This is a genomic window from Duganella sp. HH101 (genome assembly GCF_001758795.1).
GTDB lineage: Bacteria > Pseudomonadota > Gammaproteobacteria > Burkholderiales > Burkholderiaceae_D > Rugamonas > Rugamonas rivuli.
This window is the reverse complement of record NZ_LRON01000001.1, coordinates 574666-629631: the sequence shown is the minus strand read 5'-3', so window position 1 is coordinate 629631 and position 54966 is coordinate 574666. Positions and strand designations below refer to the sequence as shown.

General features: G+C 65.7%; 54 protein-coding genes and 1 pseudogene (2 of these 55 cut by a window edge). 30 read left to right on the top strand and 25 right to left on the bottom strand.

Annotation, left to right across the window (positions count from 1 at the left end):
* The 4 genes from DUGA2_RS02405 to DUGA2_RS02390 form a co-directional block, all read right to left on the bottom strand.
* Positions 1-1725, bottom strand: partial view of a hybrid sensor histidine kinase/response regulator gene (locus tag DUGA2_RS02405; protein WP_070267002.1) — the 5' portion only. Its footprint begins 459 nt before the window's first position; the window shows 1725 of its 2184 coding nt (coding positions 1-1725); the start codon lies at positions 1723-1725; its stop codon lies off the left edge, out of view.
* 1 nt (position 1726) lies between these two features.
* Positions 1727-2092, bottom strand: a complete 366-nt coding sequence (locus tag DUGA2_RS02400; RefSeq protein ID WP_070267001.1) for an Hpt domain-containing protein — start codon at positions 2090-2092, stop codon at positions 1727-1729.
* Positions 2089-3777 carry a sensor histidine kinase gene (locus DUGA2_RS02395; protein ID WP_070267000.1) on the bottom strand — a complete coding sequence of 563 codons (1689 nt, stop codon included), beginning with the start codon at positions 3775-3777 and terminating at the stop codon, positions 2089-2091. Before DUGA2_RS02395 ends, DUGA2_RS02400 begins: the two co-directional genes overlap by 4 nt.
* Before the next feature lie 116 nt (positions 3778-3893).
* Entirely contained in the window at positions 3894-4499 is a 606-nt protein-coding gene (locus DUGA2_RS02390; protein ID WP_070266999.1) for a response regulator, read from the bottom strand.
* Positions 4500-4664: 165 nt separating this feature from the next.
* On the opposite strand from DUGA2_RS02390, the gene DUGA2_RS02385 reads away from it, so the two are divergent.
* The 4 genes from DUGA2_RS02385 to DUGA2_RS02370 are packed head-to-tail and all read left to right on the top strand — an operon-like array spanning position 4665 to position 8210.
* The gene (locus DUGA2_RS02385; protein ID WP_070266998.1) at positions 4665-5165 is read left to right on the top strand and encodes a chemotaxis protein CheW; all 501 of its coding nucleotides are present in this window, start codon (positions 4665-4667) and stop codon (positions 5163-5165) included.
* Between the two features lie 22 nt (positions 5166-5187).
* Complete coding sequence (locus tag DUGA2_RS02380) at positions 5188-6240, top strand: HD-GYP domain-containing protein (RefSeq protein ID WP_070266997.1); 1053 nt, start codon at positions 5188-5190, stop codon at positions 6238-6240.
* A complete protein-coding gene (locus tag DUGA2_RS02375) occupies positions 6237-6509 on the top strand; it encodes a helix-turn-helix transcriptional regulator (protein WP_070266996.1) in 273 nt (90 codons plus the stop codon). Before DUGA2_RS02380 ends, DUGA2_RS02375 begins: the two co-directional genes overlap by 4 nt.
* 39 nt (positions 6510-6548) lie before the next feature.
* Positions 6549-8210: a PAS domain-containing methyl-accepting chemotaxis protein gene (locus DUGA2_RS02370; RefSeq protein ID WP_070266995.1), complete on the top strand. Its 1662-nt coding sequence runs from the start codon at positions 6549-6551 to the stop codon at positions 8208-8210.
* A 13-nt stretch (positions 8211-8223) separates the two neighbouring features.
* Here DUGA2_RS02370 and DUGA2_RS02365 read toward each other — a convergent pair whose 3' ends face one another.
* The 6 genes from DUGA2_RS02365 to DUGA2_RS02340 form a co-directional block, all read right to left on the bottom strand.
* A complete protein-coding gene (locus tag DUGA2_RS02365) occupies positions 8224-10428 on the bottom strand; it encodes a bifunctional diguanylate cyclase/phosphodiesterase (protein WP_071658839.1) in 2205 nt (734 codons plus the stop codon).
* A 128-nt stretch (positions 10429-10556) separates the two neighbouring features.
* Positions 10557-11612 (bottom strand): diguanylate cyclase, encoded by a 1056-nt coding sequence (locus tag DUGA2_RS02360; RefSeq protein ID WP_070266994.1) that lies wholly within the window; start codon positions 11610-11612, stop codon positions 10557-10559.
* A gap of 95 nt (positions 11613-11707) precedes the next feature.
* Positions 11708-12520 (bottom strand): beta/gamma crystallin-related protein, encoded by an 813-nt coding sequence (locus tag DUGA2_RS34755; RefSeq protein WP_070266993.1) that lies wholly within the window; start codon positions 12518-12520, stop codon positions 11708-11710.
* Positions 12521-12614: 94 nt separating this feature from the next.
* Positions 12615-13025: a hypothetical protein gene (locus DUGA2_RS02350; protein WP_070266992.1), complete on the bottom strand. Its 411-nt coding sequence runs from the start codon at positions 13023-13025 to the stop codon at positions 12615-12617.
* Positions 13026-13040: 15 nt separating this feature from the next.
* Positions 13041-13982 (bottom strand): hypothetical protein, encoded by a 942-nt coding sequence (locus DUGA2_RS02345; RefSeq protein WP_229214567.1) that lies wholly within the window; start codon positions 13980-13982, stop codon positions 13041-13043.
* 342 nt (positions 13983-14324) lie between these two features.
* Positions 14325-14783: an Lrp/AsnC family transcriptional regulator gene (locus tag DUGA2_RS02340; protein ID WP_008448759.1), complete on the bottom strand. Its 459-nt coding sequence runs from the start codon at positions 14781-14783 to the stop codon at positions 14325-14327.
* Positions 14784-14909: 126 nt separating this feature from the next.
* Here DUGA2_RS02340 and DUGA2_RS02335 point away from each other — a divergent pair, with 126 nt between their 5' ends.
* A complete protein-coding gene (locus tag DUGA2_RS02335) occupies positions 14910-15191 on the top strand; it encodes a hypothetical protein (RefSeq protein WP_070266990.1) in 282 nt (93 codons plus the stop codon).
* 2 nt (positions 15192-15193) lie between these two features.
* Here DUGA2_RS02335 and DUGA2_RS02330 read toward each other — a convergent pair whose 3' ends face one another.
* Positions 15194-16492 carry an NCS2 family permease gene (locus tag DUGA2_RS02330; RefSeq protein WP_070266989.1) on the bottom strand — a complete coding sequence of 433 codons (1299 nt, stop codon included), beginning with the start codon at positions 16490-16492 and terminating at the stop codon, positions 15194-15196.
* Positions 16493-16647: 155 nt separating this feature from the next.
* On the opposite strand from DUGA2_RS02330, the gene DUGA2_RS02325 reads away from it, so the two are divergent.
* Genes DUGA2_RS02325 through DUGA2_RS02315 form a run of 3 tightly spaced genes read left to right on the top strand, consistent with a single transcriptional unit; the run spans position 16648 to position 20101 of the window.
* On the top strand, positions 16648-17001 hold the full coding sequence (locus DUGA2_RS02325) for an STAS domain-containing protein (protein ID WP_070266988.1): 354 nt from the start codon (positions 16648-16650) through the stop codon (positions 16999-17001).
* On the top strand, positions 16998-17966 hold the full coding sequence (locus tag DUGA2_RS02320) for an MBL fold metallo-hydrolase (RefSeq protein WP_070266987.1): 969 nt from the start codon (positions 16998-17000) through the stop codon (positions 17964-17966). The genes DUGA2_RS02325 and DUGA2_RS02320 overlap by 4 nt, the downstream gene beginning before the upstream one ends.
* A gap of 8 nt (positions 17967-17974) precedes the next feature.
* A complete protein-coding gene (locus DUGA2_RS02315; RefSeq protein WP_070266986.1) occupies positions 17975-20101 on the top strand; it encodes a CHASE2 domain-containing protein in 2127 nt (708 codons plus the stop codon).
* On the opposite strand, the gene DUGA2_RS02310 is transcribed toward DUGA2_RS02315, so the two are convergent.
* Complete coding sequence (locus DUGA2_RS02310; RefSeq protein WP_070266985.1) at positions 20102-20689, bottom strand: OmpA family protein; 588 nt, start codon at positions 20687-20689, stop codon at positions 20102-20104.
* Between the two features lie 3 nt (positions 20690-20692).
* Positions 20693-21145, bottom strand: coding sequence for a FecR domain-containing protein (locus DUGA2_RS02305; protein ID WP_070266984.1), 453 nt, complete (start codon positions 21143-21145; stop codon positions 20693-20695).
* 40 nt (positions 21146-21185) lie between these two features.
* Here DUGA2_RS02305 and DUGA2_RS02300 point away from each other — a divergent pair, with 40 nt between their 5' ends.
* Positions 21186-21605 carry an ATP-binding protein gene (locus DUGA2_RS02300; protein WP_070266983.1) on the top strand — a complete coding sequence of 140 codons (420 nt, stop codon included), beginning with the start codon at positions 21186-21188 and terminating at the stop codon, positions 21603-21605.
* A gap of 29 nt (positions 21606-21634) precedes the next feature.
* Positions 21635-22276: an FABP family protein gene (locus DUGA2_RS02295; protein ID WP_070266982.1), complete on the top strand. Its 642-nt coding sequence runs from the start codon at positions 21635-21637 to the stop codon at positions 22274-22276.
* A gap of 8 nt (positions 22277-22284) precedes the next feature.
* On the opposite strand, the gene DUGA2_RS02290 is transcribed toward DUGA2_RS02295, so the two are convergent.
* Entirely contained in the window at positions 22285-24651 is a 2367-nt protein-coding gene (locus DUGA2_RS02290) for a diguanylate cyclase domain-containing protein (RefSeq protein ID WP_070266981.1), read from the bottom strand.
* A gap of 93 nt (positions 24652-24744) precedes the next feature.
* On the opposite strand from DUGA2_RS02290, the gene DUGA2_RS02285 reads away from it, so the two are divergent.
* Positions 24745-25395: an HAD family phosphatase gene (locus DUGA2_RS02285; RefSeq protein ID WP_070266980.1), complete on the top strand. Its 651-nt coding sequence runs from the start codon at positions 24745-24747 to the stop codon at positions 25393-25395.
* Here DUGA2_RS02285 and DUGA2_RS02280 read toward each other — a convergent pair.
* Positions 25392-26498, bottom strand: a pseudogene (locus DUGA2_RS02280) (methyl-accepting chemotaxis protein); the annotation flags it as partial. The gene DUGA2_RS02285 and the pseudogene DUGA2_RS02280 sit on opposite strands and share 4 nt — an antisense overlap.
* Positions 26499-26834: 336 nt before the next feature.
* Here DUGA2_RS02280 and DUGA2_RS02275 point away from each other — a divergent pair.
* A complete protein-coding gene (locus tag DUGA2_RS02275; RefSeq protein WP_070267100.1) occupies positions 26835-27068 on the top strand; it encodes a hypothetical protein in 234 nt (77 codons plus the stop codon).
* Here the strand turns inward: DUGA2_RS02275 and DUGA2_RS02270 are convergent.
* Entirely contained in the window at positions 27043-28473 is a 1431-nt protein-coding gene (locus DUGA2_RS02270) for an aldehyde dehydrogenase family protein (RefSeq protein ID WP_070266978.1), read from the bottom strand. The genes DUGA2_RS02275 and DUGA2_RS02270 overlap by 26 nt on opposite strands.
* A gap of 189 nt (positions 28474-28662) precedes the next feature.
* Positions 28663-29298: a LysE family translocator gene (locus tag DUGA2_RS02265; protein WP_070266977.1), complete on the bottom strand. Its 636-nt coding sequence runs from the start codon at positions 29296-29298 to the stop codon at positions 28663-28665.
* Between the two features lie 84 nt (positions 29299-29382).
* Here DUGA2_RS02265 and DUGA2_RS02260 point away from each other — a divergent pair, with 84 nt between their 5' ends.
* Genes DUGA2_RS02260 through DUGA2_RS02245 form a run of 4 tightly spaced genes read left to right on the top strand, consistent with a single transcriptional unit; the run spans position 29383 to position 33201 of the window.
* On the top strand, positions 29383-30357 hold the full coding sequence (locus tag DUGA2_RS02260; protein WP_070266976.1) for a YafY family protein: 975 nt from the start codon (positions 29383-29385) through the stop codon (positions 30355-30357).
* A 32-nt stretch (positions 30358-30389) separates the two neighbouring features.
* Positions 30390-31172 (top strand): DNA/RNA non-specific endonuclease, encoded by a 783-nt coding sequence (locus DUGA2_RS02255; RefSeq protein ID WP_070266975.1) that lies wholly within the window; start codon positions 30390-30392, stop codon positions 31170-31172.
* A 2-nt stretch (positions 31173-31174) separates the two neighbouring features.
* On the top strand, positions 31175-31423 hold the full coding sequence (locus DUGA2_RS02250) for a hypothetical protein (protein WP_070266974.1): 249 nt from the start codon (positions 31175-31177) through the stop codon (positions 31421-31423).
* A 53-nt stretch (positions 31424-31476) separates the two neighbouring features.
* Positions 31477-33201 carry a DUF4214 domain-containing protein gene (locus DUGA2_RS02245; RefSeq protein WP_070266973.1) on the top strand — a complete coding sequence of 575 codons (1725 nt, stop codon included), beginning with the start codon at positions 31477-31479 and terminating at the stop codon, positions 33199-33201.
* On the opposite strand, the gene DUGA2_RS02240 is transcribed toward DUGA2_RS02245, so the two are convergent.
* Together DUGA2_RS02240 and DUGA2_RS02235 are read right to left on the bottom strand one after the other, a co-directional pair.
* Complete coding sequence (locus DUGA2_RS02240) at positions 33198-34190, bottom strand: sensor domain-containing diguanylate cyclase (protein WP_141753169.1); 993 nt, start codon at positions 34188-34190, stop codon at positions 33198-33200. The two genes, DUGA2_RS02245 and DUGA2_RS02240, sit on opposite strands and share 4 nt — an antisense overlap.
* Positions 34191-34209: 19 nt before the next feature.
* Positions 34210-35031: a sensor histidine kinase gene (locus tag DUGA2_RS02235; RefSeq protein ID WP_070266972.1), complete on the bottom strand. Its 822-nt coding sequence runs from the start codon at positions 35029-35031 to the stop codon at positions 34210-34212.
* Positions 35032-35174: 143 nt separating this feature from the next.
* Here DUGA2_RS02235 and queE point away from each other — a divergent pair, with 143 nt between their 5' ends.
* The 6 genes from queE to DUGA2_RS02205 all read left to right on the top strand — a co-directional run bounded on the left by queE (position 35175) and on the right by DUGA2_RS02205 (position 39001).
* The gene (gene queE, locus DUGA2_RS02230; protein WP_070266971.1) at positions 35175-35810 is read left to right on the top strand and encodes a 7-carboxy-7-deazaguanine synthase; all 636 of its coding nucleotides are present in this window, start codon (positions 35175-35177) and stop codon (positions 35808-35810) included.
* Positions 35811-35812: 2 nt separating this feature from the next.
* Positions 35813-36259, top strand: a complete 447-nt coding sequence (gene queD, locus DUGA2_RS02225; protein ID WP_008448718.1) for a 6-carboxytetrahydropterin synthase QueD — start codon at positions 35813-35815, stop codon at positions 36257-36259.
* Positions 36219-36755: a tRNA adenosine(34) deaminase TadA gene (tadA, locus tag DUGA2_RS02220; RefSeq protein WP_373994819.1), complete on the top strand. Its 537-nt coding sequence runs from the start codon at positions 36219-36221 to the stop codon at positions 36753-36755. The genes queD and tadA overlap by 41 nt, the downstream gene beginning before the upstream one ends.
* A gap of 73 nt (positions 36756-36828) precedes the next feature.
* Entirely contained in the window at positions 36829-37773 is a 945-nt protein-coding gene (locus tag DUGA2_RS02215; protein ID WP_070266969.1) for an alpha/beta fold hydrolase, read from the top strand.
* 11 nt (positions 37774-37784) lie between these two features.
* Positions 37785-38705 carry a muramoyltetrapeptide carboxypeptidase gene (gene ldcA, locus DUGA2_RS02210; protein WP_070266968.1) on the top strand — a complete coding sequence of 307 codons (921 nt, stop codon included), beginning with the start codon at positions 37785-37787 and terminating at the stop codon, positions 38703-38705.
* Between the two features lie 8 nt (positions 38706-38713).
* Positions 38714-39001 (top strand): hypothetical protein, encoded by a 288-nt coding sequence (locus tag DUGA2_RS02205; protein WP_141753168.1) that lies wholly within the window; start codon positions 38714-38716, stop codon positions 38999-39001.
* A 2-nt stretch (positions 39002-39003) separates the two neighbouring features.
* Here the strand turns inward: DUGA2_RS02205 and DUGA2_RS34325 are convergent, their stop codons facing one another.
* On the bottom strand, positions 39004-39591 hold the full coding sequence (locus DUGA2_RS34325; RefSeq protein WP_070266966.1) for a PEP-CTERM sorting domain-containing protein: 588 nt from the start codon (positions 39589-39591) through the stop codon (positions 39004-39006).
* Positions 39592-39795: 204 nt separating this feature from the next.
* Here DUGA2_RS34325 and DUGA2_RS02195 point away from each other — a divergent pair, with 204 nt between their 5' ends.
* The 3 genes from DUGA2_RS02195 (at position 39796) to nadC (ending at position 43490) form a co-directional block, all read left to right on the top strand.
* Entirely contained in the window at positions 39796-41397 is a 1602-nt protein-coding gene (locus tag DUGA2_RS02195; RefSeq protein WP_070266965.1) for an ABC-F family ATPase, read from the top strand.
* An 84-nt stretch (positions 41398-41481) separates the two neighbouring features.
* Complete coding sequence (gene nadA, locus DUGA2_RS02190) at positions 41482-42627, top strand: quinolinate synthase NadA (protein ID WP_070266964.1); 1146 nt, start codon at positions 41482-41484, stop codon at positions 42625-42627.
* Positions 42624-43490, top strand: coding sequence for a carboxylating nicotinate-nucleotide diphosphorylase (gene nadC, locus DUGA2_RS02185; protein WP_070266963.1), 867 nt, complete (start codon positions 42624-42626; stop codon positions 43488-43490). Before nadA ends, nadC begins: the two co-directional genes overlap by 4 nt.
* 4 nt (positions 43491-43494) lie before the next feature.
* Here the strand turns inward: nadC and DUGA2_RS02180 are convergent, their stop codons facing one another.
* Positions 43495-44532, bottom strand: coding sequence for a DUF418 domain-containing protein (locus tag DUGA2_RS02180; RefSeq protein ID WP_070266962.1), 1038 nt, complete (start codon positions 44530-44532; stop codon positions 43495-43497).
* A 62-nt stretch (positions 44533-44594) separates the two neighbouring features.
* On the opposite strand from DUGA2_RS02180, the gene DUGA2_RS02175 reads away from it, so the two are divergent.
* A complete protein-coding gene (locus tag DUGA2_RS02175; RefSeq protein WP_070266961.1) occupies positions 44595-45170 on the top strand; it encodes a TetR/AcrR family transcriptional regulator in 576 nt (191 codons plus the stop codon).
* Positions 45171-45273: 103 nt separating this feature from the next.
* Entirely contained in the window at positions 45274-46056 is a 783-nt protein-coding gene (locus DUGA2_RS34320; protein ID WP_229214566.1) for a PEP-CTERM sorting domain-containing protein, read from the top strand.
* Between the two features lie 49 nt (positions 46057-46105).
* On the opposite strand, the gene DUGA2_RS02165 is transcribed toward DUGA2_RS34320, so the two are convergent.
* Both DUGA2_RS02165 and nadB read right to left on the bottom strand, forming a co-directional pair.
* A complete protein-coding gene (locus DUGA2_RS02165) occupies positions 46106-46642 on the bottom strand; it encodes a GNAT family N-acetyltransferase (protein WP_070266959.1) in 537 nt (178 codons plus the stop codon).
* Positions 46643-46652: 10 nt separating this feature from the next.
* Complete coding sequence (nadB, locus tag DUGA2_RS02160; RefSeq protein WP_070266958.1) at positions 46653-48266, bottom strand: L-aspartate oxidase; 1614 nt, start codon at positions 48264-48266, stop codon at positions 46653-46655.
* 184 nt (positions 48267-48450) lie between these two features.
* On the opposite strand from nadB, the gene DUGA2_RS02155 reads away from it, so the two are divergent.
* The 3 genes from DUGA2_RS02155 to prsR are packed head-to-tail and all read left to right on the top strand — an operon-like array spanning position 48451 to position 53226.
* Entirely contained in the window at positions 48451-49833 is a 1383-nt protein-coding gene (locus DUGA2_RS02155; RefSeq protein WP_070266957.1) for a TIGR03013 family XrtA/PEP-CTERM system glycosyltransferase, read from the top strand.
* Positions 49833-51863, top strand: coding sequence for an XrtA/PEP-CTERM system histidine kinase PrsK (gene prsK / locus DUGA2_RS02150; protein ID WP_070266956.1), 2031 nt, complete (start codon positions 49833-49835; stop codon positions 51861-51863). The genes DUGA2_RS02155 and prsK overlap by 1 nt, the downstream gene beginning before the upstream one ends.
* Positions 51864-51879: 16 nt before the next feature.
* Positions 51880-53226 carry a PEP-CTERM-box response regulator transcription factor gene (gene prsR / locus DUGA2_RS02145; RefSeq protein ID WP_070266955.1) on the top strand — a complete coding sequence of 449 codons (1347 nt, stop codon included), beginning with the start codon at positions 51880-51882 and terminating at the stop codon, positions 53224-53226.
* Between the two features lie 3 nt (positions 53227-53229).
* On the opposite strand, the gene DUGA2_RS02140 is transcribed toward prsR, so the two are convergent.
* Together DUGA2_RS02140 and DUGA2_RS02135 are read right to left on the bottom strand one after the other, a co-directional pair.
* Entirely contained in the window at positions 53230-53877 is a 648-nt protein-coding gene (locus DUGA2_RS02140; protein ID WP_070266954.1) for a tetratricopeptide repeat protein, read from the bottom strand.
* Positions 53874-54966, bottom strand: partial view of a glycosyltransferase gene (locus DUGA2_RS02135; protein WP_070266953.1) — the 3' portion only. The gene runs 158 nt beyond the window's last position; the window shows 1093 of its 1251 coding nt (coding positions 159-1251); the start codon falls outside the window, past its right edge; its stop codon occupies positions 53874-53876. The genes DUGA2_RS02140 and DUGA2_RS02135 overlap by 4 nt, the downstream gene beginning before the upstream one ends.

The window sequence follows — 54966 nt, the reverse complement described above, 5'->3', positions numbered from 1 at the left end:
CGCGCCTTCGCCGGGGGCGCTGCGGCAGGCGATGCTGCCACCCATCAGTTCCACCAGCCGCTTGCAGATCGCCAGCCCCAGTCCGGTGCCGCCATACTGGCTGCTGATGCTCTGGTCGGCCTGGCTGAACGGCTCGAACAGGCGCTGCTGGCCGGCGGCGCTGATGCCGATGCCGGCGTCGCTGACGGCGTAGCGCAGCAGCCAGCGCTTGCCGTCATCCAACGGGACCGCGCTGAATTCAATCAGGATGACGCCGGCTTCGGTGAATTTGATGGCGTTGCTCAGCAAGTTGCCGAGGATTTGCCGCACCCGCGCCGGGTCGCCTTCGACCATGCCGGGCAGGGCGACGGCGCAGGTGTCGATCCGCAAGCCCTTGCGCTGGGCGCCGGCCTGGTGCAGCGCCACCACCTGGGCGATCAGCTGGCTGGGTTCGTATGCATGGCAGTCGAGCGCCAGATGGCCCGATTCGACCTTGGAGAAATCCAGCACGTCGTTGATGATGGCCAGCAGTTCCACCGTCCCCTGATGCACATTGGCGGCATAGGAGCGCTGGGTGTCGTCCAGCTCAGTACCCAGCATCAGCTCGGACATGCCGAGGATGCCGTTCATGGGCGTGCGGATTTCATGGCTCATCATCGCCAGGAAGCGCGACTTGGCCTCGCTGGCGGCGTCGGCGCGGGCCTTGAGCTCCAGTGCGGCCTCGGCGTCGCGCTCGCGCCGCTTGATCAGCACCGCCATCAGCCGGAAGGCCACCAGCACCGCGCCCATGCTGATCAGCGCGACCGCGCACAGCAGGCGAACATTGCTCCACCAGCCGCGCAGCAGCATTTCCTCGGTGATGGTGGCGTTGATGATCAGCGGATAGTCGCGCACCCTGCGCACCGCCCCCATGCGCGCGATGCGCTGATGGCCGGTGGCCGCGCGCGGGCTGTCGGTCAGCACCACGTCGTGTTGCTTGCCTTCGCTGATGACCTGGTAGGTCGTGCCGGAACGTATCTGCTTGCCGATTAACCCGTCGGTCAGCGGCCAACGCGTCAGCAAGGTGAAATCGTCGCGGTACAGCGAGATCGACGCCTGCTCACCGAGGTTGACGTTGTGGAAAAAGTCGGCGAAGAAGTCGCAGGACACCCCCACCAGCAGCACGCCGGCAAAGCGGCCCGCGGCATCGTCGAGGCGGCGGCTGACGTAGAAGGTCCAGCGGCCGTTGCCCTTGTTGCGCACCGGCGCGCTGAGAAACGGCGCCGGCCCCGGATGCTCGCGGTGGTGCTCGAAGTAGTCGCGGTCGGCCAGGTTGATCGGCGGCGCCGGGTAGCTGCGGGTGAAATTGAGCAGCTTGCCATTGGCGTCGAGCAGCGAGGCGACGCCGATCTGCGGCAGGCTGCTGATCTGGTCCCGCATGGCGCGCTGCACCGCCTCGCCGCTCAGTGCGGCGCGGTCGCCGGCAGGGACGCTCTCGGCCAGCGCGGTCAGGCTGTCGAGCAGCTGGAAGCTGGCCGCCATGGTTTGCGCGGTGTTCTCGGCCAGGACCAGCGTCAGGTTTTCGAGGTCGCCGCGCCAGCCGTTGATCTCGTGCTCGCGCAGCATCCAGGCCGAGCCGATGCTGGTCAGGCCGAGCAGCAGCAACAGGCTGCCGCAGATCAGCGCGGTGGCGCGGCGCGCACTCAGGCGGGCCCAGCGCCGGCGTTCGACGCCGTCCGGCGCGGCGGCAACGGTGTGCGCGCCCATGTCAGGCGCCGCCGTAGGCAGGGTCGTCCAGGCTCAGCGCCACTTCGCGGCACACCTGCTCGAAGCACGGCATCCATGCAGCCGTCGCCGACGCCGGCATCGGCTGCAGCAGCCGGGCCGCCGTTTCCAGTTGCTGCAGCAGGGCGATCATCTCGGCGGCGCCGATCAGCCCGGCCATGCCCTTGAGGGCGTGGCTGTGGCGGCCGATGGCGGCGTGCTGGCCGTCGGCCAGCGCCCGCTGCAGCTGGACCGCGATGGGGGCGGCGTGGTCGAGAAAGGTTTGCGACAGCATCTTGAAACTGGCGCCGTCGCCGGCGGCCACCATCAGCACGGAGGGATCGATGGCCTGGTAGGTGACGCCGCTCATGCCGACACCTCGCCCGTGGCCACCTGCTGCGCGGCGCCGCGCGGCAGCCGCAGGAAGGGCAGCGACACGGCGAACACCGAGCCGTTGTCGTCGCTGTGTTCGAGCTTGATGCGGCCGTCCATCAGCCGCACCAGCTGGGCGGCGATCGCCAGTCCCAGGCCGGCGCCGTCCTTGGCGCGGGTGCTGCTGTCGTCGCCGGTGCTGAAGCGTTCAAACAGGCGCGGACGCACTGCGGCAGGCACGCCGGTGCCGCTGTCCTGCACGCGGAATTCCAGCCGCGAAGGCGCGGCGTTCACCTGCAGCCGCACCTGCCCCGAGGCGGTGGCGTCGACCGCGTTGCGCAGCAGGATGTCGAGTATGCGCAGCAGTTTGGCGCGGTCGCACACATAGTGCTCGGGCAAGCCGGGCGCTAGCACCAGCTCCAGCCGCAGGCCGCGCGCGGCGGCGGCGCTGCGCTGGCCCTCCAGCGCCTGCTGCGCCAGCTCGCCCAGCGCTTCCTTGTGCAGCGACAGCCGGGCCTGGCCGGATTCCAGCCCGCTCAGTTCCAGCACCGCTTCGACCAGCCCGAGCAGGCGCAGGCCGCATTCATGGATGGCGCCGGCAAAGCCGCCCTGGCGTCCGCCGGCGAACTCGGCCTGCAGCAGTTCGGCGTAGCCGAGGATGCCGTTCAACGGCGTGCGCAGCTCGTGCGACATATTCGACAGGAAGCGCGACTTGGCGCGGCTGGCGGCATGGGCCTGTTCGCGGCTGGCGATCAGGCGGCCGATCAGCACGATCAGGCCGGCGGTGAAGGCCAGCACCACGGCGGTCGAGGCGGCGGCGAGCAGCAGCGCCTGGCGCCGGTGTTGGACATAGCCGGCCATGGTTTCCTCGCGGTCCAGGCCGACCACGGCGTACAGCGGCAGATTGCGCAGCCGGGCGTAGGCGTAGAAGCGGCGGCGGCCGTCGATCGGGCCGCTGAGCAGCCCGTCGCCGCGCACGCCGGCCCGCATGGCGGCGAACAGATCGCTGGCGTGGATATCCTGGCCCAGGCTCTCGTTCTTGCCGACCCGGCGCGCGCGCACCACGCCGTCCTCGCCGACCAGCGCGATCGAGCCGTGGCCGCCGACGTCGATGTCGCCATACAGCCGGGTGAAATAGGCGGGGTCCAGCGACACCACGACCACGCCGTTGAAGCTGCCGTCGGGCTTGCTGATGCGGCGCGTCATCTGCAGCGACCATTTGTGCGACACCCGGCCCAGCACCGGCTGGCTGATGTAGAGCTGGTCGGGGCCGGCCGGCAGGTGCACGCGGATATGCGGGCGATCGCCGAGGTTGGTGGTCTTGAAAGGCTGGGTCGACAGCACGACATCGGCGCGCTGGTCGACGATGGTGAACAGATGGTAGAGGTCGCTAGGGCCGAGGCCGGAACGCAGCTCCTGCTCGATGTCGAGGCGGGAGCCCAGGCTGTTGTAGCGGTGACGCAGGAAGATCACCGCCTGGTCGGCGGCGGCGATGGTGCGGCTGGCGTGTTCGTCGAAAAGACGCACCAGGTCGCGCGCCTCGCGCTCGGCGCCGGCGACCTCCTGGCGCTCTTCGGCCGCCAGTTGTGTCAGCGTCACGGCCCAGGTGGCGCCGATCAGCAACACGGCGAACAACGCCAGCAGCCAGCGGACATCGAGACGACGGAGTAGGGAGGACCGCATCGTACGCTCCTTGCCTGCTGGCCGGCAGCCGGGATGGCCGCCGCGCTAGCAGACTGTCAGGACTAGCGTGACAGAGAAAAAAATATTTGTCAAATTCAATCAATTCATTAAATTCGTCACCGATCCCGCTCGTGCTGGGCGCAGCAGGCGCGCAGATAGCCGCGCAGTTCGTCGTAGTTGACCGGCTTGGTGAAAAATACCACACCGGGCGGCACGCCGCCGCGCGCGGCCAGTGCCTCCTGGTCCAGCCCGGACAGGATGGCGATGTGCATGGGCCGCAGCTGCGGGTCGCCGACGATGGTATTGATCACTTCGTAGCCGTCGATGCCGTCCATGACGATATCCGTCAGCAGGACATCGGGCTGGCGGCGGGCGATTTCCAGCAGGGCCTGGTAGCCGTTCTCGCAAAAAGTCAGGCTGGCCGGCAGTTGCCAGGCCGCGATATGGCGCTGATACAGGGCGCGTTGCATGGGATTGTCCTCGACCACCAGGATGGCCGCCTGGCCATCGCCGGTGCGCGCCGGCGCCGGCGCGGCGGCGCCCGGCTGGGCCTTGTACCCGAGTACGGCTGCCAGCGGAATGCGGCGGTGGCCGCCCTTGGTCTTCCAGGCTTCAATCACGCCGGCTTCGACCAGTTGCTGCACCGAAGATACGGAGATGCCGAGGATTTCGGCGGCGCGCTGGGTCGTGCAGACCTCGTCCGTCTGGTTGGCATTCTTCATAGTCTCAAAAGTCCCAAATAAACCACATTAAAAATTTAAAATTAAAAAAATCACGCAAAATCATTATAATTGGTTTTATTGATGGCAGCGCAGGCGTATTCGGTATTATGCCGGTGAATGCGCGCCACGCATAGCGTTGTATATCCAACTGTATGGGAGAGCACCATGGAACACACCACCACCACCTCGCCGGCCGCCGCCGGCATGGAGCCGCGCCGCACGCTGGTGTTCGGCCTGGGCGCCGAAGACTATGCGATCGATATCGGGCTGGTGCAGGAGCTGCGCGGCTATGGCGCGGTCACGCGGCTGGCCAATGCGGCCGGCTGGCTCAAGGGGGTGATCAATCTGCGCGGCGTGATCGTGCCGCTGGTCGACCTGCGCATCAAGTTCGGCCAGCCCGCCCCCGGCTACGACGCCAGCACCGTGGTGATCGTGCTGAACCTGGGCAGCCGGACGGTGGGCGTGGTGGTCGACCGCGTGGCCGATGTGGTGGGCATGCAGCCTGAACAGCTGCAGCCGCCGCCACAGCTGGGCGAGTCGGGCGTCACCGATCACGTGCTGGGGGTGGCCACGGTCGACCAGCGCATGCTGATCCTGGTCGACATGGCGCGCCTGCTGGCCGAATTCAATCTGGATGGCGCCGCGGCTTTGCCGCTGGCGGCCTGAACGGATTACCAAGGAGCTGGCCATGAATGTACTGATCGTTGACGACAACCAGATGAACCTGGACCTGTTTTGCCACATGCTGAGCATGATCGACGCGGTGGAGGCGCTGCCGATGTCCGACTCCGCCGCCGCGCTGGCGCGCTGCGCCACCATGACGCCCGACCTGGTGCTGGTCGACTATATGATGCCGGGCGTCGACGGCCTGGAGTTCCTGCGCCGCTTCCGCCAGATGCCGGGCATGACCGGGGTGCCGGTGATCATGGTGACGGCCGACACCGAGGTGGGGGTGCGCCACGAAGCCCTGCGCCTGAGCGCGAACGACTTCCTGACCAAGCCGGTCAACTACACCGAGCTCAACGTCCGCGTCGGCAACCTGCTGGCCTTGCGGCGCGCCCAGCTGCAACTGGCCGAGCGCGCCGAATCGCTGGCGCAGGCGGTGCACAAGGCCACCGCCGGCCTGGTCGCCAGCGAGCGCGAGGTGGTGCACCGGCTGTCGCGCGCGGCCGAGTTCCGCGATCCGGAGACCGGCAGCCACCTGTTGCGCATGTCGGCCTATGCGCGGCTGGTGGCGGTCAACCTGGGCCTGCCGCTGGAGGAGTGCGAGCTGATCTGCGAGGCGGCGCCGATGCACGATATCGGCAAGGTCGGCATTCCCGACAGCGTGCTGCTCAAGCCGGGACCGCTCGACGCCGACGAGATCGCCATCATGCGCGCCCACCCGCAGATCGGCGCCGACATCCTGGCGGGCGGCGAGTCGGCGCTGTTGCAGGCCGGGGCGGCCATCGCCATCAGCCACCACGAGCGCTATGACGGCCGCGGCTATCCGCATGGGCTGGCGGGCGAGGCCATTCCGCTGTACGGCCGCATCGTCGCCGTGGCCGACGTGTTCGACGCGCTGACGACGTCGCGCCCCTACAAGGCCGGCTGGGAGCTGGACCGCGCCGTGGCCCACATGCGGGCTGGCAGCGGCAGCCAGTTCGATCCGCGCTGCGTGACGGCGCTGCTGCAGGACATGGAGGCAATGCTGGAGATCCAGCGCCGCTGTCAGGACGATACCGAGCGGAGGGCGGCATGACGACTTCGACACATGCGGACGCGGCCGCCGGCGCCCGGCCGCACAGCCTGCTGGACCATGTGCTGCGGCGCCAGCGGCTCAAGAACGATGCCGAACTGAGCCGTCGGTTGCTGCTGGCGCCGTCGAGCATCAGCAAGATCCGGCGCGGACGCTGCGGCGTCAGCGCCGAGGTGATGCTGCGGGTGCATGAAGCCTTCGACATCCCCATCGCCGAACTCAAGCAGCTGGAGGCCGCCCATCAGGCCGCGCTGCAAGCACGCGGCGCCTGAGGCGCCTGGCACGACAACTATCCTTACTGGGAGATTGCAATGCGGACCAATATGCCGGTCACTCATGTCGAATACGTTTTGCAGGAGACGCAGACCATCGTCTCTAAGACGGATTTGCAAGGCAAGATCACTTACGTCAATCACGATTTCATCGAGGTCAGCGGCTACACCGAGGCCGAGCTGATCGGTGCGCCGCAGAATATCGTGCGCCATCCCGACATGCCGCCCGAGGCCTTCGCCGACTTCTGGCAGACGATCAAGGCCGGCCGCGCCTGGACCGGCCTGGTCAAGAACCGCTGCAAGAACGGCGACCATTACTGGGTCGAGGCCAATGCCGCGCCTTATCTGGAGAACGGCCGCGTGGTCGGCTACACCTCGATCCGCGTCAAACCGTCGCGCGCCCAGGTGGATGCCGCCGAGCAGGCCTACCGGGCGATCAAGAACGGCGACCGCGGGCTGATCATCCGCGAGGGCGTGGCGATGGCGCGGCCCGGCGTGCCGGCGTTGGCCGCCTGGCGCACGGCGTCGCTGGCGAGCAAACTGAACCTGGCGCTTGGCCTGGTTGCGGCGCTGATGCTGGCGATGTTGTGGGCGGCGCTGGCAGGCGGCGCCGCGGCGGCCTGCGCCATCTGCGGCGCCGGACTATGCATGGCCAGCGCGCTGTTGCTTGCCGTCCGGACCGCGGCCACGACGCCTTTCAAGATATTGCGTGCCGGCTTGGAGCAAATGGGCAGCGGCGACTTGTCGCAGCATATCGTGGCCGGCGGCGGCGCCGAGGCGGCAAGCTGCCTGCAGGCTTTGCGCGTGCTGCAAATCAATCTCAAGCTGCTGGTCGGCCAGATCAAGGAGGCCAGCGGCGTGGTCAACGAGGGGGCGCGGGAAATCGCCAGCGGCAACGCCGACCTGTCGGCGCGCACCGAGCGCCAGGCGGGCTCGCTGGAGGAAACCGCTTCGTCCATGGAGGAGATGACCAGCACCGTCAGGCAAAACGCCGCCAATGCGCGCGATGCCGATGTGCTGGCGATGGCGGCGGCCAAGGTTGCCGGCGAAGGCGGTGCGGCGGTGGACGCGGTGATGGCGACCATGTCGTCGATCAAGCAAAGCTCGGGCAAGATCGCCGACATCACCGCCGTGATCGACGGCATCGCCTTCCAGACCAATATCCTGGCCTTGAATGCAGCGGTCGAGGCGGCGCGGGCTGGCGAACAGGGCCGGGGCTTCGCGGTGGTCGCCAGCGAGGTGCGCAACCTGGCCCACCGTTCCGCCACCGCGGCCAAGGAGATCAAGGAGTTGATCGCGAGCTCAGTGCATGAAGTCGAATCCGGCGCATTGTTGGCGGCCAATGCGGGGCAGGTGATGGCCGGGGTGGTCGATTCGGTCAACAAGGTGGAGCACTATATTTCGGACATCAGCCTGGCCAGCAAGGAGCAGAGCAGCGGCATCGAGCAGATCAACGCGGCCATCGTGCAGATCGACGAGATCACGCAGCAGAATGCCGCCGTGGTCGAGGAGGCCGCCGCTGCGGCGGAAAACATGCGGCGTCAGGCCGACCTGCTCAGCGAGTTGATCGGACATTTCCAGCTGGTTTCCAGCGGCGCGCCGCACGGCGCCCGGGTGCGCCCTATCGGACGCGCGGCGTCGGCCGCAGGAACCGTCCTGGCGCTGGCGCCGCCTACATCGGGCCGGCGCCGCGCCGCGTAACGGCCGCCGCGGTTCAGCCGGCCGCCGTCAAGGCCGGCGCGGCGGCCAGCCAGCCATCGAAGGCCGGCGCCGGCAGCGGCCGGCAGTACAGATAGCCCTGGTAGGCGTCGCAGCCCAGCTCGGAGAGCAGTTGGCGCTGGGCCGGCGTCTCGACGCCCTCGGCGATGACATCGAGCCGCAGGCTGCGCGCCATGGCGATGATGGTCAGTACGATGGCCTGGTCGTTGGCATCGCTGGCCAGGTCGCGCACAAATGACTGGTCGATCTTCAGCTGGTCCAGCGGCAGCCGCTTCAGGTACTGCAGCGAGGAGTAGCCGGTGCCGAAATCGTCGAGCGAGAACTTGATGCCGAGCGCCTTCAGCGCGGTCATGCTGGCGATGGTGTCTTCGATGTTGTCGAGCAGCAGGCCTTCGGTCAGCTCCAGTTTCAGGCGCGCGGGCACGATGCCGTAGCGCTCGATGGCGCTGCGCACCCGGGCGCAGAAATCGGCTTGGCGGAACTGCTTGGCGCTGACATTGATCGACAGTACCAGTTCGCGCGTGGCGGCGTCGCGCTGCCAGTCGCGCAGCTGCCTGCACGCCTGTTCCAGCACCCAGTCCCCCAGCAGCAGTATCAGTCCGGTTTCCTCGGCCAGCGGGATGAACTGCGCCGGCGAGATCGAACTGCCGTCAGGCTTGATCCAGCGTATCAAGGCTTCGGCCCCGGTGGCGCGGCCGCCGGCGTCGACCTGGCCCTGGTAGTACAGCTCGAACTGCTGGTGGTCGAACGCGGTCCGCAGTTCGTTCTCCAGGTGGGCGCGGGCGCTGAGCGTGTCCTGCATGCGCTGATCGAAGAAGCGCATGCCGTTGCGGCCGGCCTGCTTGGCCTGGTACATGGCGATGTCGGCCTGCATCAGCAGCTCGTCGGGTTGTTGGCGCTGCTCGTCGTGGAACAGCGTGGCGCCGATGCTGGGCGTGCTGTGGCAATGGTGCGCGCCGAGCTGGTAGGGCTGGTTCAGCGTCGCCAGGATCTTGCTGCCCAGCGCCTCGGTCTGGGCCGCCGCCTCCAGCGCATGACGGCTCATGCCGTCGATCAGCACCACGAATTCGTCGCCGCCCAGCCGCGCGACGGTGTCGGCCTGGCGCAGGCAGGCGCGCAGGCGCGCCGCCACCTGTTGCAGCAGCAGGTCGCCGGTGTTGTGGCCGAGGGTGTCGTTGAGCGTCTTGAAGTTGTCCAGGTCGATGAACATCAGCGCGCCATAGCTGCCGCTCAGGGCGCTGGCGGCCAGCACCTGGCGCAGCCGGTCCATCAGCAGGCGGCGGTTGGGCAGGCGGGTCAGCGGATCGTAGAAGGCCAGGTTCTTGATCTCATCGTTGGCCGCCTTGCTCAGCGTGATGTCGGTCAGCGCCGCGACGTAGTGGGTGGTGCGGCCGTCCTCGTCGCGGACGGCGGCGATGTGCAGGCGCTCGGGGTAGATCTCGCCGTTCTTGCGGCGGTTCCAGATTTCGCCTTCCCAGGTGCCGGTGGTGGCGACCGCCTTGTGCATGGCCTGGTAGAAGGCGGCGTCGTGGCGTCCCGAGCTGAGCATATTCGGGCGGCGCCCTATGACCTCGTCGCTGGCGTAGCCGGTGATGTTGGTGAAAGCGTGATTGACCTGCACGATGTTGCTGTTGGCGTCAGTGACCATCATGCCTTCGGTGGATTCGAAGGCGATGGCGGCGATGCGCAGCCGGGCTTCGTGCTGGCGGCGTTCGGTGATGTCGTTGTGGGTGATCACCACGCCGGCCGCGCCGTAGCCGAGCGGAGTGACGTTCATGCTGAACCAGCGCTGCTGGCGCGGCGTGTGGCAGGCGTATTCGAGTTCGAAGCTGGGCGCGTCGCCGGCGAGCACCTGTTCGATGCCGGCGCAGGCCCGTAGCGCGCAGTCGGCGTCGTCGCCGGTGGCGGCGCGGCACACGTCCAGATAATTGCTGCCGATGTCGGCGCACCCGAGGTGGCCGGCGTTGTCGCGGGCAAAGTTGCGCCAGGCTGCGTTGATGGCCAGGATGGTGCCGTCCAGTCCCAGCACCACCACCTGCGCCGGCAGTGCGTCCAGGATGGCGCAGGCGAAGTGATGGCAGGCTTGCGGCAGCGCGCCTTGCGGCGCCGCCGGCGTCCGCTCGTGGTTGGGCTGGGCGGCGCCTTGCCAGGGGCAGGGCGGTCGATCCGCCTGCAGTGTAAGGGAGTGGGGGTGTTCCATGTCGCCGCCTTGCCGATTTAATTTGTCGATGGCATGAAGCGTATCGATTTACATCAAGAAAATAATTGATGTAGATCAAAGAAGAGGCGTTAAAGTTGCTTTCGGCAAACGCTTGCAAAAGGCAAGCGTCAGGCGGCGGCCTGGATGGCGCCGGCCAGCACGTAGCGGTTCTTGCCGTGCCGCTTGGCGAGGTAGAGCGCCTCGTCGGCGCGTTTGTAGCTGACCGACAGGTCGCTGTCCTTGTCGAATTCGGCGATGCCGATGCTGACGGTGCGCGGCGGATGGGTGGCGGCGCGCACGCCGTCCAGCAGCGCGGCGGCGAAGTCCAGCGCGTCGGCCGCGTCGCCGTGGAACAGCACGCCGAATTCCTCGCCGCCCAGCCGTCCCGACAGATGGCCCATGCCCAGCCTGCCGATCACGGCGGCCGTGTGGATCAGCACTTCGTCGCCGGCGTCGTGGCCCAGCGTGTCGTTGATCTTCTTGAAGTCGTCGATGTCTATCATCAGGAAGAACAGCGGATGCTGCGACGGCAGTTGCTGCGCGCGGCGCGCCTCCAGCGTGAACTTGCGGCGGTTGAACAGGCCGGTGACGACATCCTTGTAGGCGATCTCCGCCAGCTCGCGCCGGGCGCTGTGGCTGCGCACGCGCAAGTTGAGGAAGTAGGCGTGCAGATAGATCGCCATGGCGAAGCTGCTGCCCATGACCAGCAGCGACAGGTTGAAGCTGAGCTCGCCCGGCCTGGCGGGGAAATTGCCGATGGTAAGGATGGCCCACACGCCGACGGCGGCGCCGATGTAGTTCAGCATGCCGCCGAAGATGGGGGCGGCCGACAAGGTCAGCACGGTGCCGACCGGCAACACCCAGAACGTCGGGTCGGGACAATAGGCGGTCAGCAGGCGGAAGGCGAAGGCTGTGGAGGTGGTGCCGATGATGCCGGAGACCACCAGCGCCTTGACGGAAGGGGCGCGCAGCGAGATGAGCAGGCTGAGCAGCATGCCCGGCAGGCCGAACAGCACGGTAGCCTGCAGCGCCTGGCCGCTGGCCGCCAGCATCATCGCCGCCACGAACCAGCTCAGCAGGCCAACGCTTTGGGAAATGATGGCGACCGGCCGCAACTCCGAGAAGAACAGTTGCTGTTCGTCGCGGTCGCTGCCGTAGTAGGAATAGGGTAGTAGTTTGCGCATGCAGTCTCAAGGCCGTCCCGTGGAGGGCATTGAGTATACTTGTTAGTTTGCCCACATCCCAGCGAATTCCTGAAATGCGGGCAAATATTCAAGCATTACATGCGTGGTTCGCCGGTATTGCTGTTGACGGCGATGGACTGGCCTGGAGGCGTGCTCATCTGCACGCGATGTTCCTGGCCCCGGTAGTTATACGTCACATCCCAGTATTCAGGCTTGGGATTGCTGACGTTTTCACAGCGGCGCACGTCGCGCGCATAGCTTTGCTGGCCACTGTTGTTGGCCATGTTGTTGCCGATGGCCGCACCAGCCACCGCGCCGCCGGCCGTCGCCACATCGCGACCCGTGCCGCCGCCAACCTGGTGCCCCAGGATGCCGCCGATCAGGGCGCCAGCGATGACGCCGCCGACGTTGGTGCCGTTACGGGCAGGTTCGGCCACTTGCTGGCTTTCGACCCAGCAGCGCTGTTCCGGCGTGCCGACCACGGCGCGTACCGAGGTGACAGGCACTTCGACCAGGCGCTCGCTTGGGCGGCGGCGGTATTCATAGGTCGGTTGCGGCAGCGGCGCCGGCGCTTCGTTGGCGTAGCTGTTACGCTTGCCCACCGGGCGCACCGACGAGATGCGGTCGTTCATGCCCATGCCGCGCAGCGACTCGTAGCTGCCGCGGCGCAGCACCATGCAGTTGCCGCGGAAGTTGGCGTCGTCGCAGACTTCCCACTGGCCGCGGTCGACCACGACGGAAGAGGCGCGGTCGTTGAAGCCGTTGCGTGTGAAGTCGCGTACCTGCTGGTTGGCGGTGAAGGTGCGGCCGCGCCAGCCGTCATTCTCGTAAAACGTGATTTGCGCCATGGCTTGCGACGCCAGCGTCAGCGTGGCGATGGCCATTGCGATGTTGAGGGGCTTGTTCATGTTTCATCCTTTTATAGTTATTCGAGCACCTGCACAATGACCCCTTTGCGGCGGGCTATCTGTGCGGTCGACAACATAAGAGGATGGGCTGCGATCACGGCAGGGTGAGGATCACCTTGACGCTGTCGTCCACGGCGGATTTTTCGATGTAGCCGATGGCGTTGACATCGGCGGCGATGGCTTTCTTGACCTCGGCCGTCGAATGCAGCTCGGCCGGCATCACGCCCTTGCCGGTGAAGATGATCTTGGCCCAGGCCGCCTTGACCTGGGAAACGTCCTTGCCGGACAGCTTTTGGTAGAACTCGGCCCGGATCGGCGACTTTTCCGCCTGGTCCAGCGGCACGAACATATTCGATTTGCCGAGGAAGAACTGTGAGGCCTGGTCGGAGAACATGCGGCTGGCCGGATTCTTGGGATTGACCACCACCACGATCTCGGTGCTGGCCGCCGTGGCGCTCAGGAGCGCGGCGCAGACGAAGGCCGCCGGAACGATAATTGTGCGCATAAAAATCCCTCCGAATTAAAAGACGATCTGCCACGAAGCGGCCAGCAGGTTGGCGTCGCCGGTGAACTGGAATTTGGATTTGTCCTTGATCTTGTCGAATTGGACCTTCAAGGCCTGGGAGGTGGTGTAATCCCAGCGATAGCTGAGCGATGTGGTGGCGTGTTTCTCGGTGCCGGTCGGCCAATATTCGGCGCGCTCCTGGAATTGCGACCAGGAAATCATCCATGTGTGTTTATCCATCTTATATCCGCCTGAATAAGATTGGGCGGTGTAAGTGTTCTTGACCGACGGCCGGTTGATATAGTTAATCTCGCTGCGGACCAGCCAGTTTTTATAATCCATATTCAGCGAGATGCCATAGAAGGCCTGGCCGACGTCGTTGACGAAGTCGCCGTTCTGGCCGGTCATGACCAGCGAGCGCACGCCGTTGACGACGGCATAGCGCTCCACCACCGTGTGCATGTACACGCCGCGTACGCTGAAGATGTCGTTGCTGGCGTCGATGTAGCCGCCCACCATTTTCTTCCAGCTTTCATCGATGCGGCTGCCGTAGTACAGGTTGCCGAGCAGTTCGTTGTCGGTGCTCTTGCGGCGGCCCACCCAGGCGTTGGCGGTGTAGGTCCAGTCGCCGACGTTGTTGGTGTACAGCAGGTTGGCGCCGTCGTAGGAGTAGATCTGCCAGGCGTACAAGTCCTGCGACGGCCGCACCCAGGGGTAGGCGTAGCCGACGTACATGTAGTCCGAGTAGTAGTACAGCGGCAGCCGCTTGCGGCCGGCCTGCAGGGTCAGGTTTTCCGATATCTTGTAGCTGCCGTAGGCCCAGTCGGCGTTGACCGAGCTGTCGGCGCCGCGCGCGACCACCTGCACCGTGGCCGACAGCTCCGGCGTGAATTTGAAATTGCCCTGCACCCCGGCCAGCGATTCGGGTTTGAGATCGGTCTTGTGGTATTCGTACACGCCGGCATATTCATAATTGCCGGCAAAGCAGGGACACTGGTAGCTGTATCCCGGCTGGGCATTCAATTGATAGGGAGTGGGGCCGGAAGCGCTGCCGCTTAAAACCCGGCCGACGGTCAATTGCGCGAATCCGCTGAAACTGCTGTCGACGGCGAGCGCCGGAGATGAAAGGATGGTCAATATCGCTAATGCAGGAAATTTTGCAATTCGCATCGTGCTTCCCCTTTTATTAAATTTTCTGTTTTTTAATTTACTATTGAAAAAATAAAAGGGCAAGAATATTGACCGGAGTGTCTTATTTAGGTATTGAGCAGTTAATAATGTTAACTATTTATATGGTTTTCACGGCTCGACCGAATGGGCGCGTTTCAGGCAGCGCAGCACGAAGGTCGAACGGCTGTGGCGCAGGCCGGGCAGCTTGTACAGCTTGCGGCGCAGGAACTCCTCGTAGCCCGCCGTGCCGGCCACCGCCACCTTGATCAGGTAGTCGTACTCGCCGGTCAGCAGGTAGGCTTCCATCACTTCCGGCAAGTCGGCCAGCGCCTGGCCGAATTTCTCGAAGATGTCGTCGTCATGGCGGTCCAGCGTGACTTCGATGATCACCGTGTCCGGGTAGCCCAGCGCCGTCTGGCTGAGCAGGGCGGTGTAGCCTTCGATCATGCCGCCGTCCTCCAGCGCCCGCACGCGGTTCCAGCACGGCGTGGTGGACAGGCCGACTTTCTCCGCCAGCTTGGTGTTGCTGAGGCGGCCGTCGCGGCGCAGTTCGCGCAAGATCTTGCGGTCGAGTTCGTCGATTTCCATGCGATTTACCTGTAAAAGATGAATATTCCTCATATTTTACAGCGGATGGAAGAATCTACTGGCGTAGGCCCATAATCGAGCAAAACAAGGAAGCCTATTTTGCAGCTTCGCGGATATTCTGGTTGCATGAATACCACACAAAAAAGCTACCGATTTTGCGTCGAACAGGACGCCCCCATCGCCACGCTGGAAGCCGTGCTGGCGATTGTGCGCCGACTGGGACTGGAGCTGCGCAGCCTGCGCACCACCTTGCATCCGCAGGGCATGGACGTGCAGATCCGGCTGGCGGCGGAGGATGAGGAACCGCTGACGCTGTGCCGCATGCGGCTCAACAACGTGGTGGGGATACTGGCGGTGCGGGAGATGCCATCGCTGGTGGCATCCCCGCAGCGGACCGCGGCCGGCTGAACTCAGCCCTTCAGGTAGGTGTACTTGAACAGGAACAGCGCGGCGATGACCCACACCACCGGCTTGACCTGGCGCGCCTGGCCGGTCAGCAGCTTGAGGCCGGCGTAGGTGATGAAGCCGAAGGCGATGCCGTGGGCGATGGAGTAGGTGAACGGTATCACCAGCGCGGTAATGGCCGCCGGCACGCTCTCGGTGGTGTCGCTCCAGTCGACGTCGACCAGGTCGCGCAGCATCAGGCAGGCGACGAACAGCAAGGCCGGCGCGGTGGCGTAGGCCGGCACCACGCCGGCGATCGGGGCGAAGAACAGCGCCGCCAGGAACAGCAGCGCCACCACCAATGCGGTCAGGCCGGTACGGCCGCCGGCCTGCACGCCGGCCGCGCTTTCCAGGTAGGCCGTGGTGCTGGAAGTGCCCAACACGGAGCCGGCCACGATGGCGCAGCTGTCGGCCAGCAGCGCCTTGTTCAGACGCTTCATCTTGCCGTCGACCAGCAGGCCGCCACGGCTGGCCACGCCCATAAGCGTGCCGGTCGCATCGAACAGCTCGACCAGGAAGAACACCAGCACCACATTGAACAAGCCCAGCGAGGCCGCGCCTTTCAGGTCGAACTGGAACAAGGTCGGCGCCAGCGATGGCGGCAGCGACATGAAGCCGTGGAAGGTATTGCCACCGAAGAAGAAGCTCATGACCGTCACCACCACGATGCCGATCAGCAGCGCGCCCGGCACGCGCAGGCGGTCCAGCGTGACGATCAGCAGGAAGCCGAAGATGGCCATGATGGTTTGCGGCTTGTGCATGTCGCCCACGCGCACCAGCGTCTCCGGGCTGGCGACCACCAGGCCGGCGCTCTTCATGGCGATCAGCGCCAGGAACAGGCCCAGGCCCACGGTGATGGCGACCCGCAGCGAGTGTGGTATGCCGTTGACGATCAATTCCCGCACCTTGAACACGCTGACCAGGATGAACAGGCATCCGGAAATGAACACGGCGCCCAGCGCCGACTGCCAGGGCACGCCCATGCCCAGCACCACGGCGTAGGCGAAATAGGCGTTCAGGCCCATGCCCGGCGCCATGCCGATCGGGTAGTTGGCGTACAGGCCCATGATGACGGTGCCCAGCGCGGCCGCCAGGCAGGTGGCGACGAACACGGCGTCCTTCGGCACGCCGGCGTCGCCCAGGATGGCCGGGTTGACGAAGATGATGTAAGCCATCGTCAGGAAGGTGGTGATGCCCGCTACGACTTCGGTGCGGACGTTGCTGCCGTGCTCAGTGAGCTTGAAAAATTTGTCGACTGGCGACATGTGCGTTCTCCCTGATAGCGTCGAGGCCGAAGAATATCATGGGGTGGAGATTCTTCGCGGAATTGCTTCTTGCACAAAAAGATGTAAAAATGAAAAAAACCAGAATAAAACGCTACTTTCGCTTTCTTCCCCAGCACAGCGTACAGGCCATCACTATGGAACTTCAGCCGCAGCAATCGGGCCGCACTCTGGTGCTGAGCCCCGCAGGGCGCATCGATCATACCCATGCCGATGCCTTCAAACTCGCGCTGGACCCGCACCTGCGCGACTGTACCAAGGATGGCGCGGCGCTGGTGATCGATTTCAGCGGCGTCAATTACATCAGCAGCATAGGCCTGCGCGCCTTGATGGTGGCGATCAAGCAGGTCAAGGCGCAGGGCGGGCGCATGGTGCTGGCGGCCTTGCAGCCGCTGGTGCTGGAGGTGTTCACCATCAGCCGCTTCGACATGCTGTTTGAAATCTTCCCGGACCGCGCAGCGGCGCTGGCGGCAGTCGGCGGCGCCTCATGAAGGCGCGCATCTGGGGCGCGCGCGGCTCGCTGCCGGTGGCGCTGAACCACAAGCAGATCCGCGCCAAGCTGGTGACGGCGCTCGAAGGCGCCATCGGCCGCGGGCTCGATACGCCGGAAAAGGTGGCGTCGTACATCGACAACGATTTGGGCTTCGAGGTGCGCGGCACCTACGGCGGCAATTCCAGCTGCGTGGAAGTGGAGGTCTGGGATCCGGACTCGGTCTACGAGCACATCATCCTGGACCTGGGCTCGGGCGTGCGCGCGCTGGCCGGCGCCAAGCTGGCGCGCTACGGCCCGGCCAAGCCGCAGACCTACCATGTGTTCATGTCCCATCTGCACTGGGACCACATCATGGGCTTCCCGTTCTTCACGCCGGCCTACATACCGGGCAACCGCATCGTCATCTACGGCTGCCACCAGGAGCTGGAGACGGCGCTCCGCCGCCAGCAGGAACCGATCAGCTTCCCGGTCGGCTTCCACCAGCTGGGCGCGGCCATCGAGTTCGTGCAGATGGAGCCCGGCGTGCCGCTGCAGCTGCACGACGTGACCATCACCGCCAAGCTGCAGCTGCACGCGGGCGATTCCTACGGCTACCGCCTTGAGCACGGCGGCAAGGCCATGGTCTACAGCACCGACTCCGAACACAAGCTCGATAACGCCGCCGAACGCGTGGCCTTCGTCGACTTCTTCCGCGACGCCGACCTGGTGATCTTCGACGCCATGTACTCGCTGGCCGATTCGATTTCGGTCAAGGCCGACTGGGGCCACTCCAGCAACGTGGTCGGCGTGGAGCTGTGCCAGCTGGCGGGCGTGCACCAGCTTTGCCTGTTCCACCACGAGCCTATCTACGACGACGCGCAAATAGCCCGCGTGCTGGCCGAGACGCGGCGCTATGCCGAGATCACCGGCGAAGCGCCGCTGGACATCGTCTCCGCCTACGACGGCATGGAAATCGAACTGTAAGCGCGGCCATGCTGCTCCGCTTGCAAACCCAGGCCCTGGGCGGCGTGCGCGCAGGCCAGGGCCGGCCGCTGGCGCTGGTGCTGGCGGCTTTGCTGGCGCTGGCCCTGGCCGTCGGCGGCGACGGTCCGCTGCCGTCGCTGCGGCTGGCGCTGTTCAACGCCTACCAGCTGCATCTGCCGCGCCAGCGCGCATCGGGGCCGGTGCAGATCATCGCCATCGACGAGGCTTCGCTCAAGGAGTTCGGCCAATGGCCTTGGCCGCGCACGCGCCTCACCGAGCTCATAGAACACATCAACGCCCAGCAGCCGCTGGCCATCGGCCTCGATATCCTGATGCCGGAGCCGGACACCACCTCGCCCGAAGCGCTGGCCTCGCGCCTGCCGCCCGGGCCTCTGCGCGACAGCCTGGCGGCGCTGCCTGCCTACGATGACGTGCTGGCGGCGGCCATGCGGCGCGCGCCCGTGGTGCTGGGCGCCGCCGGCTTTGCCCATCCGGAGCCGGGCACCAGCGATGCGCTGCGCGTGTGGCCGGTGCACGTGAAGGCGCCGCCGGCAGCGGCGCCGGCGTCGCCGCTGCCGGTGATGCGATTTCCGCAAGCGATGTCCAGCCTTCCGCTGCTACAGGCGGCCGCTCGCGGGCAGGGCCTGTTGTCGGTAAACCTGGAGAAGGGCATCGTGCGGCGCGCGCCGTTGCTGGGCGCCGTGGGCGATACGCTGGTGCCGGCGCTGTCGATGGAATTGCTGCGCGTGGCCACCGGCAGCTCGGCGCTGGAGATCGAGGCTGACGCCGACGGCGTGCGCAGCGTGTCGGTCGGCGACCTGCGCGTGCCGACCTCGCCGGATGGCGCGGTCTGGGTCAACTTCTCCGCGCCGGCGATGGACCGTTATGTCTCCGCGCTGGACGTGATGCGCGGCCGTCTCGATGCTTCCGCGTTGCAGAACAAGATCGTCATCGTCGCCATGACGGGGCTGGGCCTGACCGACTACAAGACCAATGCGCGCGGCGACTTCATGCCCGGCGTGGACACGCATGCGCAGATGATAGAAAGCTTCTTCGACGGCGCCTTCCTGCGCCGGCCGCCGGCTATGCGCTGGATCGAAGTGGCGGTGTTCGGCGCCTGCAGCCTGCTGCTGGTCTGGCTGCTGCCCAAGCTGCGGTTGCTGGTGGCGGTGCCGCTGGGCGGCGCTATCGTGGCTGGCCTTTTCGGCGGCGGCGCCTTGCTGTTCGCGCGCGCCGGCCTGCTGTTCGACGCGGCCGCCGTGTCCTGCGCTTTCGGCCTGGTGGGATTGAGCCTGTTGACCAGCATGCTGACGGCGGCCGTGCGCGACCGCAAGCAAAGCGAGCGCGCCTTGCAGGTGGCGCGTGTGTCGGCCGCCAAGACCGCCGGTGAACTGGGCGCGGCGCGCCGCATCCAGATGGCGACGCTGCCGCAGGCGGCGCTGTCCTTCCCCGGCGAGACGCGCTTCGCGCTGGATGCCTTGCTGGAGCCTGCGCGCGAAGTGGGCGGCGACCTGTACGACTTCTTCATGCTGGACCGCGACCGCGTGTTCTTCATGGTCGGCGACGTATCCGGCAAAGGTCTGCCGGCCAGCCTGTTCATGGTGGTGGCGAAGGCGCTATCGAAAAGCATAGCGCTGCGCGGTCCCTGGGAGATGGCCGCCATCATGAACGGCGCCAATCGCGAGCTGACGCGCGAGAATCCCGAGATGCTGTTCGTCACCAGCGTGGCGGGCATACTGGATGCCGTCAGCGGCCAGGTCTTCCTGTGCAACGCCGGCCACGATGCGCCGCGCCGGCTGACGGTGGACGGCCGCGTCGAACACCTGCAAGCGGCGGACGGCCCGCCGCTGTGCGTGCTGGACGATTTCGAATATCCGGTGCAGCACTACCAGCTTCGGCCCGGCGAGTGCCTGTGCCTGACCACCGACGGCATCAACGAGGCCATGGACGAAGCGGGGAATTTGTACGGCAACGAGCGGCTGGACCGCCTGCTGGCGGCGCTGCCCGCCACCTCCTCGGCCACGCCGGCGGCGGTGGTGCAGGCGGTGCGTGACGACGTGCGCCTGCACGTGGGCCAGGCCGAACCTTCGGACGACCTGACCTTGCTGGTGCTGCGCTGGGATGGCGTGGCCTGATCAGCGCACGCGGATTTCCACGCGGCGGTTGCGCGGCTCGTCGACGCCGTCGGCCGTCGGCACCAGCAGTTCACGCTCACCGCGTCCCTGCACGGTGATGCGGTCTTCCGCGATGCCCACTTCCATCAGCAGGCGCTTGACGGTGGCGGCGCGGCGCAGCGACAGCTCGTCGTTGTATTCGCGCTTGGCGACGGTGTCGGTGTGGCCGATGACGATGATCTCGGGCGCGGGACGCGACGCCAACTGAGCCTTGATGTCCGCCAGCCGGGCCGCCGATTCCGGCACCAGCGTATCGGTATCGGTGATGAAGTAGACGGTGAACACGGCGGCCCGCTGCGGCAGCGCCGACAGCGTGGCGTCGTATTGTTTGGCGATGGCGGCGCTGTCGCCGTTGGCGGTGGTCGCGCCTTTGCTATCGATGGCGGCGATCTGGTAGGGCTTGTCGAGCACCGTCTCGACGCCGGCGGTGGTGATGACGACCGCGCTGGCCTTGCCGTCCTGGCTGGGCAGCAGCGTGATTTGCTCGGTCGGCGTGCGCTGCTGCGAGACGGCGGCCAGCAGGCAGGCGATCCAGATCAGCATGACCATGCTTTATTCTCCGTCCTTGACGTCGATAAGGAACTCGGTGCCGCGCACGCCCAGGATGGAGGTCGGCGTGCGGAACTGCACCGCGCCCGGCGACTGCTTGGACAGCTTGCCCGAGATGACGCCCAGCGTGCCGCGCTTGACGGTTGCATTCAGCACGCCTTCATGCGAGGTCGGATCGAAAGCGTATTTTTCCAGCCACACGTTGCTGTTCGGGCCCACCGCCAGCAGCGTTTCGTCGCGCAGGGTGATGCCCACGCTGCCGTCGGCGCCGGTGACGACGCGGTCGCTGGCCATCAGCGCGGCGCCTGCCGCCGCCGGCGTCTGTTTGCCCGCGCGCTCTATCGAGGCGGCGCCCTTGGTGGTCTTGACCATGCCGGCCGGCTGTTCGGCCGCGCTGGCGCCGGTTACGAGGAACGCCAGGGCCGCTGTGGCAGCGGCGACTTTTAAGTTTCGCATGTTGCTTCTCCTGAGATGAGCATTCCGATAATATGCTTGAATGGACAGAAAAGAAACCGGTGTTGCGCATCTGCTGCGGTTTCCCGCGCGGCTGGACGCGGTGCCCGGTGCGATGGCGTTTGCGGCGATGGCGCTGCAACAGGCCGGCCTGGGGCCGGGCGTGGTCGCGCGCGCGGAGCTGATACTGGAGGAGCTGCTGCGCAACAGCATCCTGCACGGCCACGGCGGCGACAGCGCCCATTCGGTGTGGGTCGGCGTCGAAGGCGCGCTGCTGGTGTACGAGGACGAGGCGCCTGCCTTCGATCCGCTGACCCAGGGACCGCCGCCGCCCGATCCGGCGCGGCCGCTCGAAGACCAGCAAGTGGGCGGCGTCGGCCTGCTGCTGATACGCCAGTTGGGCAGTGCGGTGGCGTATCGCCATTCCGGGGGACGCAACCGCATCGAGATCGCCTTACAATAGCGGCTGTCACCAACCAACAGGATGCATGCATGAGCGAGTTTTCCAGCGATATCTACACCGAACCGTCCACCATCGACGTCAACACCCTCGACAACCTCGGCCCGCTGGCGCCGATGGCCGGGATCTGGAAAGGTGAGCGCGGCCTCGATATCAAGCCGAAGGCGGATGGTCCGCGCAAGCAGGCCTACGTCGAGCGTATCGAGCTGTATCCCATCGATCCCGTGACCAACGGCCCGCAGCTGTTCTACGGCCTGCGCTACCTGATCATCATCAACAAGCCCGGGCAGGCCAAGACCTATCACGAGCAGGTGGGCTACTGGTTGTGGGAGCCGGCCACCAGCACCGTGATCCAGACGCTGGGCATTCCGCGCGGGCAGATCGCCATGGCCTCGGCCGTGGTGGCGCCGGACGCCAAGGAGTTCGAACTGGTGGCGCGGCTGGAGTCCGATACCTACGGCATCCGTTCCAATCCCTTCCTGGAGTATGGCTTCAAGACCGTCGAGTATCGCATCAAGGTGACGATCAACGACGACGGCACCTGGGGCTACGAGGAAGACACCGTGATGATGATACGCGGCCAGGAAGAACCCTTCCACCACGTCGACCGTAACCTGCTGTTCAAGGTCGCCGAGCCGGTGGCCAATCCGATGGCGACCGGCGTCCCGGCATAATCAGCCGCCTAGTCGGCGATCGCGTAACCGTCGCGGCCTTTGCGTTTGGCCGCGTACAGCGCGGTGTCTGCGCGCGCCACCAGTTCCGCCGGCGTTTCTCCTTCGCGCTGGTGCAGCGCGATGCCGATGCTGGTGGTGATGTGCATCGCCTTGCCGGCCACATTGAACGGCCGCCGCACCGCCTCGACGAACTTGGCCGCCAGCCGCGCGGCTTCGTCGGGGCCATCCACCTGTTCGAGCACGATCACGAATTCGTCGCCCGCCAGCCGCGCCACCGTGTCCGAGGCGCGCACGCTGCCCGCCAGCCGCGAGGCGAACTCCTTCAGCACGATGTCGCCGGCGCCGTGGCCCAGCGTGTCGTTGATGCTCTTGAAGTGGTCCACGTCCAGGTAGGCCAGCGCCAGCGGCCTGCGATTGCGCTTGGCCCGCACCAGCGCCAGTTGCAGGATCTCTTCGAACATCAGGCGGTTGGCGATGCCGGTCAGCGTGTCGATGCGGGCCAGCTGCGTCAGGCGCTCCTCGATCTCCTTCATGCGCGTGGTGTCGTGCGTCAGCGAATAGATGCCGACCACCTGGCCGGCCGCATCGATCTCCGGCACGAAGGTGGTTTCCAGCGTATGCAGGCTGCCGTCGATCTGCGCCTTCAGCTCGTAGGTGGCGATCTGGCCGTGATAGGCCTGTTCGAGATAGGACTCGGCGTGTTCGTAGTGGTCGCGGCCTATGCCGTCGACCAGGTGGCGGCCGATCAGCTTTTCCGGCGCCACGCCGAACCACTGGAAGAAGGTCGCATTGACGAACTGGAAGCGGCGCTTCTGGTCAAGGTAGGAGATCAGCGCCGGCAGGTTGTCGGTCAGCAGCTTCAATCGCTTTTCGCTGGCGGCCTGGCGCAGCTCGGCATTTTTGCGTTCGGTGATATCGACCGCCATCAGGTAGACGCCGGCCACGCTGCCGTCGGCGGCGATGTCGGGTATCAGGTCGCCCATCACCTGCTGCAGCTGGCCGTCCTTGCGGCCTTCGCGTTCGTAGTGCACGCGGTCGCCGCGCGCCGCCGCCGCGTGGTAGGGCGCGATGGAGGCGACGAATTCCTCGCCCAGCACTTCCGTCATGGTCCGCCCCAGCATGGACTGCGGATCGAGGCCCAGCATGGTGCGGAAGTATTCGTTGGTGAAGTGGTAGCGGTTGTCGCGGTCGATGTAGGCCACCAGCGCCGGGATGCTGTCGGCGATCATGCGCAGGCGCTTCTCGCTGGCGGCGATCAGCGATTCGCTCTCGCGTATCGCTTCCTGCGCCTGTTCGCGCTCGGCCATCAGCTCGTGGAAGGCGCCACTTAATTCGCCGATCTCGTCGTGGCGGCGGCGCTGCAGCACGCCGATGCTGACATCGCCGTTGCGGATGTCGTTGATGTTGCGGCGCAGCCGGCCCAGTGGCTTGAGCAGTGTCTGGATCGCCAGCCAGGCCATCAAGCCCGCCAGGGCGGCGAAGGCGCCGGACGCCAGCATCGCCTGGCGGCGCATGGCGATCATCGGCGCGAAGGCTTCGTGGACAGGGAAGCGGGCGCCGATAACCCAGTTGGTGGTGGCCAGGTGCTTGTATGAGTAGATGCCTTCGCTGCCTTCCTTGTTGGCTGCTTCGGTCCAGCCTTCGAAGCCGCGCAGCGCCATCTCGGTGGCGCGGTTGTAGCCGGGGCGGGCGTTGATGTGCTCCAGCAGCCGCTTGGGGTCGGGGTGGTGCAGCAGGATGCCTTCTGTGGTCATGATGAACATGTAGCCGGTCTTGCCCGGCTTCTGCGCCGCGATCTGCGCCAGGAAGTCGGAATTGGTCAGGTCGATGCTCCCGCCCAGCAGCATCACGGCCTTGCCCTCGGCATTGAGCACCGGATGGATGATCATGATGGCGGGGAGCCCGGACAGCAGGCTTTTGAACGGCGGCGACACCACCACGCGGCCCTCGGCCAGCACCTTCTGCATGTAGGTGCGCGGGCGCTCGTCCAGCGCCAGCACGGCGGCGCCCGCGCCTTCGGTGTGTATCAGCACGCCGTTGCGGTTGAAGATGTGCAGGTTGAGGAATTCCTTGCGCACGGCCGGATGGCGGGCGACGAAGGCGCCCATGCGTTCGGGATCGAGGCCGGCGTCGGCCGGCATATCGTCGGCCAGGCTGGCCAGCAGGGCTTTCTTGGCGGTGATCTGGGCGTCCACCTGGGCGGCGGCCGAGGAGAGCAGGGCATATTGCTGGTCGCCGATCACGCTCTTCATATCGCTTTCGGCCAGCACCAGCGCGACCCAGGTGACGATGACCGTCGCAGCCAGCACCAGCATCACGACGACCGCCGTCATGCGGAATTTGAGGCTGCGCGGCAGCAGTGCTAAAACGGCCATTTCGCTCTGTTCTTGGTATGTTGGACGGAGTATTACATACCCGGCCCGGCAAGGCCAGCGGGTACAATGTGCGCTTTACACAGGATAGTGACTATGCTGCGGGCGATTTTGTGGGACAACGACGGCGTTCTCGTAGATACGGAGCGCCTGTTTTACGAGGCTAACCGGGAGTTGTTCCGGCCCCTGGGACTGGAGCTGAGCGAGCAGCACTTCTTCGACTGGTACCTGGCCGATAACTGCGGCGCGTGGCATCTGCTGGATCCGCAATTGAGCATGGCCGACATGGACGCATGGCGCAACGAGCGCAATCGCCACTACGCGGCCACGCTGGCCTCCGAGCATATCCCGGCGATCGACGGCGTCGGCGCGGTGCTGGCCAACCTGTCGCCACGTTTGCGCATGGGCGTCGTCACCAGTTCCAACCGCGAGCATTTCGAGATCATCCATCGGCGGCTGGATCTGCTGCCGCACTTTGAATTCGTGCTGACGCATGAATCCTATGCGAGCAGCAAACCATCGCCGGAGCCTTACCTGCTGGGCCTTGAGCGGCTGGGCATGCATGCCGCCGACTGCCTGGTGGTGGAGGACTCGCCGCGCGGCTTGCAGGCCGCAACGGCGGCCGGCATCCGCTGCATCATCCTGCGCAATGCGCTGACGCGCGGCCATGACTTCCCCGGCGCCTGGCGCGTGGTGGACACCATGCCCGAGCTGCTGGCCGAGATCGAACTGCTGATCGCCGCTTAACGCGCCGACGACACCAGCTCGGCGAACTCCTGCTGCGCTTCTTGCTGCGACTCCTGCTGCGGCCGTACGGTCCCGCGCCGCGCCGACTTGATCGGCTTGACGCTGGCGCTGCGGCGCGCGGCCCCATCGCCACTGAGCTTGAACACGCCCACAGCGCCCTGCAGGTGCGCGGCCTGGTCGCGCATGGTCGCTGCCGCCGCCGATGCCTGCTCGACCAGCGCGGCGTTCTGCTGCGTGGTCTGGTCCATCTCGGCGATGGCGCCGTTGATGTGCTCAATGCCGGACAGCTGCTCCTGGCTGGCGGCGGCGATGTCGCTCATGATGTCGGTGAAACGGCGCACGCTGGCGACGATTTCCGTCATCGTCACGCCGGCCTGGTCGACCAGGCGCGCGCCGGCATCGACCTGCTCGACCGAGTCGCCGATCAGCCCCTTGATTTCGCGGGCGGCGGCGGCGGAGCGCTGCGCCAGGTTGCGCACCTCGTTGGCCACCACGGCGAAGCCGCGGCCTTGCTCGCCGGCGCGCGCCGCTTCGACGGCGGCGTTCAGGGCCAGGATGTTGGTCTGGAAGGCGATGCCGTCGATGACGGCGATGATGTCGACGATCTTGCGCGCCGAGGCGTTGATCGAGGCCATGGTGTCGACCACCTGCGCCACCACCGCGCCGCCCTGGCCGGCGACGGCGGACGCCGACACCGCCAGCTGGTTGGCCTGGTTGGCGTTGGCGGCGTTCTGCTTGACGGTGGAGGTCAGCTCCTCCATCGACGACGCGGTTTCCTCCAGCGAGCCGGCCTGGCGCTCGGTGCGCTCGGACAGGTCCATATTCCCCGCTGCGATCTCGGCCGAGGCGGTGCCGATGGCCTCGGTGCCGCCGCGCACCTCGGAAACGATGTTGATCAGGCTGGCGTTCATGTCCTTGAGCGCGGCCGATAGCTGGCCGATCTCGTCGCGCGAACGCACTTCGATGTTGGAGCTGAGGTCGCCGCCGGCCACGGTGCGCGCCACCCGCACGGCATGGCGGATCGGGCCGACGATGCCGCGCGTGATGTACCAGGCGGTGAACAGGCTCATCAAGCCGCCGGCGACGCCCAGCGCGATCATCAGCGTGGTGTAGAACGAAGCAATGCTGGCGGCCGTGCCGGACGCGTGTTCCGCGCTGGTGGCCCGCAAGCCCACGGCGCCCAGCGCCACCACTACGGCGAGCATCAACGTTGTTAATGAAAAAGCAATTGTCAGGCGTTGGCCTATCTTGATATCGGCAATCTTCATGTCTCGTCTTTTATTATGTTTGTAAGAACCGGTATTTGCTCCGGGGAACGGAAAGTGTATCAGCGAACGGTCGTGCGAATCTATAACTTTTAGCAATATTTCGCTGCGGTGCGACGACAGTGTTGCGCTTTCGGTAGCATGGTCCGGCAAACCAGTGTGAAGGAGCAAATCATGCCCAAAGGAGCGAGTCCCAAGCGCGAGCGCGAATACAAGGAACTGGAGCACAAATTCGAGAAGGAAGGCCGCTATCCGGGCCGCGAGGAAGAGGTGGCGGCCCGCATCGTCAACAAGCAGCGGGCCGAGGCCGGGGAGACCAAGGACGGCAAGCCCGCGTCCCCCCGTGGCGGCACCGGGCACCGGCGCGCCAATACTACGCGGGCTACACGCCGCAGTAAGCCGTCTTGACGGTGGTGAAGAACTCGGCGGCGTAGCTGCCCTGTTCGCGCGCGCCGTAGCTGGAGGCCTTGGTGCCGCCGAACGGTACATGGTAGTCGACGCCGGCGGTGGGCACGTTGACCATCACCATGCCGGCCTGGGCGTGGCGCTTGAAGTGGGTGGCGTGCTTGAGCGAGGTGGTGACGATGCCGCTCGACAGGCCGAACTCGGTGTCGTTGGCCAGCGCCAGCGCGTGCTCGTAGCTGTCGGCCGGGATCACGCTGGCGACCGGGCCGAAGATTTCCTCGCGGCTGATGCGCATGTCGTTGCTGGCGTCGGTCAACAGGGCGGGGCGCAGGTAGAAGCCGGGCGTCGGGCCGTCCAGGCGCTCGCCGCCGAAGGCCAGCGTGGCGCCTTCGTCGCGGCCGATGCGGATGTAGTTCATGTCCTGCTCCAGCTGGTTGGCGTCGACCACCGGGCCGATGTCGGTGCCGGCGGTCAGGGCGTCGCCCACGTTCAGCTTGGCCAGCTCTTGCTTGACGGCGGCGACGAAGCGCGGGTAGATGTTCTTGCCGACGATCAGGCGGCTGGACGCGGTGCAGCGCTGGCCGGTGGAGAAGTACGAACCCTGCACGGCGCAGAACACGGCGGTGGCCAGGTCGGCGTCGTCCAGCACGATCAGCGGATTCTTGCCGCCCATTTCGATCTGCACCTTGGCCAGGCGGCCCATGGCGGCCATGGCGACCTTCTTGCCGGTGGCGACCGAGCCGGTGAAGCTGATGGCGTTGACGCGGCGGTCGTTCAGCAGGGCCTGGCCGACCACGCTGCCGTGGCCCATCACCAGGTTGAACACGCCCGGCGGCAGGCCGGCGCGGCTGATGATCTCGGTCAGCGCCCAGGTGCTGGCCGGCACCAGTTCGGCCGGCTTCATGACGACGCAGTTGCCGTAGGCCAGGGCCGGGGCGATCTTCCACGAGGGGATAGCGATGGGGAAGTTCCACGGCGCGATGATGCCGACCACGCCGACCGGTTCGCGCGTGACCTCGACGTCGAGGTTGGGGCGCACGGAAGGCAGCTTGTCGCCGCGCAGGCGCAGGCATTCGGCGGCGTAGAACTTGAAGATGTTGCCGGCGCGGACCACTTCGCCTATGCCTTCGGGCCTGGTCTTGCCTTCCTCGCGCGACAGCAGCGTGCCCAGCTCTTCGCGGCGGGCCAGGATTTCGCTGCCGATCTTGTCCAGCGCGTCGGCGCGCTGCTGGATGTTGGACAGCGCCCAGCCCGGCGCGGCGGCAGCGGCGGCGGCGATCGCCAGCTCGGTCTGCTGCGCGTCGGCCAGCGCGTAGTGGCCGATGACGTCGTTGGTGTTGGAGGGGTTGATGTTGGCAGAGCTGCTGGCGCCGTCGAGCCAGGCGCCGTTGATGTAGAGTTGTTTCATTATTTCCGCTTTAGGCCTGAGAGGTGGGGAAGTTGACATTATCGCTCGTTATCATAATTTTCACCTGTCAGGCTCAAAACGATGTAAAATAGTAAGCAGTGTTGTCGCAATTGAAATTAAACTAAGCCTCTGGTAGGGCGGATGTTTCGAAAGGGTTGGAACCGTCGCGGTTCCAGCCCTTTTTTGTTTTTACGGCGTGGTCCAGGCCTGGCTGGCGCTGAGGATGGCGGTCAAAATCAGCAGCGCCCCCATCAGGCGGGCGGCCACGGTGGCGGCGGCGGGATGGGCGGCGAACCAGCCGCTGGCGCCGCTGGCGGCGTAGGCCAGCGCGCCGTAGACGCCCAGCTGGGTCAGCGCGGTGATGCCGCCCAGTACGCCGGACTGCACCCACAGCGGCCCCTGGCCCGGCTTGAGGAATTGCGGGAAGATCGCCAGCATGAAGATGTAGGCCTTGGGGTTGAGCAGGCTGGTGGTCAGCGCGCGGCGGAAGATGACGGCGTCGGCCATCGCCTCGGCGCCGGGCGTGGGGTGGAAGATGCTGTCGCTGCGCAGCAGGCTGTAGCCCATCCAGGCGATGTAGGTGGCGCCGCCCAGCAGCATGATCTTGAACAGCGGCGGCCAGTATTGCAACACCACGGCCACGCCGACGGCGCCCATGCACAGGTGGCAGAAGCCGCCGGCGATGATGCCGCCCACCGCCGCCATGCCCGAGCGGCGTCCGCCCAGCATGGAACTGCCCATGACGAAGGCCATGTCCAGGCCGGGCAGGGCGATGACCCCGAAGACGACGACAAAATACAGCCACAGGTTGGCGGTTTGGCTCATATTGATTCCTTGGAGAGGTTGTTTGCCGCAGTTTAATGATTAAATAGGACGGATTCGGCCCTGTTAATCTGCTATCTTTGCGGCATGTACCATCCAACCACCCGCGTTCTGGCCGTGCTGGAACTGCTGCAAACCCACGGCCGCCTGAGCGGCGCCGAGATGGCCAGCCGCCTCGGCGTGGACGGCCGCACGCTGCGCCGCTACATCGTCATGCTGGAGCAGATCGGCATCCCCATCACGACCGAGCGCGGCCGCCACGGCGGCTATGCGCTGATGCCGGGGTTTAAGCTGCCGCCGATGATGTTCACCGACGACGAGGCGCTGGCCTTGTCGCTGGGCCTGCTGGCGGCGCGCAGCCTGGGGCTGGCCGAGGCGGCGCCGGCGGTGGCCAGCGCGCAGGCCAAGCTGGGCCGCATCATGCCGGACGGCCTGCGCCAGCGCGTGGACGCGATCGACGCCACGGTGCGGCTGGATTTGCGTTCGGCCACGCAGCCGGGCGGCGCGCAGGATGGGGCGACGCAGGACAACGCGGCGCTGACCGCGCTCAGCCTGGCGGCGAAGTCGCGCCGGCGCGTGCACCTGCGCTACCGCGCCGGCGACGCCGACAGCGAGCGCGATGTCGATACCTACGGCCTGGTCTACTACAGCGGCTACTGGTATGCGGTCGGGCATTGCCACCTGCGGGGCGGCATCCGCACCTTCCGGCTGGACCGCGTGCTGCAGGTGGCGCCGACCGAGGGTGGCTACGAGCTGCCGCCCGGCTTTGACGCGCTGGCGCATCTGCGGCAGTCGGTGGCGACGCTGCCGCGCAGGTTCGCCGCCAGGATACTGCTGAAGACCGACCTGGCGTCCGCCCGCCGCGCCTTCATCGATACCTTCGGCCTGTTCGAGCAAACGGCGGACGGCGTGCTGCTGCACAACCAGTCCGACGAGCTGGGCTGGCTGGCGCGGCAGCTGGCGTCGGCGCCGTTCGAATTCGCCGTGCTGGAGCCTGATTCGCTGCGCGTGGAACTGCGCACCGTTGCCGAACGCTTGGTGCGCGCCGCCAGCCTCCGCTAGAATGCCGCCAAGCTAATTTACTCGAAGGAACTATGTATCTGATTCAACGATCCGTGGCAGCGGCGGCGCTGGCCTGCGGACTGCTGGGCGCCAGCCTGGCCTGGGGCGGCAACTGCCCCGCGCACTATGTCGACGGCCGCCTGCCGGAAATCCGCAACGCCAAGATGAACAGCGCCACCACCGAGCTGTGCTACGGTGTGTTCGGCGTCATGCACTCGGGGATCACGCGCACGCCGCTGTGGTCGGCCGAGCATCTGACGGCCGACAATATCGAGGCGGCCAAGAACCTGTCGCGCGAGAATTCCTTCCATACCGAGCCGCAGCTGCCGCCCGGCCGCCGCGCCGAGCTGTCGGACTACGCCCGCAGCGGCTTCGACCGCGGCCACATGGCGCCCAACGGCGACATGCCGGACCGCGCGAGCCAGCACGAAAGCTTCACGCTGGCGAACATGGTGCCGCAGGACGCGGATAACAACCGTCATGTGTGGGCCGGCATCGAGGGCGCGGTGCGCAAGCTGGCGCAGAAGGAGGGCGATCTGTACGTGATCACCGGCCCGGCCTTCATCGGCGGCAATCTGCAAAAGGCCGGCAATGTGCTGGTGCCCACGCATTTGTACAAGCTGGTCTACAGCCCGCGCCAGCGCGCCGGCGCCGCCTTCTTCATCGAGAACCGCGCCGACGCGGAATATGAGACGCTGAGCGTGGCGCAACTGGAAGCCCGCGTCGGCATCAACCTGCTGCCGTCGCTGGCGGATGGCCAAAAGGAGACGATGTTGCGTCTGCCGAAGGTAAAACCACGTAAATCCCGGAGCTAACCATGAGCAAATTTGTACCCTACGCCAACGAGGCCGACGTGCTGAACATCGGCCGGCTGTCGATTGAAAACCGGCTGGACCGCATCACCATCAGCGGCGATGTCGACCTGACCGCCGACCAGGCGGGCCTGGCCGACGCGCGCGCGCTGCATGCGCTGCTGGGCGAGGTGGTGGCGCGGCTGGAAGCGCAGAAACTGCCGGCGCGCCTGCCGCCGCCGGCCACGCAGACGGTGGCCAACCCGTTCGATTGATGCCGTTTTGATGTTACTATCGTGCAATCGTCGTTTCTTTTCCAGGCTCCATCATGACATTTTTCACGACCGGCAATAATTCGATTGACGCGTTGGTGTACAGCAGTTGGGCCAGCCGCCCCGGAACGCCCGTGTCGTTGACCTACAGCTTCATGACGGCAGTGCCCAGCGATGGAAGTGCGGACGATGTCAACGGATTCCTGCCGATGACATGGTTCCAGAAACAAGCGGTGCGCACTGCGCTGGCCACTTGGTCGGCTGTGGCCAATGTCAAGTTCACCGAGGTGTTTTATGACGGCGACATCCAGCTGGCGACCAACTACCAGGGCAACCAGAGCAGCGGCTATGCCTACCTGCCGAACGGCGGCGACCCGACCTATCTGTTCACCAACAATGCGGACACCTTCAATACGGTGTTCACGCCGGGCACTTTCGGCCCGTCGGTGCTGATCCACGAGCTCGGGCACACGCTGGGGCTCAAGCACCCGGGTAACTACGATTCCACCGGCGGGTCGATCGACGGCCCCTTCCTGCCGTCCTCCACCGACAGTATCGACTACAGCCAAATGTCGTACAACACCGGCGCGGGCTACGCGCTGAACCACCAGTACGGTATCACGCCCATGCTTTACGATATACAGGCGATGCAGTATCTGTACGGCGCCAATATGACTTACCACACGGGCAGCGACAGCTACGACTTCGTGCAGAGCTCGCCGCTGCAATGCATCTGGGATGCCGGCGGCAGCGATACCTTCAATTTCTCCGGCTGTAGCAATGCCGTCGTCATCAATCTCAACGCAGGCACGTTCAGCTCGACCGCGCCGGGCTACAACAATATTTCCATCGCCTACAACGTGACGATCGAGGCGGCCGTGGCCGGTTCGGGCGGCTCGACCATCTACGCCAATGGCGCCGGCGACACCATCATCGGCGGCGCCGGCGTGGACATCGTCTACGAGGGCGAGGGCAACGACACCATTCGGGGCAGCGGCGGCAACGATACCGTGGTGTTCTCCGGCGCGCTATCCAGGTATCTGCTGACCGGCGCCGGATCGGCGCTGACGGCGCGTGGCGACGGCGTCGACGCCTTGTTCGACGTGAAGACCTTGCGGTTCAGCGATCTCACGATCGATACATCCAGCACCGCCCGCTTTGTCAGCGGCGGCGCCGGCAACGATGCACTGAAGGCCGGGGCCGGTAATGAAGTATTCACCGGCGGCGCCGGCCTGGACTCTGTGAGTTTTAGCGGCGCCCGCAGCGACTACACGGTGACGGCCAGCGGCGGCGCCTTCCTCGTCACCGACAACAGGGGGGTGGGCGGCCAGGATATCGTCTCCGGCGTCGAGCGCCTGCTCTTCGCCAACGGCGACGCGGTGGCACTGGATATCGGCGACCACACCCCGGCGGGCGAGGCCTACCGCCTGTATCAGGCGGCCTTCAACCGGCTGCCGGACGAGGGAGGATTGGGATTCTGGATACACGCGCTGGACGGCGGCCAGGACTTCGTCGATGTGGCGCGGAACTTCCTGTTGAGCGACGAGTTCACCCGGACCTATGGCAGCAACCTGAGCGATAAGCAGTTTGTCGATCTGCTGTATCACAACGTGCTGCACCGCGAGCCGGACGCCGGCGGCGAGGCCTACCACCTGAAGGCGCTGGCCATCGGCGTGGAGCGCCAGTGGGTACTGGCGGCGTTTTCCGAGTCTTCGGAGAACCAGACCAACCTGGTGGGCTTGATCGCCAACGGCATCCACTACCTGGCCCATCCCGGCTAGGACGGATCCGGCTCCGGCAGGCTGATACGGTTGCGGCCCATGTGCTTGGCGCGGTACAGCGCCGAGTCGGCCGTCGCCACCAGCTGGCTGGGATCGGTGCCCGGCGCCGCCAGCGCGGTGGCCGCGCCTATGCTGACCGTCACCACATGTTTCTGGCTGCCCAGGTTGGGCAGGTGCAGCTGCTCGACGCGGCAGCGGATGCGCTCGGCCACGATGGCCGCGCCCTTCAGCGACTGGTTGGGCAGGATCACGCCGAACTCTTCTCCTCCGTAGCGCGCCACCAGGTCGTTGGCGCGCATTTCGCTCGACACCGCGCAGGCGATGCGCTGCAGGCACTCGTCGCCGCCCAGGTGGCCGTAGGCGTCGTTGTATTGCTTGAAGTTGTCGACATCGACCATCAGCAGCGACAGCGGCTGCTGGTGGCGCTGGGCGCGCTGCCATTCCGCCAGCAGGGTGTCGTCGAAACAGCGGCGGTTGGCCAGGCCGGTCAGGCCGTCGCGCGTGGCCAGTTGCTCCAGCGCCACCTGGGCGCGTTTTTCATCGGTGACGTCGCGCAGCGTTTCGGCCACCGCCACCAGCTTGCCCTCGGCATCGAAGATCGGGCTGGCGTCGGCCGCCAGGTAGCGGCGCCGCCCCACGCGCGGCATGTCGCACCAGTTTTCCGCGCGCAGGCCGCTGTCGTTGTCGTTGCGGCGGGCGTGCTGGTGGTACAGCGTCTGGACGTCGGCGTCGCGGCCCTGGATCACCAGGTCGGCCAGCGTCGGGCGCTGCTCGTGGTAAAAACTCTTCCAGTGGTCGGTCGTGCCCAGCACTTCCCAGGCTTCGACCCCGGTCAGGCGCTCGCAGGCGCGGTTCCAGATGATGACCTTGCCCTGGACATCGATGACGAACGTCGGGATGACCAGCAACTCCATCAGCTTGAGCGCGAAGCCGTGCTGCATGTCGGCCTGCGAGTACTCCATCAGGTGCTGGATTTTTTGATTGTGCATGGACGTGCCCCGCTGTAAATTATTGAACCGGGAAGGACATGGTCAGCGCCGTGCCATGGCCGGGCTGGCTGGCGATGTCGAAACGGCCGCCGGCCTCGGCCACCCGCTGGGCGATGCCGCGCAGGCCGCAGCCGCGCCGGGCGGGCGGGTCGGGCAGGCCGACGCCGTTGTCGCGCACCGTCAGGCTCAGGCTGCCGGCCACGCGGCACAGGCCGATGCACACCTCGGACGCCTGCGCATGGCGGGCGATGTTGCTCAGCGATTCCTGCAGGACACGGAAGACCACCGCATCCGTGCGCTCGTCGCCGGGGGCGCTGAAGGCGGCCGGCTCGGCCTCCAGCCGGCAGGGAATGCCGCTGAGGCGGGAAAACTGCTCCACCTGTTGCTGAACCGCGCCTTGCAATCCGCTTTCCAGCTGTTCCGGCTGCAGATCGCGCACAATGGTGCGCATGGCGCGGCTGGCGGCCTGCAGCCGGGCCTCGATCTGGGCCAGCGGCTTGGCCAGCGTAGCGTGGTGCTGCGCGAGCTGGGTGACGTCGAAGCTCAGGGCCAGCAGGTGCTGGCCGAGGTCGTCGTGCAGGTCGCGGGCGATGCGGCGGCGCTCGGCGTCGCGCAGGGATTGCTGGCTGGCGCCCAGGCGGTCTACCTGCCGGCGGGTGTCGGCCAGGGCTTGCTCGGCCAGCTGGCGGCGGTCCAACTCCTGCGCCAGCTTGTGTTCCAGGGCCGCCAGGGCGTTGCGCAGGTGGCGCTGGCGCCACAGCAGCAGCAGGGCTATGCCCGCCAGCATCACGGCGCCGCCGGCGATGATATCGATTTCCAGGAGCGGTTGAGCGTAGCGCATGATTTGTCCTCCCCGGTAAGCGTCCACCAGACCAACATATCGTGGTTGCCCCGCGGTAGCATTGTGGAATATCAATATTTCCCGCCATAGACCGAAAAGTGTGGCGTGGGATATAATTGAGGGTTGTCCTTTCAGGAACTGCCGTGACTTACAGCATCAAAGAGATTTTTTACACGCTGCAGGGCGAGGGCGCCCACGCCGGGCGTCCCGCCGTGTTCTGCCGCTTTTCGGGCTGCAATCTGTGGACCGGGCGCGAGATCGACCGCGCCAGCGCCGTCTGCCAGTTCTGCGACACCGACTTTGTCGGCACCGATGGCGAAGGCGGCGGCAAGTTCAAGACCGCGCAGGAGCTGGCCGCCACCATCGATGCGCTGTGGCCCGCCAGCTACGCCGCCAGCAAGTACGTGGTGTTCACCGGCGGCGAACCGTTGCTGCAGCTGGACGCCGCGCTGATAGCGGCGATGCACGCGGTCGGCTTCACTATCGCGATTGAAACCAACGGCACGCTGCCGGTGCCCGAAGGCGTGGACTGGATTTGCGTCAGCCCGAAAATGGGTTCCCAGCTGGTGGTGTCCAAGGGCAGCGAAATCAAGGTCGTGATCCCGCAGACCGGGCAGGACCTGGGCGCCTACGAACATCTGGACTTCGAGCACTTCTTCGTGCAGGCAATGGACGGCCCGCTGGCCGAGTTCAATACCAAACTGGCGATCGACACCTGCAAGCGCAATCCGAAATGGAAGCTGAGCTTGCAAACCCATAAACTTTTACAGATACCCTAATCATGCTGACCATTACCCGCAAGCTGGAATTCGACGCCGGCCACCGCATCCCCGACCACAAGAGCCAGTGCCGCAACCTGCACGGCCACCGCTACACGCTGGAAATCACGCTGACCGGCAACATCATCACGGCCGAAGGCAATTCCGACAACGGCATGATCATGGACTTTTCCGACATCAAGGCGCTGGCCAAGGAACACCTGGTCGATGTCTGGGACCACGCCTTCATCGTCTACGAGAAGGATGCGGCGGTGCGCGAATTCCTGGCGACGCTGCCGGGCCACAAGACGGTGGTGATCGACCGCATCCCCACCGTGGAAAACCTGGCCCACGTGGCGTTCGGCATCCTGAAGTCGGCCTACAAGGACCGCTACGGCACCGGCCTGCACCTGCACAAGCTGGTACTGCATGAAACCCCTAACTGCTGGGCAGAAATCACCGATGCCTGACGACCTGCCGCAACAGCCCGCTCCGGAGCAGCGCGATTTCATGCGGCAGGCGCTTGAGCAGGCGCAGCACGCGTGGGACGAGGGCGAGGTGCCGGTCGGCGCCGTCGTCGTCAAGGACGGCGTGGTGATCGCGCGCGGCTACAACCAGCCCATCGGCAAGCACGACCCGACCGCGCACGCCGAGATCGTCGCATTGCGCGCCGCGGCCGAGGCGCTGGGCAACTACCGCCTGCCGGGCTGCGAACTGTATGTCACGCTGGAGCCTTGCGTGATGTGCTCGGGCGCGATGATGCACGCGCGCCTGGCCAAGGTGGTGTACGGCGCCACCGATCCCAAGACCGGCGCCTGCGGCTCGGTGCTCGACCTGTTCGGGCAGGAGCAGCTCAACCACCACACCGACGTCGCCGGCGGCGTGATGGCCGAGGAATGCGGCGCCATGCTGAAGTCCTTCTTTGCCGCCCGCCGCGCGGCCGCCAGGCGCAACACCACAGAATAGCGGCGGTTTTCCCCGGTACGGCAAAAATGGTATGCTGAAGCTACTGTTACCGCACCATCGAAGGGAGGCCGCGTTGGCTACCGCACAAGCAAACGGCATTACGATCGCGTACGAAGCCAGCGGCAATCCGCACGACCCGGCGGTGCTGCTGATCATGGGCCTGGGCATGCAACTGGTGGCCTGGCCGCAAGACCTGGTCGACGGCCTGGTCGAGCAAGGCTATTACGTGATCCGCTACGACAACCGCGATATCGGCTTGTCCAGCAAGTTCGACCATTTCAAACGCCCCAATCTGGCGCTGGCCTACCTGAAATCGCTGGTGGGCTGGAAGCAGGCGCCTGCCTACACGCTGAACGACATGGCCGACGACGCGCTCGGCCTGCTCGACGCGCTGGGCATAGGCGGCGCGCACGTGGTCGGCGTGTCGATGGGCGGCATGATCGCGCAGATCTTCGCGGCCCGCTTCGGCCATCGCGCGCTGAGCCTGAGTTCCATCATGTCCAGCAGCGGCCGGCGCGGCTTGCCCGGCCCCACACCCGCCGCACGCAATGCGCTGATGCGCGCGCCCGCCTCGCCGCACAACCGGCGCGAAGTGGTCGACCGCATGGTGCAGGTGTACCGCATCATCGGCAGCCCGTCGTTCCCGACGCCGGAGCCGCTGCTGCGCAACAACATCGAGCGGGCGCTGGACCGCAGCATCTATCCGGCCGGCATGGCGCGGCAGATGGTGGCCATCGTCGCATCCGGCGACCGCACGCCGCTGCTGCGCAAGATCGCCTGCCGGACCATGGTGGTCCACGGCGCCGCCGATCCGCTGGTGCCGCTCGCTTGCGGCGCCGACACGGCCGCCGCGATCCCGAACGCCAGGCTGCATGTGATCGAGGGCATGGGGCACGACCTGCCGCCGCAATTGATCGAGCGGCTGCTTGCCTTGCTTGAGCTGCACCTGCGCGGTAATATGACGCCGGACATTCCTCCGCTGTTGCCGCATCGGGCGGGCAGCGGCACCCATCATTGACTGAGACATTTTTGAGCACATCGACTATCGGCATCGCGATTGCCGCGACGGGCGGCTACGCGCCCGACCACGCGGCGCTGCAAAACGGCATCGAGCGCCTGCGCCAGCAGGGCCACCGGGTCCACAATTACTACGACGACGATAAGAAATTCCAGCGTTTCGCCGGCACCGACGCCGGCCGCCTGGCGCAGCTGAACGCCGCCGCCGCCGATCCCGAGGTGCAGGTGGTGATCGCGCTGCGCGGTTCCTACGGCATGAGCCGCCTGCTGCCGATGATCGATTTCCGCGCGATGGCCGACAGCGGCAAGCTGTTCGTCGGCTACAGCGATTTCACCGCCTTCCAGATGGCGCTGATGAAGCAGACCGGCCGCGTCAGCTTCGGCGGCCCGATGATGTGCGACGATTTCAACCGCGAGACGCCGGTCGATTACACGATGCGGCAATTCTGGGATTGCCTGCGCGGGCCGGTGCACACGGTGCGCGGCACGGTGGCGGAGGGCGGCTCGGACAATCCGCTGGTCGACGTCGGCGGCAAGCTGTGGGGCGGCAACCTGGCGATGCTGGTGAGCCTGCTGGGCACGCCGTATTTCTCGGCGCTGCCGAACGGCATCCTGTTCCTCGAAGATATCAGCGAGCACCCTTACCGCGTCGAGCGCATGGTGTTGCAGCTGCTGTACGCCGGCGCGCTGGAAGGCCAGCGGGCGCTGGTGCTGGGGGACTTCTCCGGCTACAAGCTCAGCGCCTTCGACAATGGCTACGATTTCGAGACCATGCTGGCCTATCTGCGCGAACGGCTGCCGATGCCGGTGCTGACCGGCCTGCCGTTTGGCCACATCAAGGAGCGCGCGACGCTGCCTTACGGCGGCATGGCGCATCTGGTGTCCAGCGCGCGCGGTTTCGACCTGGCCATCAGCGACTACCCGACGCTATGAAGCGCTGGTTGGCAGCCATCGTGATGGCCGCTTGCGCGGCAGCGGCAGTCGCCGCGCCCAAGGCCTCCGCCGCCAAGACTCCCGCGCCCAAGGTCAAGAGCGATCCCGTGAAAGAGATGGCGGAGCAGCGCAACGTCATCGTCGAAAGCTTGTACCGCGGCGAAAGCCGGGAGCGCGCATGCGCCATCGTGGCCCAGCAGTTTTCGCTTTGGTGCTCGGTCAGGGGCAAGGATTTCATCCTGGTCCGCGGCATGGGCACCAGGATCACGTACTTGGCGACGCTGCGTGTTCCTTGAAATTAGCCCCTGGTCCGGCGACGGCGCGCCGCGTATCCCACCAGGCCCATTCCGGCGAGCAGCATGGCATAGGTCCCGGGTTCGGGAACCGGGCCCGGGCCCGTCACGGCCAACACTGTTTGCTCCGTCCAGTTGTGCTGGCTGCTCCATTTCAGGCTCACGGTAAAGATGCCGAAGTATGTTTGCTGCAGAATCGCAGAGCCGGTACGGATGTCCGTATACCAGTAATAAAATCCTTCCGGATCGCTGTGATATTCGTGTGTCTCGAAATTCAATTGTCTGCTGCCGAGAAGGTAACTGAACGACGATATATCGCAATGGCGAAGCGGACGCGGGTTCTGGACCTGCGTGCAGGGGAGATAGGGGAGATCGCCATTGATAGTGAAGTCGGTCAGCTCGCTTTTCTCAATCCTGCTGTCGTGATTGGCGTCGGTCGCCGAGAAGCTGCCGGCGATCCGGTAGTTGGGATCGAAGACGCCGGCGTCCGCATCATAGAACCCTGTGTAGCTGAATTGCCAGGTGTCCGCCGTCGCGGGTGTGATTGCCGCCAGTGAAACAAGAGCCGATGCCAGAATATGTGATGGTTTCATACGAGTCTCCAGGTGAGCGAAGAATGAGCCCACTTAAATCTAGCACCATTTAATTATAAATAAAGCATTTATTGAATTACTTGCAAGACAACGTATGACTACCATGGATTTTCATCCGTGGCTAGAGTGGTTGATGGTGGTTGCTGTATAATGCTGATCTTTCGCCTAACGGCATGATTACATTAAGAAAACTCCAAATCCAGTATGCTCTCTACAGCTAACATCACGATGCAATTCGGCGCCAAGCCGTTGTTTGAAAACATCTCCGTTAAATTTGGCGATGGCAACCGCTATGGCTTGATCGGCGCCAACGGTTGCGGCAAGTCGACCTTCATGAAAATCCTGGGCGGCGACCTGGAGCCATCGGGCGGCAACGTGATGCTGGATACGAACGAGCGCCTGGGCAAGCTGCGCCAGGACCAGTTCGCATACGAAGAAATGCGCGTGCTCGACGTGGTGATGATGGGCCACACCGAGATGTGGGCCGCGATGCAGGAACGCGACGCGATCTACGCCAACCCGGAAGCCACCGACGACGACTACATGAAGGCGGCCGACCTGGAAGGCAAAGTCTCCGAGTACGACGGCTACACCGCCGAATCGCGCGCGGGCGAGCTGCTGCTGGGCGCGGGCGTGAGCATCGATCTGCACCAGGGGCCGATGAGCAATGTGTCGCCGGGCTGGAAGCTGCGCGTGCTGCTGGCGCAGGCGCTGTTCTCCAATCCGGACATCCTGCTGCTCGACGAGCCGACCAATAACCTGGATATCAACACGATCCGCTGGCTGGAAGACGTGCTCAACGAGCGCAACTCCACCATGATCATCATTTCCCACGATCGCCACTTCCTGAACCAGGTCTGCACCCACGTGGCCGACATGGACTACGGCACGCTGAAGATCTACCCGGGCAACTACGACGAGTACATGTTCGCGTCGACCCAGGCCCGCAACCAGCAACTGGCCAACAACGCCAAAGCCAAGGAAAAAGTCGCCGAGCTGCAGGACTTCGTGCGCCGCTTCGCCGCCAACAAGTCCAAGGCCCGCCAGGCGACCTCGCGCGCCAAGCAGATCGAGAAGATCAAGGTCGACGACATCAAGCCGTCGTCGCGCGCCTATCCGTTCGTGCGTTTCGACGGCGAGAAGAAGCTGCACCGCCTGGCGGTCGAGGTCGATTCGATCGCGAAGAAATACGACCGCCAGCTGTTCAACAACTTCAGCATCATGGTTGAAGCCGGCGAGCGCATCGCCATCATCGGCGCCAACGGCGCCGGCAAGACCACGCTGCTGCGTTGCATCGGCGGCGACGATATCGCCGGCCTGCACGCCGACCACGGCATGGTCAAATGGGCCGAGAACGCCAACGTCGGCTACATGCCGCAGGATCCGACCGAGGAATTCGCCGCCGGCGATACGCTGACCGACTGGATGGGCAAATGGACCAAGGAAGGCGACGACGACCAGGCCGTGCGCTCCATCCTGGGCCGCCTGCTGTTCGGCGGCGACGAGGTGAAGAAGTCGGTCAAGGTGCTGTCCGGCGGCGAGAAGGGCCGCATGATGTACGGCAAGCTGATGCTGGGCCGCCACAACGTGCTGCTGCTCGATGAACCGACCAACCACATGGACATGGAATCGATCGAGTCGCTCAACATCGCGCTGGAAAAATATGCCGGCACGCTGATCTTCGTCTCGCACGACCGCGAGTTCGTGTCCTCGCTGGCCAACCGCGTCATCGAGATCAAGGAAAACGAGATCGTCGATTTCCGCGGCAACTACGAAGACTACCTGACCAGTCAAGGCATCGACTGATCATGCTAAAAGAATCCCGCTTCAAGCGGGATTCTTTGCAATGTGCCATAGTTATTGCTTCCCGTTTCACGTTCACTGAACACCATGCAAACCATAGACATCAAATCCGTCGAGTACGAGCATCCACAAGACGGAGCCAGCTGCACCGCCCACGCCTGGGCGCGCACGCCAGCGACTCCATCGCCTGAACAACGTATCGAACTCAAGGAGCGCATCAAGCGCCTGCTGAAAGAAAAGCAGGCCGTGCTCGTTTCCCACTACTACGTCGACGCCGACCTGCAAGACCTGGCCGAGGAAACCGGCGGCTGCGTTTCCGATTCGCTGGAGATGGCGCGCTTCGGCCGCGACCATCCGGCCAAGACGCTGGTGGTGGCCGGCGTGCGCTTCATGGGCGAGACCGCCAAGATCCTCAGCCCGGAAAAACGCATCCTGATGCCGGACCTGGACGCGACCTGCTCGCTGGACCTGGGTTGCCCGGCCGACGAATTCGCCGCCTTCTGCGACGCCCATCCGGACCGCACGGTGGTGGTGTACGCCAACACCAGCGCCGCCGTCAAGGCGCGCGCCGACTGGATGGTGACGTCGTCGATCGGCCTGGACATCGTCAAGCACCTGCACCAGCAGGGCAAGAAAATCCTGTGGGCGCCGGACAAGCACCTGGGCTCCTACATCCAGCAGCAGACCGGCGCGGACATGCTGCTGTGGCAGGGTTCCTGCCTGGTGCACGATGAATTCAAGGGCGTCGAGCTGGAGCTGCTGAAGGCCGAATATCCGCACGCCAAGGTGCTGGTGCACCCGGAATCGCCGGCCAATGTGGTGGCGCTGGCGGACGTGGTCGGCTCGACCACGCAGATCATCAACGCCGCCGTGGAGTCGGACGCCGATACCTTCATCGTCGCCACCGACAATGGCATCCTGCACAAGATGCGCGCCGCTGCACCGGGCAAGCGCTTCATCGAAGCGCCGACCGCCGGCAACAGCGCCAGCTGCAAGAGCTGCGCGCATTGCCCATGGATGGCGATGAACGGCCTGCAGAACCTGGCCGATGTGCTGGAAAATATGGACCGCAACTCCGCCAACGAGATCCACGTCGATCCGGAGGTCGGCAAGCAGGCGGTAACGTCGATCAACCGCATGCTCGATTTCGCGGCGGCCAAGAAGGCCAAGGTTCAGCCGGGCGCTGACCTGGCGAAAGAAGCTAAACTGTTTTCGGGAATTGGTCCGGCATGAGTACTTTAGTTAATTCCTTTGCACCTTTCGACGATGCGCTGAAGTCTGCGTTTGAAGGCAATCTGCTGGCGGCCCTGCTGGAAGACGTGGGCGCCGGCGACCTGACCGGCCTGCTGGTGCCGGACGGCGGCCGCGCCACCGCGCGCGTGATCGTGCGCGAAGACGCGGTGCTGTGCGGTGCGCCCTGGTTCGAAGGCATCATGAACTGCATGCAGGCGGGCATAGAGATCGATTGGCAGTATGCCGAAGGCGACCTGATGAAGGCCGACAGCCTGGTCTGCACCATCCAGGGCCCGGCGCGCGCGCTGCTGACGGCGGAACGCGCGGCATTGAACTTCCTGCAATTGCTGTCGGGCGTGGCGACGGCGACGCGCAAGTATGTCGATGTGATTGCCGGCACCCGCGCCGCCATCCTCGATACGCGCAAGACCATGCCGGGCCTGCGCCTGGCGCAGAAGTACGCGGTGCGCGTGGGCGGCGGACAGAACCAGCGGCTGGCGCTGTACGACGGCATCCTGATCAAGGAAAACCATATCGCCGCGGCCGGCGGCATCACCGCCGCGGTGCTGGCCGCCAAGCGCCTGGAGAAGGGCGTCAGCATCCAGGTCGAGGTGGAAAGCATCGCCGAGCTGGACGAGGCGCTGGAGGCGGACGCCGGTTCCATCCTGCTCGACAACTTCAGTCTCGACATGATGCGCGAGGCGGTGCGGCGCAACGCCGGCCGCGCCTTGCTGGAAGCTTCCGGCGGCATCAACTTCGATACCGTGCGGGCGATCGCCGAAACCGGCGTCGACCGCATCTCCATCGGCAGCCTGACCAAGGACGTGCGCGCTACGGACTACTCGCTGCGCATCGTCGGATAAGGCTTCAGCCGGCCAGCCGGCGCATCAGCGCTTCCACCGGGCCGCGCTCGAAATGGCGCGACCACCACCAGGCATAGACAGTGGCGGCCACGCAGAATATCAGCGCGGCCGTCACCGACGTCGCCAGGCTCTGGCCTTCGAGCAGGCCCAGCGCTTCCATCGTTCCCATTCCCAGCAATACGTGCGCGATGTATAGCGTCAGCGTCTGGCGGCCGGCGGGTATCGCCAGTTGCAGCAGGCGCTGGCGGTGCAGCCAGTCGGCGCTGCGCAGGCACAGGCCGATCGCAAGCACGGCGCTGCCGGAGGCGGCCAGCATGTACAGGGGCATCGGCGGAATGGGCTTGGTGGTCAGCAGTTCGGACAGGTCGGGCAGGAAGGCGCGCAGCACGACGCTGGCGCTTTCCGCCGCCAGCATCGCTAGCGCGCCCCAGCCCATCATGCGGTGCTGGACGGCGCGCTGCGCCAGCGGCAGCTTGCCCAGCAACATCCCCAGCAACAGGAATCCCAGCCACGGCAGCACCGGATGCCAGCCGTTGAACAGCAGGTTGCGGCCGAAGCCGGCCGGTGTCCAGAAGCCGCTGTAGGTGTAGGTGTGCCAGTCCCAGCCGGCGCTGTAGTTCTGGGTCAGCAGCAGGGCGACGAACGCCAGGTCCAGCGCGGCGATACAGGCGGCCAGCGCGCGCCACGACAGCTTGAGCAGCAGGGCGCCCAACACGAAGTAGAAGGCGTAGTAGTGCAGGATGTCGGCCTCGAACAGCAGCATATTGCACAAGCCCAGCACCAGCAGAAAGAGGGCGCGCCGCAGGGTGACGGTGACGGTGTGCGCGTGGTCGTTGCGGGCCGCGGCGATGCCCAGGCCTATGCCGGCCAGCACCACGAAGCAGGCTGCGGCCCGGCCTTCCAGCGCGCCGGTAAGCGCGGCCAGCGGGCCGTTGCCGCCCTTGATGCCCATCGCCATGCGAAAGTTGACGATGACCATGCCGACAAAGGCAAGAAAACGGGCCAGGTCCAGCCCTTGAAGACGTTGTTTCTGGGATTGCATATGGTTTCCTCATCCAGTTTGGCGTATGATGAACGAACGTTCGTTCATACTATGGGGTATTCATGGCTGAGTCAAGAAAGCAGCTGATCGTCGAGGCGGCCTGCGCCTGCTTCCTGCGCAAGGGCTATCACCAGACCGGGGTGCGGGATATCGCGGCCGAGGCGGGCATCAGCCTGGGCAATCTCTACAATCATTTCGCCGGCAAGGATGCGCTGCTGGCGGAGATCGCCGCGCTGGAGGCCGAGGAACTGACGCCCTTCCTTGCCCGTCTACAGGCCGCGGCCGATCCGGCCGAGGCGGTGATGGGATTCGTCGCCGCCTATCTCGACTACGCGTCGCGCCCCGAGCATGCGCTGATGACGCTTGAACTGGTCGCCGAGTCGGTACGCAACCCGGCGATCGCGCGGACGTTTGGCGGCAACCGCGACGGACTGCTGGCGGCGCTGGGTGCGCTGCTGGCGGCGGGGGCCGCCGCCGGCCGGCTGCGCCGCCTGGCGCACCCTGCGGAGACCGCCAGGCTGCTGCTCGATCTGGTGGAGGGGCATGCGCTGCGCGTGGTGCTGGGCGACACCGCGCCGGACGCCGCCGCGCGCGACGAGGTGATGAACTTTATTGCACATTCCATTGGTATTGAATGAAAATAAATCATGCAAATGCTTATAAATTATTAATTAGAAATGACTTAAGTGCAATATAATCTCGCTTGTTTTTTTAATACTATTAACAAACGGAGCGAATTAGATGAAATTGCAATTTTTAGCAGGTGTCGTAGCAATGGTCGGCCTGACGGGCCTGGCTCACGCGGACGGTTTTAGCAACGGCGGCTTCGAAGCCGGCAGCACCGCGGGCTGGACCACCGGTGGCGGCTATCGCGGCAACGTGCTGAACGCGGGCTTGCTGCCTGCGGATTTCCTGCCAGGCGGCAGCCTGAACGGCGATACCGGCAACCGTGGTCAAGTGATCGACGCCAACTACGTCGATCCTAACCTGGGTGCTTTGCTGGGCACGACCGTGCACAGCGGCAAATACGCCTACCGCGCGGAAGACACGACCAACGGCGGCAACGCGACGGTCATCAGCCAGAAGGTCAGCAACTACACCGAATCGAACATCTATTTCGCCTGGAAAGCCGTGCTGCAAAACGGTGGCCACGTGGAAGACGAATCGGCGCTGATGATGCTGACCCTGACCGACGACACCACCGGCCAGCTGCTGATCAGCCGCAGCTACAACGCCGGCTTCACCGGTTCGGGCGTGGACAGCCGTTTCAGCACCGAAGGCAGCATTTTCTACACCCCGACCTGGCAGGTTGAGCAGCTGAGCATCGACCAGTCGCTGTCCGGCCACAGCTTCACGCTGTCGCTGCTGGCTGCCGATTGCAACCCTACCGGCCATACCGGCTATGCTTACCTGGATGGTTTCGGTTCGGTGGCGCCACCGGTACCAGAGCCTACCACCTACGGCATGATGCTGGCTGGCCTGGGTCTGCTGGGCTTTATGGCTCGCCGCAAGAAATCGGCTTAAGCGTCTCAAGGAAGAGCGCCGGCGGCAGCGATGCCGGCCGGCGCTTTTTTTATGCGGCTATGGTTTTACGCATTTTCGCCAGCGGCACGCTGACGTTGCCCGGCAAGTTGATCTCGAATCGTTCGACCACGGTGAAGCCGCAGGCCAGGTACAGCGGCACGCCCGGCATCGTGGCGGCCAGTTCCAGCGTGCGGAAGCCGCCGGCCGCGGCCGCGTCGCTGCAATGGCTCAGCAGCAGCCGGCCCAGCCCCTGGCGGGCCGCCGACGGCTCGACGAAGAAGGCGCGGATGCGCGCCGCTTCGGTGGCCGGATCGAGCAGCGGATCGGCGCCTTGCTTGGTGCGGTCGGCGCCGAACAGCGTGCTGCGCTTGCTCCAGCCGCCGCAGGCCACCAGTTCCCCATGCTTTTCAACCAAAAAATACGTGCGGTCGGCAACCAGCTGGGTGTCGACGCCGAACACGTGGCGCGTGACGGCCGCCGCCTGTTCCTCGCTGTAGAAACCATCGCTGAGCTCGATGCCCGAGCGGGCGATCAGCGCTTCCATCGCGGGGATGTCTTCAGGCAGGGCGGCGCGCACGGCGATCATGCAGGGCTCCTTATTTGCGGCGCGACGGCGTCATGATGCTGGGCAGGGCCTTGGGCAGCGTTTCCGGATAGTCGCGGCTGAAGTGCAGGCCACGGCTTTCGTGCCGCTGCAGGGCGCTGTTGACGATCAGGTTGGCGACGTCGACCAGGTTGCGCAGCTCCAGCAAGTCGTGCGTGATGCGGAAGTTGCGGTAGTACTCGTCGATTTCTTCCTTCAACAGCGCGATGCGGTGCTGGGCGCGCTCCAGCCGCTTGGTGGTGCGCACGATGCCGACATAGTTCCACATGAAGCGGCGCAGCTCGTCCCAGTTGTGGGCGATCACGACTTCTTCATCGGCGTCGGTGACGCGGCTCTCGTCCCAGTCCGGCAGGTAAGGCACTTCGCCGGCTTCCTTGGCGGCGATGTCGGTGGCGCAGGCGCGGCCGATGACCACGCATTCGAGCAGCGAGTTGCTGGCCAGGCGGTTGGCGCCATGCAGGCCGGTGCAGGCGGTCTCGCCGACAGCGTACAGGCCCGGCAGGTCGGTGCGGCCTTGCAGGTCCGTCACCACGCCGCCGCAGGTGTAGTGCGCCGCCGGCACGATGGGGATGGGCTGCTTGGTGATGTCGATGCCCAGTTCCAGGCAGCGCGCGTAGATGGTCGGGAAGTGTTCGATCAGGAACTCGGCCGGCTTGTGGCTGATGTCCAGGTGCACGTAGTCGAGGCCGCGCTTCTTGATCTCGAAGTCGATGGCGCGGGCGACCACGTCGCGCGGCGCCAGCTCGGCGCGCTCGTCGTGGGCTAGCATGAAGCGGGTGCCTGCGGCGGCGCCGGCTTCGGGCGGCAGCTTCAGCAGGCCGCCTTCGCCGCGTATCGCTTCGGTGATCAGGAAGGATTTGGCGTAGGGGTGGTACAAGCAGGTCGGGTGGAACTGGATGAATTCCATGTTCGACACGCGGCAGCCGGCGCGCCAGGCCATGGCGATGCCGTCGCCGCTGGCGGTGTCGGGATTGGTGGTGTACAGGTAGACCTTGCCGGCGCCGCCGGTGGCCATGACCGTGTGCTCGGCGGCGAAGGTCAGCACCTGGCCGGTCTTCTCGTCCTGCACGTAGAGGCCGTAACACTTGGGCTGGCCGCTGCCTTTTTTGCCGGGATGCAGCTTGTCCGAGGTGATCAGGTCGATCGCGCAGTGATGCTCGAACAGCGTGATGTTCGGGTGGGCGCGCACTTTCTCTTCCAGCGTCACCTGCACGGCGTGGCCGGTGGCGTCGGCCGCGTGGATGATGCGGCGCTGGCTGTGGCCGCCTTCGCGGGTCAGGTGGAAGCCCAGTTCCGCCGATTCGTCCTTGGTGAAGGGCACGCCTTGCTCGATCAGCCATTCGATCGCTTCGCGGCCGTGCTCGACGATGTAGCGCGTGGCGCTTTCGTCGCACAGGCCGCCCCCGGCGATCAGGGTGTCGTCGATGTGCTGGTTGTGGCTGTCGCCCGAATCGAGCACGGCGGCGATGCCGCCCTGGGCCCAGTTGCTGGCGCCATCCTTCAGCGCACGTTTGGAAATGATCGCGACTGTGCGCGTTTCGGCCAGGTGGAGGGCGACCGACAGGCCGGCCAGTCCGCTGCCGACAATTGCAACATCAAATTTCATGATTACGTTTGGATGCGGTAGAGAACCATGACTATAGACCATTTGTCATGAACGCGTCATATTCCGCCGATTTTCGCTGTTTTAGGGCGGGAACCGGCGGGGCGATTGTGGCCGCTCAAGACGTCGCCGCTGAGTGTTGGCGATGATCGGCATGACACCGCGATTTGGTGCCGGGGAGCGGATTGTGATCAGGATATTCCACCATTATGTGTCCAAGATAGCCTTCATGCTGTTGCTGCTGGAGTTGCTGGTGCTGCTGACGGCTGCGGTGGCCAGCGCGCCATGGTGGCTCAAGGGGCGGCATGGCGCCGACCAGCTGTACCTGCCGGCGCTGGCGTTCGCGCTGGTCATGGTGCTGAGCATGGGCACGCTCGGCATGTACCAGCACAACCAATCCCGCGAAGATATCAAAAGCACCTTGTTGCGCATCCTGCCGTCGTTCGTGCTGGGTTTTTGCCTGATGAATCTGCTGGCCAACATGATCCCGGGCGTGCAGTTCGGCCGGCTGGGCAGCGTGGTGTTCGTGCTGGGCGGCGCGGCGGTGCTGCTGGCGCGGCTGGTGGTGTTCACGTCGGCGCAGTCGAGCATGATGGAGCAGCGGCTGATCGTCATCGGCGATGGCGCTACCGCGCGCGATTGCCTGGAGCTGGCCGCCAGCAGCGTCGGCTTCCACGCGTTCAAGGTGGTGGGCTTCGTGCCGGTGGCCGGCGAGCTGTCCTGTGTGCCGAGCACGATGCTGCTGCCGGCCGACCTGTCGTTGCTGGCCCTGGCGCGGCGCTATGCGGCCGACGAGATCGTCGTGTCGGTCGGCGACCGCCGCAATGGCGCGTTTCCGGTACGCCAGTTGCTGGAGTGCGCGCTGGGCGGTGTGCCGGTCACGGACGCCGCCAGTTTCTTCGAGCGCGAGGCTTGCCAGATCCGGGTCGATTCCTTGCAGCCGAGCTATCTGATTTTTGGCGGAGGCTTCGACCAGAGCTTGCTGCGGGCGGCGGTCAAGCGGGCCTTCGATCTGCTGGCCAGCGGCGCGATCTGCGTGGCGGCGCTGCCGGTGATGCTGCTGACCGCGCTGGCGATCCGCATCGAGGACGGCGGGCCGGTGTTTTACCAGCAGGAACGCGTCGGGCGCGACAACCGCTTGTTCAAGGTGCTGAAGTTCCGCAGCATGCGGCTGGACGCTGAACAGGACGGCAAGCCGCAATGGGCCGCGCTGAACGATCCGCGCGTCACCGCCGTCGGCCACTGGATACGCAAGCTGCGCATCGATGAGTTGCCACAGATGCTCAATGTGTTCAAGGGCGAGATGAGTTTTGTCGGGCCGCGTCCGGAGCGGGCGTATTTTGTCGACCAGTTGTGCGGCCAGATCGCCTATTACAACGTGCGGCACAGCATCAAGCCGGGCATCACCGGCCTGGCGCAGGTGCGCTACAGCTACGGCGCGTCGGTCGACGACGCGCTGCGCAAGCTGCAATACGATTTGTACTACGTGAAGAACAACAGCCTGTTCCTCGACCTGCTGATCCTGATCGACACGGTGCAGGTGGTGTTGTTCGGCAAGGGCGGGCGCTGATGTCCTGGCCGCTGGTGGCAGGCATCAGTTACGGCCTGGCTGCGCTGGCCTATGCCTTGTTGGCCATGTTGCTGTTGCGTGCCGGTCGGCGTCGGCGCGGACGGGCGGGTTTGTTCGGCGCCGCTTGCCTGGCCACGGCGGCCTGGGCGGCGGTCGCTGCCGGCGGCGGGCTCCAGTGGACGGCCTGGCTGGCGGCGCTGGACGGGCTGGAGGCGCTGCGCACCGCCGCCTGGCTGGCCTTGCTGGTGATGCTGGCCGGCGGCAACGGCGGTGGCAGCGCCGGGCGCCGTCGGGCCTGGCTGCTGACGGTCTGCGGGCTGGCGATCGCGGGCTGGGTGGCCGCGGCCGGGCAGCAGGTGCTGGCGCTCGTGGCCGTCCGGCTGGGACTGGCGGTGCTGGGTATGCTGCTGGTCGAACACCTGTATCGGGGCACGCCGCCGGGTGGGCGCTGGGGCATCAAGTTCGCCTGTCTGGGCATGGGCGCCTTGTTTTCCTACGACTTCTATTTGTACAGCGAGGCGCTGCTGTTCCATCGCATCAATGAGGAAATATGGGCCGCGCGCGGCGCCGTCAATGCGCTGAGCGTGCCGCTGCTGGCGCTGGCCGTGGCGCGCAATCCGGTGTGGACGGAGGGCCTGTTGCTGTCGCGGCAGATGATGTTTCGCTCGGCGGCGCTGCTCGGCTCGGCGCTGTATTTGCTGGCGATGGCGGGCAGCGCCTGGTATCTGCGCTACATCGGCGGCGAGTGGGGCACGCTGATGCAGCTGGCCTGCCTGTTCGGCGCCGGGCTGTTGCTGTCGGGCGTGCTGTTCTCCGGCACCGCGCGCTCGCGCTTGAAGGTGTTCATCAGCAAGCACTTCTACCAGGGCCGCTACGACTACCGGCAGGAATGGCAGCGCATCACCCACGCCATGGCCGAGGACAGCGCGCCGCTGGCGCAGCGGGCGATACAGGCGGTGGCGGAACTGGTGGAAAGTCCCGCCGGGCTGCTGTGGCTGCGCCGCGACGACGGCGATTTTCATGCCGTGGCCCGCTGGAACATGCCGGCGCCGCCCGCCGCCGAGGCGGCCGACGGCGCGCTGTGTGGCTTCCTGGCCGCACGCGGATGGGTGATCGAGATGCCGGAGTGGCGGGCCGACCCGGGCCGCTACGGCGGGCTGGCCTTGCCGGGCTGGCTGGCCGGCGACGATGGCGTGTGGCTGGTCGTGCCGCTGATGCTGGAACGCAGCCTGCTGGGTTTCATATGCCTGGCGCCGCCGCGCGCCAGGCTGCTGCTGAACTGGGAGGTTCGGGACGTGCTCAAGATCGCCGGCCGGCAGGCCGCCAGCTACCTGGCGCACCAGGCGTCGGCCGACAGCCTGGCGGTGGCGCGGCAGTTCGAGTCGTTCAACCGCATGTCCACCTTTGTCGTGCATGACTTGAAGAACCTGGTGTCGCAACTGTCGCTGCTGCTGGTGAATGCCGAACGGCACAAGCGCAATCCGGCGTTTCAGGAGGACATGCTGGAAACGCTGGCGCATTCGCTGGCCAAGATGAAGACGCTGCTGTTGAAGCTGCGCCGCGACGAATTGCCCGAGCGCGCGGAGCCCGTGCCGCTGGCGCCGCTGCTGGAGCAACTGGTGCGCGATTGCGCGCAACTGGAGCCGCGGCCGGTGCTGGAGCTGTGCGGAACGGAGCTGGTGGTGCTGGCCAACCGCCAGCGGCTGGAGCGGGTGATCGGCCATCTGATCCAGAACGCGGTGGAGGCGACGCCCCGCAGCGGCCATGTGGCCTTGCGTCTGTCGTGCAGCGGTGTTGCCGCAGTGATCGAGCTCAGCGATACCGGCCACGGCATGAGCGAGCAATTCATCCGCGAGCGTCTGTTCCAGCCGTTTGTATCGACCAAGAGCGCGGGCATGGGCATCGGTGTGTTCGAAAGCCGCGAGTATGCGCGGGAAATCGGCGGGCGTCTGGAGGTGAGCAGCGTGCAGGCGCGCGGCACCACTTTCCGTCTCGTGTTGCCCCTGCATGCCGATGCGGCGGCGGCCTGAACTTCGGAGCGAGAGTATGGGAAAAAGCAAATTGCTGGTGGTGGAAGACGATACGGGCCTGCAGAAGCAGCTGCGCTGGAGCCTGGACGCCTACGAAGTCGTGGTGGCCGACGACTGCGAGTCGGCGATGGCCCAGCTGCGCCGGCACCAGCCGGCGGTCGTGACCATGGACCTAGGCCTGCCGCCCGATCCGGACGGCGCGGGCGAGGGACTGGCGCTGTTGCAGCAGATGCTGGCGGCGGCGCCGGATACCAAGGTGATCATCCTGTCCGGCAACCAGGCGCGCGAGCATGCGCTGAAGGCGATTGCCATGGGGGCCTACGATTTCCATCAGAAGCCGCTGGATGCGGACACGCTGTCGCTGGTGGTCGCGCGGGCTTTCTATCTGCACACGATGCAGCAGGAAAACCGCCGCATGCTGCAAATCCAGTCCGATTCGCCGCTGGCCGGCATCATCAGCCGCGATCCGGGCATGCTGAAAGTGTGCCGCAGCGTGGAGCGGGTGGCGCCGTCGTCGGCGTCGGTGATGCTGCTGGGCGACTCGGGCAGCGGCAAGGAATTGATCGCGCGCGGCCTGCACCGCCTGAGCACGCGCCATGACAAGCGCTTTATCGCCATCAACTGCGCAGCCATCCCCGAGCAACTGCTGGAAAGCGAGCTGTTCGGCTACGAGAAAGGCGCGTTCACCGGCGCCCAGCGGCAGACGCTGGGCAAGCTGGAGCTGGCGCACGGCGGCACCTTCTTCCTCGACGAGATCGGCGACATGGCGCTGCCGCTGCAGGCCAAGCTGTTGCGGTTCCTGCAGGAGCGCGTGATCGAGCGGGTGGGCGGCCGCCATGAGATCAGTATCGACGTGCGCATCGTCTGCGCGACGCACCAGAACCTGAAATCGCTGGCCGACAGCGGCCGCTTCCGCGAGGACTTGTTCTACCGGCTGAGCGAGATCGTGCTGTCGATACCGCCACTGCGGGAGCGGGTCGGCGACAGCGCCTTGCTGGCGCACCATTTCAAGAACAAGTTCTGCGCCAGCGAGTCGCGCCCGGCGCTGCATTTCAGTCCAGAGGCGCTGGCGGCGATCGAGGCCTATCCGTGGCCGGGCAATGTGCGGGAGATGGAGAACTGCATACGGCGGGCGGTCATCATGGCCGACGGTCCGCAGATCGCGCCGTTGGATTTGGGCCTGCCGGACAGTGTCGAGGGCGAGGCCAGCGTCAACCTGCGCCAGGCGCGCGAGGCGGCCGAGTACAAGGTGATGGTGCAGGCGCTGGCGCGGGTCGACGGCAACATCGTCAAGGCGGCCGAGTTGCTGGGGGTGAGCCGTCCGACCCTGTACGACCTGATGAGCCACCACGGCTTGAAATAGCGTCTAGTCCGGCTCGCGCCATTGGCCGGCGGCCATCAGCTGGTTGCGCAGTCCCGGCAACGGGAAACCCATGGCGTAGGCCTTGTGGGCGCTGGCGCGGGCCTGTTCGTAGTCCTTGCGTTTCAGGTAGAGCAGGCCGAGGTTGTAGTGGGTGGTGGGGTTGTCCGGTTCCAGGCGGGCCGCTTCCTTCAGCTGGTCCAGCGCGGCGGCGGTCTGGCCCAGCCCCAGCAGGTAGGCGCCGTACAGCGCGCGGACGCGGGCGTCGTCGGGGCGGAAGCGCATGGCGCGGTCGAAAAAACAGTCGATGGAGTAGCGGGCGCCGACCGGCTTGCGGTTCTTGTCGCGCAGCGCCAGTTTGGTCATGGCCGCCAGTGCGCGGTGATGATTGGGGAAGTGCTCCAGCGTGTAGCTGATGTCGGCGCCGAGCGGGCCGGTCGCGCCGCGCACCAGCCGCTCGACGTCCGGAGTGAAATGGTAATTTTCGACAATGCTCAGGCCTTCGCGGTCGGTGGCGTTGGTGTAGTCGCCGCCGGGGTCGTGGCGGACGTAGCTGCCGCAATCTTCGACGACAGCCTGCGGCGGCATGGCTGCGGCGGCGCTGCAGGCGAGTATCAACAGGACGTGACAGGTCAGGCGGGCGTTGAGGTTCATGTCGGCTCCCGGGCGCTGGCGCGGTCCAGCAGAGCGGCCAGCTGGCGGGTGCGGGCGGCGCGCGAATGGCTGAGTACGAGGGCGGGCGCGGCGCGCGGCGCCTGGTTTGCGCGGCACAGCTGCAGAAAGCGCAGCAGCTGGGCGGCGATGTCGCTGGCGTTGTCGAGCTGGCCTATCGTGTGGATGCCGGCGTGGCGCAGCGCGGCGGCGGTGTCGCCGGCGGCGTCGGCCAGGGCCAGCAGCGGACGGTTGGCGCGCAGGTATTCGTAGAGCTTGGCCGGAATCTGGTCGTTGCAGTTGGCGGCCTGGAGCAGCAGCAAGCCATCGGCGCCCAGCATTTCGGCCAGCGCCTCGCGGTGCGGGAGCGGCGCAGTCAGTTCGACCAGGTCGGCTGCGCCCGGGTGGCGCTGCAGCAGTGCGCGCAGGTGATCGTCGTGCGCGCTGGCGCGCAGGCGCAGACGGAAATCCCCGGGAGCGAGGCGGCCTTCGCCGCGCAGCTTGGCCAGGGCCGCAAACAAGGGGCCGGGGTCGCGTTCGGAGGGGTAGATGACGCCGCTGTGCAGCAAGGTGAACTGGCCGTGCGGCGATGTGGCCGGGGCCGGTGCGGTCTCGGCATCGATGAAGCTCGATTCGTCGTAGCCATTTTCGATCAGCACCAGGCGTTGTGCGGCGGCGGATCCGTGGCGCTGGCCCAGCCGAAGCAAGGCGCCCGGCGTCGCGCACACGACGGCGGCGGCGCGGCGCACGGCTTGCTGCTCGATCCAGCCGTGGATGCGGCGGCGGCGCGGATCGGGCGGGTAGCCGGTGTCGACCATGGGGTCGCGCTGGTCGGCTATCCACGGGATGCCGCTGAGCCGGTGCAGGCTCAGCGCGATCAGGTGCGCGGTGGCGATAGGATAGCTGGACCAGATGGCGTCCGGCCGGTATTCGCGGATCAGGCGCAAGCCGGCCGGCACCGCGCCCAGCCACCAGGATATCCAGCGGTCAGGCTGGGCCAGCAGTTCAAGGTAGCGCCCGCGCAGCGCGAGATGGCGGGCGCTGTCCAGCGCGAAACTGCGGTGTACGGGGACACGGGGGGGATCGTCCGTG

What these genes read in the sequence shown, in the direction of transcription:
- DUGA2_RS02400 (WP_070267001.1), bottom strand. Translation starts at nt 2,092, where the DNA reads ATGAGCGGCGTCACCTACCAGGCCATCGATCCCTCCGTGCTGATGGTG.
- DUGA2_RS02395 (WP_070267000.1), bottom strand. Translation starts at nt 3,777, where the DNA reads ATGCGGTCCTCCCTACTCCGTCGTCTCGATGTCCGCTGGCTGCTGGCG.
- DUGA2_RS02390 (WP_070266999.1), bottom strand. Translation starts at nt 4,499, where the DNA reads ATGAAGAATGCCAACCAGACGGACGAGGTCTGCACGACCCAGCGCGCC.
- DUGA2_RS02385 (WP_070266998.1), top strand. Translation starts at nt 4,665, where the DNA reads ATGGAACACACCACCACCACCTCGCCGGCCGCCGCCGGCATGGAGCCG.
- DUGA2_RS02380 (WP_070266997.1), top strand. Translation starts at nt 5,188, where the DNA reads ATGAATGTACTGATCGTTGACGACAACCAGATGAACCTGGACCTGTTT.
- DUGA2_RS02375 (WP_070266996.1), top strand. Translation starts at nt 6,237, where the DNA reads ATGACGACTTCGACACATGCGGACGCGGCCGCCGGCGCCCGGCCGCAC.
- DUGA2_RS02370 (WP_070266995.1), top strand. Translation starts at nt 6,549, where the DNA reads ATGCGGACCAATATGCCGGTCACTCATGTCGAATACGTTTTGCAGGAG.
- DUGA2_RS02365 (WP_071658839.1), bottom strand. Translation starts at nt 10,428, where the DNA reads ATGGAACACCCCCACTCCCTTACACTGCAGGCGGATCGACCGCCCTGC.
- DUGA2_RS02360 (WP_070266994.1), bottom strand. Translation starts at nt 11,612, where the DNA reads ATGCGCAAACTACTACCCTATTCCTACTACGGCAGCGACCGCGACGAA.
- DUGA2_RS34755 (WP_070266993.1), bottom strand. Translation starts at nt 12,520, where the DNA reads ATGAACAAGCCCCTCAACATCGCAATGGCCATCGCCACGCTGACGCTG.
- DUGA2_RS02350 (WP_070266992.1), bottom strand. Translation starts at nt 13,025, where the DNA reads ATGCGCACAATTATCGTTCCGGCGGCCTTCGTCTGCGCCGCGCTCCTG.
- DUGA2_RS02340 (WP_008448759.1), bottom strand. Translation starts at nt 14,783, where the DNA reads ATGGAAATCGACGAACTCGACCGCAAGATCTTGCGCGAACTGCGCCGC.
- DUGA2_RS02335 (WP_070266990.1), top strand. Translation starts at nt 14,910, where the DNA reads ATGAATACCACACAAAAAAGCTACCGATTTTGCGTCGAACAGGACGCC.
- DUGA2_RS02330 (WP_070266989.1), bottom strand. Translation starts at nt 16,492, where the DNA reads ATGTCGCCAGTCGACAAATTTTTCAAGCTCACTGAGCACGGCAGCAAC.
- DUGA2_RS02325 (WP_070266988.1), top strand. Translation starts at nt 16,648, where the DNA reads ATGGAACTTCAGCCGCAGCAATCGGGCCGCACTCTGGTGCTGAGCCCC.
- DUGA2_RS02320 (WP_070266987.1), top strand. Translation starts at nt 16,998, where the DNA reads ATGAAGGCGCGCATCTGGGGCGCGCGCGGCTCGCTGCCGGTGGCGCTG.
- DUGA2_RS02315 (WP_070266986.1), top strand. Translation starts at nt 17,975, where the DNA reads ATGCTGCTCCGCTTGCAAACCCAGGCCCTGGGCGGCGTGCGCGCAGGC.
- DUGA2_RS02310 (WP_070266985.1), bottom strand. Translation starts at nt 20,689, where the DNA reads ATGGTCATGCTGATCTGGATCGCCTGCCTGCTGGCCGCCGTCTCGCAG.
- DUGA2_RS02305 (WP_070266984.1), bottom strand. Translation starts at nt 21,145, where the DNA reads ATGCGAAACTTAAAAGTCGCCGCTGCCACAGCGGCCCTGGCGTTCCTC.
- DUGA2_RS02300 (WP_070266983.1), top strand. Translation starts at nt 21,186, where the DNA reads ATGGACAGAAAAGAAACCGGTGTTGCGCATCTGCTGCGGTTTCCCGCG.
- DUGA2_RS02295 (WP_070266982.1), top strand. Translation starts at nt 21,635, where the DNA reads ATGAGCGAGTTTTCCAGCGATATCTACACCGAACCGTCCACCATCGAC.
- DUGA2_RS02290 (WP_070266981.1), bottom strand. Translation starts at nt 24,651, where the DNA reads ATGGCCGTTTTAGCACTGCTGCCGCGCAGCCTCAAATTCCGCATGACG.
- DUGA2_RS02285 (WP_070266980.1), top strand. Translation starts at nt 24,745, where the DNA reads ATGCTGCGGGCGATTTTGTGGGACAACGACGGCGTTCTCGTAGATACG.
- DUGA2_RS02275 (WP_070267100.1), top strand. Translation starts at nt 26,835, where the DNA reads ATGCCCAAAGGAGCGAGTCCCAAGCGCGAGCGCGAATACAAGGAACTG.
- DUGA2_RS02270 (WP_070266978.1), bottom strand. Translation starts at nt 28,473, where the DNA reads ATGAAACAACTCTACATCAACGGCGCCTGGCTCGACGGCGCCAGCAGC.
- DUGA2_RS02265 (WP_070266977.1), bottom strand. Translation starts at nt 29,298, where the DNA reads ATGAGCCAAACCGCCAACCTGTGGCTGTATTTTGTCGTCGTCTTCGGG.
- DUGA2_RS02260 (WP_070266976.1), top strand. Translation starts at nt 29,383, where the DNA reads ATGTACCATCCAACCACCCGCGTTCTGGCCGTGCTGGAACTGCTGCAA.
- DUGA2_RS02255 (WP_070266975.1), top strand. Translation starts at nt 30,390, where the DNA reads ATGTATCTGATTCAACGATCCGTGGCAGCGGCGGCGCTGGCCTGCGGA.
- DUGA2_RS02250 (WP_070266974.1), top strand. Translation starts at nt 31,175, where the DNA reads ATGAGCAAATTTGTACCCTACGCCAACGAGGCCGACGTGCTGAACATC.
- DUGA2_RS02245 (WP_070266973.1), top strand. Translation starts at nt 31,477, where the DNA reads ATGACATTTTTCACGACCGGCAATAATTCGATTGACGCGTTGGTGTAC.
- DUGA2_RS02240 (WP_141753169.1), bottom strand. Translation starts at nt 34,190, where the DNA reads ATGCACAATCAAAAAATCCAGCACCTGATGGAGTACTCGCAGGCCGAC.
- DUGA2_RS02235 (WP_070266972.1), bottom strand. Translation starts at nt 35,031, where the DNA reads ATGCGCTACGCTCAACCGCTCCTGGAAATCGATATCATCGCCGGCGGC.
- queD (WP_008448718.1), top strand. Translation starts at nt 35,813, where the DNA reads ATGCTGACCATTACCCGCAAGCTGGAATTCGACGCCGGCCACCGCATC.
- tadA (WP_373994819.1), top strand. Translation starts at nt 36,219, where the DNA reads ATGAAACCCCTAACTGCTGGGCAGAAATCACCGATGCCTGACGACCTG.
- DUGA2_RS34325 (WP_070266966.1), bottom strand. Translation starts at nt 39,591, where the DNA reads ATGAAACCATCACATATTCTGGCATCGGCTCTTGTTTCACTGGCGGCA.
- DUGA2_RS02195 (WP_070266965.1), top strand. Translation starts at nt 39,796, where the DNA reads ATGCTCTCTACAGCTAACATCACGATGCAATTCGGCGCCAAGCCGTTG.
- nadA (WP_070266964.1), top strand. Translation starts at nt 41,482, where the DNA reads ATGCAAACCATAGACATCAAATCCGTCGAGTACGAGCATCCACAAGAC.
- nadC (WP_070266963.1), top strand. Translation starts at nt 42,624, where the DNA reads ATGAGTACTTTAGTTAATTCCTTTGCACCTTTCGACGATGCGCTGAAG.
- DUGA2_RS02180 (WP_070266962.1), bottom strand. Translation starts at nt 44,532, where the DNA reads ATGCAATCCCAGAAACAACGTCTTCAAGGGCTGGACCTGGCCCGTTTT.
- DUGA2_RS02175 (WP_070266961.1), top strand. Translation starts at nt 44,595, where the DNA reads ATGGCTGAGTCAAGAAAGCAGCTGATCGTCGAGGCGGCCTGCGCCTGC.
- DUGA2_RS34320 (WP_229214566.1), top strand. Translation starts at nt 45,274, where the DNA reads ATGAAATTGCAATTTTTAGCAGGTGTCGTAGCAATGGTCGGCCTGACG.
- DUGA2_RS02165 (WP_070266959.1), bottom strand. Translation starts at nt 46,642, where the DNA reads ATGATCGCCGTGCGCGCCGCCCTGCCTGAAGACATCCCCGCGATGGAA.
- nadB (WP_070266958.1), bottom strand. Translation starts at nt 48,266, where the DNA reads ATGAAATTTGATGTTGCAATTGTCGGCAGCGGACTGGCCGGCCTGTCG.
- prsK (WP_070266956.1), top strand. Translation starts at nt 49,833, where the DNA reads ATGTCCTGGCCGCTGGTGGCAGGCATCAGTTACGGCCTGGCTGCGCTG.
- prsR (WP_070266955.1), top strand. Translation starts at nt 51,880, where the DNA reads ATGGGAAAAAGCAAATTGCTGGTGGTGGAAGACGATACGGGCCTGCAG.
- DUGA2_RS02140 (WP_070266954.1), bottom strand. Translation starts at nt 53,877, where the DNA reads ATGAACCTCAACGCCCGCCTGACCTGTCACGTCCTGTTGATACTCGCC.